Origin of the sequence: Robbsia andropogonis (genome assembly GCF_000970345.1) — a bacterium.
GTDB lineage: Bacteria > Pseudomonadota > Gammaproteobacteria > Burkholderiales > Burkholderiaceae > Robbsia > Robbsia andropogonis.
The window spans coordinates 57,672-102,268 of sequence record NZ_LAQU01000018.1; the positions used below are offsets into that span (position 1 = coordinate 57,672).

The 44,597-nt window shown below is 57.1% G+C and carries 18 protein-coding genes and 3 pseudogenes (1 of these 21 only partly in view); 12 read left to right on the forward strand and 9 right to left on the reverse strand.

Annotated elements, in window-relative coordinates; all coding sequences use genetic code 11:
* A protein-coding gene (locus WM40_RS16660; protein WP_024901672.1) for a DUF979 domain-containing protein crosses the window boundary here: on the forward strand, positions 1-232 show its final stretch. 707 nt of this gene lie to the left of the window's left edge; the window shows 232 of its 939 coding nt (coding positions 708-939); its start codon lies beyond the left edge, outside the window; the stop codon is at positions 230-232.
* Between the two features lie 579 nt (positions 233-811).
* Positions 812-2,347 carry a sensor domain-containing diguanylate cyclase gene (locus tag WM40_RS16665; protein ID WP_046153443.1) on the forward strand — a complete coding sequence of 512 codons (1,536 nt, stop codon included), beginning with the start codon at positions 812-814 and terminating at the stop codon, positions 2,345-2,347.
* Between the two features lie 49 nt (positions 2,348-2,396).
* Here the strand turns inward: WM40_RS16665 and WM40_RS30925 are convergent, their stop codons facing one another.
* The 7 genes from WM40_RS30925 to WM40_RS32535 form a co-directional block, all read right to left on the reverse strand.
* Entirely contained in the window at positions 2,397-7,919 is a 5,523-nt protein-coding gene (locus tag WM40_RS30925; protein WP_176026039.1) for a hypothetical protein, read from the reverse strand.
* 128 nt (positions 7,920-8,047) lie between these two features.
* Positions 8,048-8,848, reverse strand: coding sequence for a S8 family serine peptidase (locus WM40_RS16680; protein ID WP_046153418.1), 801 nt, complete (start codon positions 8,846-8,848; stop codon positions 8,048-8,050).
* Between the two features lie 166 nt (positions 8,849-9,014).
* The gene (locus WM40_RS16685) at positions 9,015-10,679 is read right to left on the reverse strand and encodes a ShlB/FhaC/HecB family hemolysin secretion/activation protein (RefSeq protein ID WP_236693558.1); all 1,665 of its coding nucleotides are present in this window, start codon (positions 10,677-10,679) and stop codon (positions 9,015-9,017) included.
* Positions 10,680-10,801: 122 nt separating this feature from the next.
* Positions 10,802-16,207 (reverse strand): YDG domain-containing protein, encoded by a 5,406-nt coding sequence (locus tag WM40_RS16690; RefSeq protein ID WP_046153420.1) that lies wholly within the window; start codon positions 16,205-16,207, stop codon positions 10,802-10,804.
* Between the two features lie 154 nt (positions 16,208-16,361).
* Positions 16,362-17,336 carry a tetratricopeptide repeat protein gene (locus WM40_RS16695; protein ID WP_236693559.1) on the reverse strand — a complete coding sequence of 325 codons (975 nt, stop codon included), beginning with the start codon at positions 17,334-17,336 and terminating at the stop codon, positions 16,362-16,364.
* A 129-nt stretch (positions 17,337-17,465) separates the two neighbouring features.
* On the reverse strand, positions 17,466-18,299 hold the full coding sequence (locus WM40_RS16700) for a phage tail protein (protein WP_096349190.1): 834 nt from the start codon (positions 18,297-18,299) through the stop codon (positions 17,466-17,468).
* Between the two features lie 1,239 nt (positions 18,300-19,538).
* Positions 19,539-19,934, reverse strand: a complete 396-nt coding sequence (locus WM40_RS32535) for a GFA family protein (protein ID WP_046153421.1) — start codon at positions 19,932-19,934, stop codon at positions 19,539-19,541.
* 781 nt (positions 19,935-20,715) lie between these two features.
* On the opposite strand from WM40_RS32535, the gene WM40_RS16715 reads away from it, so the two are divergent.
* Positions 20,716-22,026, forward strand: a complete 1,311-nt coding sequence (locus WM40_RS16715) for an MFS transporter (protein ID WP_046153446.1) — start codon at positions 20,716-20,718, stop codon at positions 22,024-22,026.
* A 76-nt stretch (positions 22,027-22,102) separates the two neighbouring features.
* The gene (locus WM40_RS16720; protein WP_046153423.1) at positions 22,103-22,753 is read left to right on the forward strand and encodes a cysteine hydrolase family protein; all 651 of its coding nucleotides are present in this window, start codon (positions 22,103-22,105) and stop codon (positions 22,751-22,753) included.
* A gap of 114 nt (positions 22,754-22,867) precedes the next feature.
* Here WM40_RS16720 and WM40_RS16725 read toward each other — a convergent pair whose 3' ends face one another.
* Positions 22,868-23,905, reverse strand: coding sequence for an ABC transporter substrate-binding protein (locus tag WM40_RS16725; RefSeq protein WP_046153447.1), 1,038 nt, complete (start codon positions 23,903-23,905; stop codon positions 22,868-22,870).
* 174 nt (positions 23,906-24,079) lie between these two features.
* On the opposite strand from WM40_RS16725, the gene WM40_RS16730 reads away from it, so the two are divergent.
* The 8 genes and pseudogenes from WM40_RS16730 to WM40_RS28015 all read left to right on the forward strand — a co-directional run bounded on the left by WM40_RS16730 (position 24,080) and on the right by WM40_RS28015 (position 44,247).
* On the forward strand, positions 24,080-24,745 hold the full coding sequence (locus tag WM40_RS16730; protein ID WP_046153424.1) for a response regulator transcription factor: 666 nt from the start codon (positions 24,080-24,082) through the stop codon (positions 24,743-24,745).
* Positions 24,732-26,153: a sensor histidine kinase N-terminal domain-containing protein gene (locus tag WM40_RS16735; RefSeq protein ID WP_046153425.1), complete on the forward strand. Its 1,422-nt coding sequence runs from the start codon at positions 24,732-24,734 to the stop codon at positions 26,151-26,153. Before WM40_RS16730 ends, WM40_RS16735 begins: the two co-directional genes overlap by 14 nt.
* A gap of 165 nt (positions 26,154-26,318) precedes the next feature.
* A pseudogene (locus WM40_RS16740) lies at positions 26,319-26,683 on the forward strand (Tn3 family transposase); the annotation flags it as partial.
* Positions 26,684-27,105: 422 nt separating this feature from the next.
* Positions 27,106-29,057, forward strand: a pseudogene (locus WM40_RS16745) (two-partner secretion domain-containing protein).
* Between the two features lie 26 nt (positions 29,058-29,083).
* Positions 29,084-30,849, forward strand: a pseudogene (locus WM40_RS16750) (ShlB/FhaC/HecB family hemolysin secretion/activation protein).
* A 55-nt stretch (positions 30,850-30,904) separates the two neighbouring features.
* A complete protein-coding gene (locus WM40_RS16755; protein WP_046153427.1) occupies positions 30,905-31,783 on the forward strand; it encodes a peptidylprolyl isomerase in 879 nt (292 codons plus the stop codon).
* Positions 31,784-31,808: 25 nt separating this feature from the next.
* The gene (locus WM40_RS16760; RefSeq protein ID WP_052738370.1) at positions 31,809-43,469 is read left to right on the forward strand and encodes a two-partner secretion domain-containing protein; all 11,661 of its coding nucleotides are present in this window, start codon (positions 31,809-31,811) and stop codon (positions 43,467-43,469) included.
* Positions 43,470-43,494: 25 nt separating this feature from the next.
* Positions 43,495-44,247, forward strand: coding sequence for a hypothetical protein (locus tag WM40_RS28015; protein WP_052738371.1), 753 nt, complete (start codon positions 43,495-43,497; stop codon positions 44,245-44,247).
* Positions 44,248-44,311: 64 nt separating this feature from the next.
* On the opposite strand, the gene WM40_RS16770 is transcribed toward WM40_RS28015, so the two are convergent.
* Positions 44,312-44,548: a transposase gene (locus WM40_RS16770; protein ID WP_082102870.1), complete on the reverse strand. Its 237-nt coding sequence runs from the start codon at positions 44,546-44,548 to the stop codon at positions 44,312-44,314.
* Positions 44,549-44,597: the final 49 nt, after the last annotated feature.

Consider the following 44,597-nt stretch of genomic DNA (forward strand, 5'->3'; position numbering starts at 1 on the left):
CGTGCCGATCCTGGTCGGGGTATTCCATGGTAATCCAGCCCCGATGGTGGCAATCGGCATGATGTCCGGCTACTGTGGCACGCTGCTGACGCCGATGGCCGCGAACTACAATATCGTGCCTGCGGCATTGCTCGAATTGCCGGACAAGTACGGTGTGATTCGTGCGCAGGCGGCAACAGCGTTTCCGTTACTTATCGTCAATATTGTTTTGTTGAACATTCTTATGTTTTGATCCGAGAGCACCTTGGCTGGGGCTTATGGGTGCCAGAGATCGATCGACTGCCCGGTTGCGATTCCGTCGCCTCCGGGCAGTTTGCATTCATACGAGAGTGGTTACCGTACGCCATGGTTATGGATCGATAATCCCGGGATTTCCATAGGGCAATAAATCGAATCGCGGTCGATTATTGCAATAAAGAATACATTGCAGAATTGAATTTAAAAAATTTAATTATTGAATTTCCATTTAGATTATTTGAAACATGTTGAATTAATTCATGTGCTAAATTTCGGTGCGGAATACGGTTCCGAATGAGGTTGCCAGCAATACACGATGCCCGGTTCGACCGCGTGTTTTCCATTCCGGCGCCTGTTATTCCTGGCTTCGGCGCATGGCTCGGGCCCGCCTGATGCGTTGTGCGGTTCACACACGTTGCCGCGTTTCAATCCCTTCGATGTTCACGGTGACTTGACGAGTCAGGCCTTCCTCCGTGTAATGAATGTAAGCATCTATTCGCGTCACCTGGCGCCTGTTTTCGTTCCCGTGTCGGGCAAGTTTTGTCTTAAATATGTATTTGGAGTCGGGCCCGTCATGACCCACCGTTCCGCGCCAGTGATCATTCGGGCCATTTTGTTGATTTCGCTGTCATGTGTGGCACTCGTTGGCTTTGATTCGTGGAGGAGTTTTAGCGAACGGACGGAGCAGTTGCGCGAGATGGACGACGCCACCCGTAATCTGGCACGCGCGATGGAAGCACATGCTCAGAACGCCGTGGATGGGGCCGATGTCGTGCTGGTTGGTTTGGTCGAGCGTATTGAGCAGGATGGAACGGGCCCTGATGCGTTGGCGAGATTGCACAGGGTCATGACGTTGCGCAAGGCCGAATTACCTCAGCTCGATGGTCTTTTTGTCTACGATGAAAGTGGCCGGTGGTTGGCGTATTCGCAGCCACCGGCGCCAGGCCAGGAAGCGAATAACGCGGATCGTGACTATTTTCTCTATCACCGTGATCATACGGACCTTGGTGTCACGATTGGCAAGCCCGTCATCAGTCGTTCGAGCGGGCGCTGGATCATTCCGGTATCGCGGCGGTTGAGTACGCCGGATGGTCGATTTGCCGGCGTCGCACTTGCAACGCTGAGTGTCGATTACTTCGCGGAGTTTTACGAGTCATTGGAAATCCGCAATGACGGTGCGGTTGCCTTGATTTCCACCGATGGCTATCTGATGGTACGCCGACCTTATGAGGCGCGCTTCATCGGCAAGAATGTCCAGCATACCGAGCTGTATTCGCTGTATCAGAAACTCGCGCCGCAAGGTACCCGCTTCGTCTTGTCGGCGCAGGATGGTGTCGAGCGTCTGAATACATTCCGCAAGGTCGACAACTATCCGTTGTTTGTCTCGGCGGCGCTTTCGAAAGAAGAGATTCTTGCTGATTGGCGAAAGAGCACCGTGGTGCATCTGTTGTCAGACGCGCTTTTCATTGTGCTCTTGTCGACACTCGGCTGGCGGTTGATTCGAAAAATACTCGACGATGCCAAAGCAGAAGAGCGGCTTGTGCAAGCGCACGATGCCTTGGAAATCATGAATCGTCGATTGGAACGATTGGCAATGCAGGACGGCCTGACGGGTCTGGCGAACCGGCGCCAGTTCGACCTGGCGCTCGAAAGTGCTTGGGCACGAGCGTCACGTGAGGGAAGGCGGGTCGCATTGATCCTGTGTGACATCGACTACTTCAAGCAATATAACGATAGGTATGGCCACCTGGGTGGCGATGATTGCTTGCGGAAAGTGGCCGAGACGATTAAAGCGGCAAATACCCGTGGTGACGATGTGATTGCGCGGTACGGAGGCGAAGAGATTGCCATATTGGTCGCAGGTGTGGAACGTCACCAGGTAATGGCAATCGCGGAAAGGTCGCGGCAGGCGGTCGCCGATCAGGCCATGCCCCACGATGCGTCACCGTTTGACATTGTGACGATCAGCATCGGTGTGGCCATCATGTCGTTGAGCGATAAGCGCGGCGACCGACCCACACCCGCCAGTGCATTGATTTTCGCCGCTGACAAAGCGCTCTATCAGGCCAAGGCGGAAGGACGCAATACCGTACGGATGTTCGACGAATAAATGCGTCGGGTCCGATGGGTAAGCTCCGTGCAGGGGCGGATGCTTGAGCTCAAAGGAGCTGGTTGAACAGTCCAGATAGTAAGCCTGCACTGGCGGCAACGAAAGCGCCCCCGCAAAGGAAGAGCTTTGTGTTCAATTCCGGTGCCAACAGCGCAAAGCAACTCAACATCTTGGACCCCGTATTGCAGTAGAACTGCGCTATATATAAAGGATCGTAACGTTTCTTATCGTCGATCGCCATCGCGATGGTCTTGAGCAGGCATCCGACACCTGTCACGACAAGTTCGAAAAGGACGATGCCCTTGCGTAAAGCCTGAAAGAGCATGTTGCCGATTTCTCCCAGTGCGGGAGGTATGGCGATGACGTATTTCACGCCTTGGTGCAGCAGGCTCATCAACCAACCTACCCCTTCCAAGATGCCTGCCCATGCCGCCTTCGTACTGTTCACCAATGACGCCACGATATTGCCACCGGAAAAGAGGTGCGACAAGAAGCCAAGCGTCCACCCTGCCTTCTTCTTCCAGTCACTCTCCAGGGAGAGCTGCGGTGCGGGATCGGTCGCTGCAATGGCGCTGATGCTCAACAGTGTGAAGCTCAAAAATGTCGTGCCGACCGAGATGAGCATGCTGGCCATTGAGAATGTCTTGCTGGACTGCACCGCAACGGCGTCTCCTACCGGCAACTTGACCGCCGCCACCGCTTGTAGATCTTCCTTAGGGTAGGCGAGCTTGAAAGCAAGCGTTGTGAGCAAGGCAGGCGGAAGCAGTACGAAGTCGATGATCGAGAAAGACAGATCGACTTTCTCGCCAGCAATAAGTTCCCACAGTTTCTCAAGCAAAGGCGAACTGATGCGGGCGAACATGAGGGCCTTGAACGCATCTATCAACGCGGCCAACCCCTCGATCAACGTAAAAGACAAGGCTTTGCCAAATTGCAATGCACCTTCCGCAATGTTGAGTCCTACCGCCATCACCAGGCGCTTTAACGTCTCCAAGCTAATGTCGCCGATTGACGGACGGCCGTCTGGAAAGATGGTCTTGACGGCGGCGGCAATGTTGCTCGAGACGTTCGATAAAGCATTCAACCCGTCGTGGAAGGAACGAAGCAAGGTGCCGCCCACGTCACCTGTCTCGTCCATATCGATACGAATCAGTCCATTCGCCAGATTGTTGAACTGCTCCATGATCCATGATCCAGGCCCGCTGTTGACCGTGCCGTCTTTATTGTCACTGCCGCCCTTGCAAGCATCCTCTATCGCTGTATCCGCCACGGGTGGATTTGACTGCGGGAATCCATAATTCCGATTTGTTTCCTGTACCTTTGCAATTGCGCTGTCGAACAGACTGGCAACGATTGGTTTCAGTTTTAGTACATTGGTTTTCAGATAGGCCAGTTGATCTTCGGCATGGCGTTTCATGCTGTCCCGCACGGCGACGATGTCATCCCAACTGAATAGGAACTTCAAGAAATTCCATACATCTTCGGCGGCGGTCTTGATCGTGCTCCATAACCATTTGAAAAACGAGCCGATCTCCTCGAGTGTGCTCAGGATGAAACGGCCAACCTTGCCCGCGATCTCGCAGACGAATTCGACGACGTCGGCTACCTTGCGTATGACGAAGCGGACCGCTTGTCCGGCAGCGCTCGCGATCGACTCCCAGACGTCCGATAAGGACCATTCACGGTCCAGTAACGCGATCTCGCCGGACGACATGTGTGCCGCCGCGCCAAGTATCGCGGCATCTTGATGGTCCATCGCTTGGAGATCACCGTTACCGTCAGAGGCCAGTCCCCAACTGTAATCATCAGGGAGCGTATCCGCCAGGACCGCCGAGGAAGCATAGCTGTTCACCGGCACGCACCAGACACCGTTGCTACCCCCCGGCTTGCTGCGCACAAGGGTCGCTGCCTGTTTCAGTGATTTCACCAGTGCGTCCAAGGTACCGGACTTCCCAGTTGCGCGCGTCGCTTCATCAAGAAGCGGCTGACCGTCGGCCCGCTTCGCGTTCCGGAGTTCATCGGCCGTGAGGGTATCGAATCGTTGATAGAGACGCGCCGCTGGATTGATGTCGATCGCTTCGGACCAGTTGTCGACCTTGAGCCGATAGGTTGCCGGACTAAACGATAGTGCACGATTGCTGATCGTGATCTTTCCGTCATACGGTATATCGATGACGGCATCGCTGCCTGGGTAGATAAAGTGACTGTGCCCATTCAGCACGACCGTCGTCGGCACCGAGGCCGCCAATTGGACGCATCCTGATGCCGGATTGCCTTTCGCATTTTCCAGGGAGACGACGGTTTGAAACGTCAGTAGCCGAGTTGCCGCACCCGCATCGGCCACGGTGATGGGTTCATCCTGCCAGATGCCCTGCGCATCGCGCACCAAGGAACTGGCATGCCCCTTGTCGTAAATGACGAGCACCGAAGCACTCAAAAAGGTATCGCCCGGCACGGCGGCGATTTCGTGTACGCCGCGGCGTAACGTAATCGGCGCGCTCCAGCGCCCTGTTTCTGGGTGGCCGGACGCCGGTGCTGGACAATTGCTCATCAACAAGCGGCCATCGTTATCGAGTGCCCATACCGTCATGGCGCCATCGACTGCTTCCGCGACTACCAGGCGTTCGATTCCGCTTGTAGCGGTTTGTGCCATCACCTCTTCATACACCGCCTCTTCCTGCCTTGCAAATTCCCCGGCGCGCAGACGCTTGACGCCTTTCCCACCGATAAAGAGGTCGGCACCGTGCTGAGGACGATCCGTTCCCGTCGCCAGCACATTCGCATCGGCCGGACTGTGCAATGTCACGAATGGCGTAGGGACGGGGATGCCTTCCTGGTCCAGTGAAGGAATCTCCCGGCTTACCACAACCCGCTCGCCGGCGTGATTTGTCCCGAGTACATGAAGGGTGGGTGCACCGTTCACCGCGCCCACTTGGAAATCCACGATGTCCGGGAAGTCGATTGGCGTACTGTAGACCATGCCGTCGGATTGAAATGATGCCGCACGGTCTTGGCGCAATACATAGGCGTTGGCGAGCACGCCGGCACTGCCCGACATCAGTGTCATCCACGTGCCGTCCGCTTCTCGAAGCACGCGCATGGCGTCGATTCGGATCGCGCCGCGCGCGCCATAATTGATCCACGGTAATGTCGACCAATCGTCTGCCGCGGTGCTCACGTCGTAAGCGATCAGTATCTGGCTGGGCCCATTGCCGGCGTCGTTGGAAGGCGACGGTGCGTCCACGGCAACGGCCAGCGTCACCTTGTCGTCTGCCGTCCAGGCCGCCGCGAACGCGCGGACCTTGCCGGTGGCGATATCGGCGAATCCCGCTGATAAATCGACTGTCTCAAAATTAGCCGGTAAATCCGACAAGCCGTTACCGACGCGGCGCACCAGTTGCAGTTTCTGCTGACTCCCGGTGGTGAGGAGCATCGGCGCGAGCGTGGAAGGACGATGATCAGGGATTGCGATGATGGTCGGTTGATAGTGGCTCGATGTATTGGCTTCCAACAAATCGGCGGCACCGAAGGTGCGGGCAGGTTCGAGGTAGTCGAGCAGTTGGCTGTCTACCGTGAAGGAAACGGGCTTTCCGTCGATGTCTTTTGTTGAAAAGCGTTTGGCGCTGTTTTCGTTAGCGGCGGAATGCCCCTTTGCGTCGGCCGAGGCGGGTGAATGATGCAACGCAGTAGCAATCGCCGAGTGGGACGCATCATAGGTGAAGGCCTCTGCTGCGCGGCGTGACGTAGCCTGCTTGGCATTGGCGCGCGGAACGGCCGACGCGGGAACGTCGTCTACGCGAAGCGACTGGCGGTAGGTCAGATCCAGATAAAGATCACCCTGAAGACCCATCCGTGGCCGACCGAAGCCGAACGCCTCGTCGCCGGGAGGAATAATGGCGAAATCTTTCAGATGCAAATCGAGCTTCTTGAAAACCTCTTCCAGCATTCGCTTGATCGCGTTGCCGATGTCCTTCGAGAAACCGGTGGCTTGCGATTGGTCCCAGGCTTCATGGTTAAAGACGCCAACCAGGAAGTTACTGCTGGACGCGCTCGATGAGAGAACGGGGTCGCCAATCGTCAGCGCGATCCTGGGCTGGATGGTGCAACCCTTCGTAACACTGGTATTGGCTTCGAATATGATCTGACCGGAAATGGGGACGCGGTTTGTCGCGGAGGCCTCGGTGGCGCCAAATAGAACACTACGTGTGCGATTCAGGTCGATCTGGTATAGACCGTCGACGCGGTAACCTTCGTGTCGCACCGGCGAAAGGGTCAGCGACAACTGCTTCTTCAGTACGAAGTCGACTTCGTTTCCATCCTCCTCGCCTTTCCATCGATATGTATTTTGAGCGTCGCGCGATCTGATGCTTATCTGATTGGTATTGGCATCGAGTGAGATGGTCTCTGTCGCTAGTAACTGATATTCGGGATAGGGGTATTCGGTCTCCGGGTGCAGAACCTTGCGGCCCAGTGCGCGCTCGGCATCCGCGTTCGCTTTCTCCATACTTTCGTGTAAGGTCGGCAATACGCGCTGGAAGATGTCGGAGACGAGTCTGGCCACCTGTCCACCGCGCAATACCATCATGCCCGCTACGCTGGCCTCTGATGCATCAACGCGCGATGGCGTGAGCCAGCTTGCCATGCCGCCGAGCGCCTTTGCCAATGGCACTCCGTCCGCTGGCATCGCCTGCCCGTCAACCACCGTACAGAGGTAGTCCAACGAAGCAGGCCCGGCGGAAGCGCCGCCTACCAAAGCGGGAGTGACTTTAAAGCGGGTATCGTTGATGACAAGACTGGGTTCGGCGCGGGGCGCCCGCGGTCGCATTGTCGTATTCAAAAGAAACCGAGGTGATTGCTCGCCGTCCGGCGTCTCGCTTTCCGCGAAGAAGTCCCGCATGAAAAGCGCGAATTGATCCTGGAGTTCTTTGCCAAGTGCGGTCAGATTATCGGGTCGTGCCAGGAACTTTTCCGCATACCCTGCATGGGATAACCGTTGCGCGCGCTCATTCGTCGTCAGCGTGGGCATCTCGAAGCCCGTTACCACATTGATGTTGCTGAGGTTGAGAAACAGACATTCGATCGTGAAAGCACCGCTACCTTGCGCGCCGCTAAGGGCGGCGACTTTCGCAGCAGTCTTGGCATCGATTTTGTACAGTGCTTCTGGCGTGACGTGGTTTTGTACCAGCGCGGCCTTCAACGTGAACGCTTGGCGTGAGAGGTCCAGACACGCAGTGCGCTTGCCGACCGCTTTTGTAACCTTGCCTTGCGCTATGTCGAATGTGACCAACACCTCGTGGGGCGATACACTTTTGGGATCGACGGCAATCGCGGGCGCGCCTAGCCGCATGTCCAGGGTGTAGCGAATATCAAGGTCAGGATCACCATCCTCGTTTTCCTTGATGAGATGTCGCGTGACATCGGCTACATCATCGGTTCGGTGATGCCATTGTTTCCATGCATTTTTCAGTTGCGCGTTGATGCTTTTGATCGTTAACGACGCGACGATATCAAAATCTTTCAGAATATTATTGGTCGTGTCTTCGACTCTTTCAAATTTCAGCGCGTCGGTCATCGTTTTCCCCGGATGTGCTTTGGTAGTGGTAAGGTCTTCTGATTTTATTTTGGTAAACTAAGAATAAAAAGAAGTTTCGCTAGAGGACGTTTTATTGGAGATGCCTCACATCGCTTTAAAACGTTTGTTCATAATGCAGGCCACGTAAGCCCGGTCAAGCTGTCTTGCAGCCGTCGCGTTTCGCCCAACAGGGTGGCGAGTAAGACGTCCGAGCGAACGGCGTCGGTCTTATCGGCGCTCGTCTGCAGGAGATAAGCAAGACGGCCGGCAACGCGCGCGGCGGCGCCGCTCGAATCCCCAGGTGGGCCCGGCAATGCAAAAAGCGTCGTGGCGCAATCCGTGCCACAAGACGCGTGCAAGCGCTGACTGAACGGGTCGAACGTCAGGCTGTTTGTTGTCTGCGCGATGGACAATGCGCCAACGCTGATGGTTTCGCGCAGAATTGCCGGCCAGGCCATGCCTTGTGGTTGTGCGCGGCGGAAACGCGGATACATGTTTCCTGCTGCCGTGACGGTCAGCACGTCTGCGTCCCGTAGCGATTGAATCGTGCGACACAGAGGCGTGTCCCGTAAGCTTGCATCGCTACGGTGATGAAATAGGTCTCCGAATGCGGCGCATACCACGACGGGTCCGAACTGATCCAGCCGTTCAAGGACCCAGGCAAAACCCGCATTGATCCTTTCCTGCGTGCCTAGCCAACCGTTATTGTCAATGATACGCACCACTGCCAGCCGTGCTTCCGGGCATTCGGTCAACACCGTTTCCGCCACGTGCGATCCGTGTGCATTGGTGCTTGACGCCCAGTCATCGGACGGGACGTCCCGTGTCAGATCGACTCCCGCGACAACGTGTCGAACCAGATCGCTGCCATGGAGCAAGCCGCTATCGAGCAAGCAAACCGTGACAGGCGTTTGTTCAAATGGCGGCATCTCGACTCAAGGCGTGGTGATACCAAGATCACGTAGGGCGATCGATATTGGCCTTGCAAAGCAGTGCCAATGCGCATCTTAACCGTGGAAATCTCAAGCTTTATGACATTTCCCAAAAACGATATCGCGAATGGTTATTAGTTGTCTCGAGCGAGTGAATCGCATCTCAAAAGGCTTTACTGACCATGAGCCAGGCCCTTACGGATGCTGGCGATGATACGAGCGTGGACGTATTGCCAACGCGCTTGGCGAGAGACAGGGTGGCGCGCCACAGTGCCGGACCCGTCCAGTTCAAACCCACGCCGGTGCCCGTGAGGGTGGCACTGTTGATGCCATTGCTCCAGGGATGACGGTTGACCTTGACAAAGGCGTTGTCGGCAAATGCCAGGACTTGCCATTGCCCTGAAATCCATCCGCCAAGGTCATGCCTTAATTCCACGGTCGCGAGATAGCCTGTGTCGCCTGAAATGGCGCCGATATCATAGGCGCGAACGGAGTAGGGACCGCCCACGGACATCTTCTCGGCCGAATCGAGATTGGTGTCGGCCCATTGCATCGCGACGTTGACATACAGCGAGTCGCGAGACGTCAGACCCTGCAGGCGCGAAAAGTTGAGATTCCATTTCGAATAGCCACCCGTGGTGCGTGCCGTGGATGCATCGGATGCGCGGGCGGCGTCGTCGTCGAAGGTGTTTCGTCCATTCGTCCACGCAATGCTCCAGGCATTGATGCCCCCCACGAATAGCGTATCTCGCGTATCGCCATTCAAGCTCAACACCCAGTTTCCAAGGTGACGATCCGTGCGCAGATCACTGACGTCGATCCGGTCGCGCAGCCGCTTTTCGTCAAATTCCAACTGGGCATAGATGTTCGCTTCCCGGCTTCGCAGCAACGGTTGCTTGGCCCACAGGCTCGCGACCATCGCCGTGCCATGTGCATCGAGCGCCTTGGCGTTATCGCCGAGCTTGTAGCGCAGATAGGAATAGCTGCCGCCGAAGCGTGTTCCAAGACCATTGAGTAGCGTATCGTAGGCGAGGCGGCCGTAGTTCATCTCACTGCCCGTCGTGACGACGTTTGCGCTGAGAATGTCACCATGATGCAGTGGATTGACGATATTGACGTTCCCCGACAAACGCGCCCGACCTACATAACGGTTGCCGTAGTTATCGAGCGACACGTTCGCGAAAGTCATGGGCGTGGTCGTGGTGTCGACGTCGAGATCCGCGCTTCCAACCGCGCTTCCTGGCTTGAGCAGTGCGTGGACGCCTACCCCCGGAATATCGGATAGCAAGAGAAGCGTGCGATTCATCGGCGCATCCGCTATCGGGTCGCCCGAATGCAATCGTGAGAGCGTGGCATTGATGAGGCGACTGTTGACCTTGCTGCTGTTCTGCAGGTGAATCTCTCCGTAGCGCGCTTCGAGCACCTGGATGTGCACCACGCCATCCGTTATCGACTGCGGGGGAATGATCGCGCGCGCGAGAGCATAGCCGCGCTGCTGATAGAAAGCGGTGATTCGTCCCGCGACTGCGTCTAACTGCGGTAACGTCAGACTTTGCCCTTCCTGGTCGGCCACAATGGCGTGGAGGGTGTCGGTCGAAAATGCGGTGTTGCCCGTAATACGGATCAGCTTGACGGCAATGGGTTGCGAGGCAGGCGGATTGGCGGTGCTGTTCGGTTCTACTTGCAACGTGGGTCGATTCGCCGCGGGGGCGGGTGGAACCTGGGGTTGCAGCTGTTGAAGAAACGCCCCGGAATCGGGCGCGGCGACGGGACCGGGCAGGGTATCCGCACGCGTATCGAACGAAGCAAGTGCGAGTGCCGCAATCACGGCCTTTCGCATGGAAAAGAAAACGGGTCATCAAGTGCATGTGCTGGCGTGCGGTTAGCTGCATGCGCACCCGCGAGCGGGCGCGCGCTATCGTGTTGAACGGCTAAATGTATATCGATGCATTATTCCGTAGCGCTGGAGACCAGCGCGGGCAAGCGCATGCCACCATTTTGAATTTGCAAGGTGGGCGCCGGCGAACCGAAGCTGCCGCTCGTATTGATGAAGCGCGATGCCGTGTTCTCGCGCGATGACGTATTTGCGCCGCCATTCGATGCGCCCGCTTCATCCGTGCCGCCTTGCGCTGAACCATTCGTTTGCTGCACGACGATCGTCGAAGACAGGGTAAGCGATTGCGGTTGCGTTGCCGCCTGCGGTGGTTGCATCGCCGATTGCACCTGTGTGACCGCTGTCTGCGCCTGCTGGACTTGAGGGGACGTTGCGGAAGCGGTGGCGGCGGGTGCCGGTGTTGCGACTGGCAGTGGCGAGATGTTCGCAAACGTCGTGGTCTCGCCAGTCAGCAGATAATTACGAGCATCGTCGCCTGCGATCGTATTGACCAGATTGACGGTCTTGCCATTTCCGACATTGGCATCGAGGAAGCTGCCTGCCGAATTGAGAGTCACGTTATCCGAGCCGATCAGTCCAGCCAAGGTCGCACCCGATGTATTGGTCGTTGCCGCGCTCGATCCATCGTAGACCTTGTTGTTGGCTGTGATGCCGCTGACCGTCAGGGTTGCGGGTGTGATGCTTGCGACGAGACTGGCGGGGGTCACGAGTTGGTAGTTCGCCGCGTCGGCGCCGCTCAGCGTGTATCCCGAGACGCTAACCGCTTTATTCACGGCGACATTCTTGTCCGCAAAGGCACCGGCGCCGGTGCCGTTCAAGGAAACGACATCGCTGCCGATGGCGCTGATAGAGGCGATCCCGGTCAGCGTTGCCGTGGTCGTGCCGTCATACGTCTTGCTGGACGCGGACAGGCCTGAGATGGACAAGTCGGCTTTGTTGATCGAGGCTGTCACGTTGCTCGGTACGACCAGGGTGTAGTTGCCTGCATCCACGCCGCTCAACGTGTAGCCGCTGATGGTCACTTGCTTGTTCGTCCCTGCGTTCTTGTCGGCAAACACACCTGTGCCGGTGCCAGACAGAGAAACGGTATCGCCTTGTAGCGCGCTTACCGTCGCCGCGCCCGTCAACGTGGCCGCCGTCGTGCCATCGTAGGTCTTAGTCGCGGCCGATATCCCGGAAATACTCAGGTCGGCTTTCGAGATCGACGCGGTGACGTTGGTCGGTTCGACCAGATTGTAATTGCCCGCATCGGTGCCGCTTAGCGTATAGCCGCTCAGGGTGATGGACTTGCTTGTGCCGACGTTTTTGTCGGCGAACGTACCCACACCGGTGCCGCCTACGCCCACGGTGTCACCTTGCAAGGCGGTGACTGATGCCGTGCCCGTCAAGGTCGCGGATGTCGTGCCGTCATACGTTTTGTTAGACGCAGAGACGCCGCCCAGCGTCAGGTCGGCCTTGGCGATCGACGCGGTGACATTGGTGGGTTCGACAAGGGTGTAGTTATTCGCATCGGTGCCACTCAGCGTGTAGCCGCTTACCGTGACGGACTTGCTGGTGCCCGCGTTCTTGTCGACGAACGTGCCGATCCCGGTGCCGGCTAGCGAGACGGTGTCACCTTGCAAGGCCGTAACCGCCGCCGTGCCGTTTAGCGTGGCGGACGTCGTCCCGTCGTAGGTCTTGTTGGATGCGGATATGCCGCTCAGGGTCAGATCCGCCTTGTTGATCGTGGCGGTCAGCGAAGTGGGTTGCACCACGTCGTAATTGTTTGCGTCCTGACCGCTGAGGGAATAGCCCGTCACCGTGACGTTCTTGTTTGTCCCCGCGTCTTTAGTGGCGAATGTCCCCGTGCCAGTACCGGTAACGGATACTTGATCCGCCCCTATCGCGGCGACGGTCGCCGTGCCGGTCAAGCTGGCACTCGTGCCGCCGTCATAGGTCTTGTCGGATGCCGTTACGCCCGTGATATACAGCGCCGCCTTGGTCACCTGCGCGGTGAGATTGCCGGGCACGATGAGGTTGTAATTGCCTGCATCCGCGCCGGTGAGCGTGTAGCCGTTCACCGTTACCGTCTTATTGACCCCAACATCCTTTGTCGCGAACGTACCGATGCCCGTGCCGGTCACGGACACGACGTCGGCGCCGATCGCGCTTACCGCCGCCGATCCTGTCAACGTCGCTGTCGTGGTCCCGTCGTACGTCTTGTCCGATGCCGAGATGCCCGACAAGGCCAGATTCGCCTTATTGATCGTGGCAGTCAGACCCGTCGGTGAGACGAGGTTGTAATTGCCGGCATCGGTGCCGCTCAAGCTGTAGCCGCTCACTGTCACGGCGTTCGTTCCCGCATTCTTGCTTGCGAAGGTGCCGGTACCGGTGCCGGAGACCGTCACGACATCGCTTCCAAGCGCCGAGACCGCAGCGGTCCCGGCCAGCGTCGCGCCGGTCGTGCCGTCATACGTTTTGTTTTGCGCGCTGACGCCAGAAACGGTCAGGTCTGCCTTACTGATCGAGGCCGTGACATTGCTCGGCATCACCAGGGTGTAATTACCGGCGTCGGTGCCGGATGCGGTGTAGCCAGACACCGTCACGCTCTTGTTGGTGCCAACGTTCTTGTCCGCGAAGGTGCCGCTACCGGCTCCGGCAAGCGTAAGGCTGTCGCCCGCCACGAGACCGGACAGCGTGACGCCGCTTGAGTTCAAGACAGCGTTTGCGGTGGCGTCGTACACCTTGTTGGCAGCGGTAATGCCGGTCACCGTCAGCGTTTTAGGCGTTACCGAGATCGCGCTATTCGTCGTGGACAGGGCGGTGTAGTTGCTGCTCAACGCGCCGCTGCTGCCCGTGCCCAACGAGAGTCCGGTGAGGGTGGCCAGGGTACCGTTCGACTGGACGTTCTTGCTCGCGAGATTTGAAGCATCGCCACTACCGGTTATCGTAAATGTCTCGCCGTTGACGCCCTGCGCGGTCAGCACGCTGCCGCTGACCGATGTCGTACCGTCATACGTTTTTGTTCCACTGACGGTCAGCGTGGCCTTTTCGATTGTGGCCGAGAGTGACGTCGTGCTACTCAGCGTGTAGTTGCTTGCGGCGGTTCCCTGCAGAGAGTAGCCACCTACCGTCACCGTTTGCAGGCCGGCATTGGCGCTCGAGAAACTGCCGCTGGCCGTTCCGGACAACGTGACGTTATCACTGCCCACGATGCCACCGCTTGCGATACCGGCGGTCCCGCTCAAGGTTGCGGTGGTCGTTCCATCGTAGGTTTTATTGTTCGCGGTCAGGCCAGAGATGGACAGAGCTTTCGGTGTTATCGTGCCGGTCTGGCTCGTCAGCCCATTCAGATAGTAGCTGTAGCCATTGACGGTGATGGTTGTGTCGTTGTTGCTGAACGTGACATTGCTCAGTGTGACGGCTTTCCCCGTGCCGGCGCTGGCGCTGGAAAAAGTGCCGGTCGCGCTGTCCTTATTGACTTGTACACCGCTGGGCAACGTTGACGGGGCGGAGACGGATACCGTCGCGCTCGTCGTGCCGTCATAGGTCTTGGACGCGACCGTTGCGCCGACGTTCACGCTCATATAGCCCGTGACATATGGCGAAAGATCGACACTGTTGGGGCTGAACAAGTAGGGCGTGAAGTCGATCGCCGTGTAGTTCGCGGAGGTATAGTAAATCTTGACCGCGCCCGAGACCGGCGTATTATCCAAGCCGATCCCATTGGCGTTGACCTGGTCGAAAATGATCGTTCCAGTGCCGGTTGCAGCGTTGTCCGCTTGCAAGACGAGTTTGCCTTGGGCGTTGCTGCTGATATCGATAAAGCCCGCTTGACCGGTCGCGTTGTCCGACTTGAAATGGATATTGCGATAAGCGCTTAGCGTTAACGTGGTATTTCCGGTGTTCCAGTTGACGTACTGCCCGTTGCTGTCGGTCTGCGTGCCAATGGCATCCAGCAGGATGATATCGCCATTGCTGCCACTACCGGAACCGCAGGTCGCGTTTGTGCAGCTCACGGATGACTGGGTGGTTTTGATCGTGACGCTGCTGGTATTGAGCGCGTTGGTGAGCGCAACCGAATCCACGTCAATCGACGGTGCCCCTGCCTGGGTGCTCCAGAAGCTTATATTGCCGATCGTGATGTCAGCCGGGTCCAGTAGCCAATCGCCGGTGTTGCCGTGCGCCGCCGAAGTGTTCACCGCCGCGGCAGTGCCGACATGCAGCGTCTCGCCCGATGTTTCCACTTGGCCGCCGTCGCCGGCGTTCGCGCCACCGCGCGCGCTGATACTACCGTTGAACGTCGTGGTCTTATCCGACCATACCGCCACGTTACCGCCATTGCCCGTTGTCAGGGCATCGGCGTTGATCGTCGCGCCGGCGTCCACGTTCGTCGTGGTGGCATTGTGCTCGGTACCGGTGCCATGAAAATTGCCTCCCACAAGTGCCGTGCCGCCGCCCGCGTCACCCGAGACGTCGATGCTGCTGGTGCCTGTCGCGTTGACCGTATTGCCTAGAACGTCGACGGTGCCACCGGTTTCGCCACTGTTCTTGCCGGATGCATCAAGCGTCCCACTGTTGGTGCTGGTCCCGGCACCCCCGGCGTCGAGCACGATCGTGCCGTTGACGTTCTGGACGCTTCTGGCCTGGATGATGCCCGTATTGTTGACCACGCTCGCGAGCACGGCGTCTTTCGCCCCGGCGGACAACCAGACCGCACCGCCATCGGCTTGGATCAATCCGCCGTTTTCAGCGAGGCTATCGAGCGTGCTTTGGTTGACCTGCACACCGACCATGCTGTTTCCGGCGAACGACAACGTTACGTCATTACCTGCAGTCAGGCCGACGGCACCGCTGGGTGCAACGATATTGCCCTGGTTGCTGACCGTCTTGCCGATGAAGGCGACAAAGCCTCCGTTGGCAGTCGTGATGCTGCCCTGATTGATGATGCTACCGGTGCCCGTGCCGGTGAAATTACGTGCTGCCCCGCTTAAGCCCGTATCGCTGGTATCGAGTGTCGAGGCGACCAGGCCGCCGACGTTGATCTGTGCACCCGCACCGAACACGATGCCATTGGGATTGATCAGGTAGATCTGGCCATTGGCGTTCAGATGGCCGAGGAATTGCGTCGGATTCGTATCCGCGATGCGGTTGACCGCGATCGCGCTCGCCGAAGGTTGCACAAAATTGACCGTCTCCTGACTCGTTGTATTGAACGTCTGCCAATTGACGGAGAGATTCGCGCTGGACTGGTTTACCGTGGTGGTGGTGCCCGACTGGCTGATGCTTCCGCTACCGGCAGTGATTGCGCCCCCTGTGGGTGCGCCCAGCGCTGTGTGCGCGACAGCGAGCAACGTGGCCCCGAGCAGTTTGGGGCTGGCAGTCTTGCCACGCCCCCGCGCTCTTTCTGACACGGCGATCCAGGTTTGATGAACCTGACTCCACACCAGGCGGTAAATGTGGTTCACGGAAGCGTGGCGCATGATGACAAAAGGTTTCGTGAAGAGAGCTAAAAGCGATATGGTCGCGGTACACGGCGCTTCACGCGCACGTTACTGACGCCCGTTTTCGAGAATGAGGGGTGAGCCGTGCCACGCACGCTCGCAGGTTGTCGTCGCTTGCGTGCGCATGGCAATCCTATTGATGGGATGGTGATTCACCATGCTGCGCCAGATAAGCCTTGACCCGACGATCGAGATCGGGGCGCCACTGTGCGGGCATGACGGATAGCGTCAACTGCTCGATACGGTCCATCGTCGCGCGCTCTTCCGGATTGTGGTTCGTCGCTTGCGCCGCGCTATTCCACATATAAATCTTTGCAAGGACATCCGGTGGCAAGGCACCTGTCTTGGGGTCGACCGCACTGTTGGCATAGAGCACGGCAACGGGCAAATAGGCCGGGGCATAGCCCTCCGAAGCGGCTATTTCAAGCCAACCAAGTGCTTGCGGCAAATTGACATCGCCGCCGTCCCCCTGACTTAACATCACGCCGAGCCGGTACTGTGCTTCCACGTCATGCCGCTCCGCTGCCTGTCCGTACCAATAGCGTGCGGCCGACAGGTTCTGCGGTACGGACTTGCCCTCCCGATAGGCATCGGCAACGCGCCGCATGGCGGGCGTCGATCCCAATTGCGCGGCTCGGGCACATAAGGCCAACCCCTGCTGCGCGTCTTTTGGGACGATGTCCCCCGACAAATAAAGTTCGCCGGCGTCACACAAAGCGTAGAACACGCCGGCATCAGCGGCCTTCATGTACCACTGAACGGCGGCGTTGCCGTCGACGGGACGATCAATGCCTTGTGCATAGCAATCACCGAGAAACTGTTCCGCCGCCGGCACTTTGTTGTGAGCAGCTTGTTCGAACCAGTTGCAGGCTTTTACAGGATCCGCGGGGCGCCCCCAGCCATTGCGTTCTATCAAACCCAGATCGAATTGCGCCAGGCCGTTATGCGATGCAAGGTGGGCGTACTCCTTATAGGCGACATCGTATTGTTTTGCCGCCAAGGCTTTGTCGCCCCGCGCAAGCGTCGCGTCGGATGACCCCGATACGGCGTATGCCCCGATCGAGAATAGAAGGGCAGTCAGGCCTGCCAGCATGGCGACGAAGCGCAAGATGGTTTTACTCGGTGCTAAAGGTCAATAGACAATTGGATATCGTCCCGACACTGTGCGCCGCTTCCGGTCAGGCACTAGGCGGAAGCGGCGACGTGCATCAATAAGTGACGGTATCCGGATGCCGCATTAGTCATCCCTTGATGGATAAAGACCGTTGGTGGCGATGTAGTAAGAGAGCACGAGGTAGGGCGGCATGGTCGGCACGGCTTGACCGCCGCCTACCACATTGCTCACACCTGATACCGTTGCTGTCCCGCTGATGGTCGTGGTTGCGGTTGCGCTCATTGTCACCGGCGCCGTGGTACCGTTTGCCACGCTCACGGCCAGATCTCCTCCGATCGCACCGGCAGCAAGCTTGGCGTCGGGTGTTCCTGTTGAATAGGGTGCCGTCAAAGCGGTACTGACTTTCCCGAGATAACTACCCGACGGTGAAATCACGCCGGCTCCCGTACTCACCACATTCATGACCAATGCGTTGGCTTTCCCGGTGCTTTTGACATTAGACAGGTCTACCGTCCCGGTCAATCCGCTCAGCTTCGTTTCTGCTGTCAGATTGTTGACAGGGATGGGCGCGCTAAAGGAGAAAAAATGGGCGGGAAGTTGTGCCGTCGTCAATGTGACGCTGGCCTGGCCCCCCGTTTTACCAGCGGAGTAGGTTGTTGTGCCATCAGCACCGACGATGACACGCCCGCGCAGATCCGGCAGATTGAAACTCGTCGAATTTCCACCGTACGTAATGCCGATCAATGCATACAGCGCCGCATTCTGGTTGATTAAGAGCTGTTGACCAGCGGCAAGCGTATAAGTGCGGTTAAACGATCCGAAGCTCACCGGCGTGGCCATAATGCAAATGCTTCCCAAAACCGGTGTGTCCGAACAGGCGAAGCTGTTTGTACTCCACGCGCCGGCGGCCGCGGCAATGGTCAGTGCCACTGCGTGTTTTTTACTCAAAATCTTCATAGTCGTGTATCCCGCCTCTTCTCTTCTGCCAACGTGATCAAAGAATGGTGCTTAAACAAGTGGAGCGGCGGAAACGCGTAAATCATATTCATACGCATGTGCACCTTCGCGCCATCCCGTCGCTCATCAAGTCAATAAAGACTGCAATCAACTACTGTTAATAAATGTCTGGAAATAAAGGAAAAATACGATCGATCACTTCGATGAATATTTTTGCCTAGCGCATTCACGTGATTATCCCGAAGTCGTTTTATAGAAAACGCCATACACACTTCTACAGAAAAGCATTTGATTAAATCAAACGATCGTTTGATTTCTATTCTTGAGTGATTTTTACTTATCCTCCGTGTCACTGGATACCTATAAATGCTATTGCTCATGTAGAGATGGGAAGCCTGATCCATGTCATTTGAGGCATTGTGTATCCGGTGGATCGGACAATAGGGATGAACTAAAAATGCGGGAAGGCCAAATTAAAACGGTCGTTTCAATTACGGTTTCCAAACACATAAATAATCTGACAATACAATTTGAAATTTTTTGAAATCTAACAGAAGGCTCTAACAAACGCGAGAAAAAATATCCACGCTCATAGCGCCTTTGTGTCGTCCTTACTACGGTCAGAATTTTTTTATTTGCTAGTAAAAAGTATTTTGCTTAGGCAGTAGTCGGATTGCTAGTCAGTCTTTCAAAGCCTGATAGTCGTTCATGCCTCTTTGGGACGCATTCTGTTTTTACGTACCGCGACGTCCGCCGCTTTTTCGCTGTACTGTTTCCCGCAGTGGCATCGCGGCGTTTGCTCGACATCCAATGTTTTGAAAAGGTTTTAAAATTATTATGTTATTCTAAATATTATTATGCTATTTATCGTTTTCGTTATTTGGTTTAACGCCTTACTGATCGCATTCATGCACCATGGAGAGAACGCGCAAGTACGTTCCCTGGTCCGACCTTGCTTCTGTTTGACCTGAGGTTTGTTCTTTGCGGTGTTCCAGTAATCGAGGAGGCAGTAACGACGCTAGGCATGGTATTGGCGCGAGCCGGCACCGCTTTATTAGGCGGTGCCGCGGTGGGGGGACTGCTAGCCTGTCGGTCGATACAGCCATCTGTATCGACCGCCGACGTATTGACGCGGCCCATGCACGTCTCCTTAAGCGTGCTTGTACTGATGCTTCTTCGTTTAGCGGGTGGTTTGCGTAACGTCTGGACGCCTCCGGCTAGACGCACGACACCGTGGCCTTATTCAGGAAAGCGTTCAAAACCCGGGAGCGCAGCTACGGAGGCCACCCAATCAACACGTTCCGCCATCTGCACCTGTATCTTTGGGCTTATTGCTTGAGGCTCATCGAGCGCCATAATCCTCACCTGCATCATGCCCCTCTGCGTAAGCAGCGCATTCGTGAAAAACAATCCGGTGCCGCAGGATCCACAGAAATGTCGCCGCCCGTCCGCTGAAGAATGGTAGATCTTTGGTTCACCGCTAATAGATACAGCGTCCTCAGGCACCATCGCCCACGCAAGCATGGGAGCGCCAGAGTGTCTGCTGCAATCACCGCAGTAGCAAACGGCAGCCGCAAAAGCCCGATCTGGCATGTGGAATCGAATCGAACCACAGTGGCAACGTCCTTGAAGCATGATTCTTCGTCTCCCTTGAGTCTTACGACATGATCTAACGTCGGGCGCGAGCACAAAACTTCACTGTGCAAACGAATTGATCTTACTCCAGTTTGAAACAGTGTCGGTTCTCCGCTTACTCAAGCTTTAAGCAGAAGGAGGGCGACTAAAATTGGGTATGGGTTTATACGGCAATGAAATGGCCCAGAGTTGTGAGTTGGCACGGATTCCTGAAAGACGCGTGACATGAACAAGACCAACACTTTTTCTCCCGAGAGGCACGGGGTAGGGCTTGACGCGATGACCTACTGACTGCAGAGATTGGCGGCGCAATCCCATCCATCATCGTGTATCACCCTGCCCGTTGGCCTGATCATACGAGTACACAGCTGCAGCAAAGCACCCTATTGAGGGTTTTCCATAGGATCCACTGTCAGCATTTTCTCAGATTCACGCGATAACCTGTACGCAGCATAAAGCAAGGGACAGCGTTATTGTCGCGAGCGACGGTATCTTCATGAAACATTCACGGTGCCAGAGGGCATGCTTGTTTTCTCCCATCGGTCTGCGCCACTGTCCCAGAAACGTGGTTTCTAGCGGCTTGCGTTGTGCACACTCGGTGGTGTACGCCGATATCCCGTCTATGGCGGGGAAAAATCGCTGCACGCCGCGCACGTGAAATACGATCTTTTTTTGCCCATTTTGCATTGATTCATTCTTTTCACCTGTCCGAATTCGAGGTGTCCCTCGGGTTGGGCAATTGCCTTATTGATACATGACGGAAAAAACGGAGAAGAAGTGCATGAGCGTTGACATATCGTCTGGTCCGCAGGCTGGGGAAGAGCAAGTGATGTCGAAGATCGCGCGCCGTCTGATGCCGATCCTCGTCGTGATGTTCCTGATCTCCTTCATCGACCGGCAGAATGTAGGCTTTGCAAAGCTGCAAATGTTGCACAGCCTTGGTATGACCGAAGCCGCATTCGGACTGGCTTCGTCTCTGTTTTTTATCGGATATTTATTGTTCGAGGTACCCAGTACGCTCGCACTGCATCGCTTCGGCGCACGTGTGTGGCTCTCCCGGATCATGTTCACCTGGGGCATTATCACAGTCGCAATGGGCTTTGTTACCTCGATGCCTTTATTTTGCGGTCTGCGCTTTGCGCTTGGCGTCGCGGAGGCGGGTTTCTATCCGGGTGTTATCTTTTACCTGACACTCTGGTTTCCACAAAGCTACCGTGCGCGGGTTCTTGGCATCTTCACACTTGGCAGCGCACTGGCGAACATGATGGGTTCGCTCGTGGGCGGCTTGCTTTTGAGCTTGAGTGGGCTTGGAGGGCTTGCCGGCTGGCAGTGGGTATTCATTGCCACCGGGTTGCCGGCAGTGCTGGTCGGTATCTTGGTATTTCGGATATTGCCGGCCTCATACCGCGAGGCAAGGTTTCTCAATGAGCGCGAGAGAAGTATCGTTGCCACAGCACTTGAACGTGAAGCGCCCACGGGTGCAGACCACATGCATCCGTGGAAAGCGTTGCTGGACCCGCGCGTGTTGCTATTTGCGGGCACTTATATGCTGATGTCGACATCGCTCTATGGCGTCACGTACTGGTTGCCGACGCTTGTAAAGTCATTCGGTGTGTCCAGCACCATGAATGGCCTGTTGAACATGATTCCTTGGGCGATCGCGGTGTTGTTGTTACTTTATTTACCGAAACGACTTCGCGACGGAAAATCGATCTTGCTGACGATCGCGATCGTTGCCGGATTGGGCTCACTCGGTTTCCTCTTTAGTCTACTTCTTCCCACTATTCCGATGCAGTTCATTGCATTGGCCTTAGGGGGCGCTTGCATCCCATTGATCTATCCGTGTTTCTGGTCGATGCCACCGCGTTATTTCACCGGTGCGCGTGCGGCGGCGAGTGTCGCGGCGATCAATTCGATCGGGAATCTTGGTGGTTTCTTTAGCCAGAACTTGATGCCTCTCGCCGGCAGGCTTACCGGAACCACGTTTGGGCCGATGATCGTCCCGATTTCTTGTCTCGCCGTGCTTTGTATCGGAGCGCTTTTTGCATGGAAGCGTTCGGGCTCGAAAGAAATTGTAACGGCGAACGGCTGAGCACTTTCACAAGACACGTTCCTTCTGGGTTACATCCAATGAAAGGAGAAATAGGGTGCGGCGTCTGAGCGTTTTAATGCCGGTGATTTTGGTGGCCGCGATGCTCACGACCGCCATCCCATCTCGTGCTGATACGATCATTGATGATTGGGAGAGCGTGAAGGCACCGCCAGCGCCCACGCTTATGCCCGTAATGCTCGACCCTAAAACGACTGCGCTCGTGTTGATCGACATCGTCAAGCAAACATGCAATGAGGAAAAGCGCCCTCGGTGCGTTGCGGCTGTACCAAAGATTCACAAGCTGTTGTCGGAAGCACGCGCAGCGAGCGTGTACGTTGTCTACACGCTATTTCCAAGCCCATCACCCGCGACGTTTCCCAATCCCGAGATCAGTGACTATGTACCGGCGCTTGCGCCAGCGGGAAATGAGCCTGTCGTGACCGCCTTTGTCGATAAATTCACGCTCGGCGGGAAGAGTACGGGTCTACAAGCCATGCTAAAGGATAAGGGTATCAAAAACCTTATTGTCGTCGGCGTCGCGTCGCATAATGGTGTCTTATTTACGTCGGTGGCTGCTGCTCTCAGAGGCTTTCACGTTGTCGTTCACGTGGATGGCATGGCTGGAAACAATGCTTATGAGGACCAGGCCACTGATTACATTCTGACAAGTTCGATTGTTTTCAAGGTGACCCTCACGCGTATTGACTTGATCACGTTCTCTCATTGAGATGAAGGTAACAGCGCAGCAATGAAGGTCGTTCGGGAAGTGGTGCGGCAGCCGATATCGATGTCTTTCGATTTTCTTGAGTATTGACTTCCTTACGTAGAGCGGTATGAGAATCTACGTAGCCTTCAATGGAAAGAAATCGTTAAGGATAGGCGTGAACATTTCGTTCCACGTTCGCGGCTTAGCCTTGATCGTTCCGACCATATATAGAAAATCAACGTATTCCATCAATTGGGAGGGATGGACGGAAAAACGTGTCTCTGGCGCAGAAAGAATCTGCATTACGTCCTTGTGCGAAACATTGAGTCCCGATGCTTCGACGTAGATAGACGCTGCCAAGGTCTGATCTCTTGCGATCAGGTCATTTGCCTCGCTCAGTGCTCCGAGGAACACTCGCACGAGCATTGGTTCGACATCCACAAGTCGTTTAGGCGCGTACACCACGTCGAGCGTGAGCGGGCCAAGAATATCGGTCGAGTCAACAACGCGATGGATCCCTGGTTGCTGCGATTCAATGGTCGAAAATGGCGGCGATGCGAAATGTGCTGTGATGCCCTTTTCGTGCCGTATCAGCGCGTCCAATGCCTGCGGATGGGAGAGGCTAACGGTAATCGAATCAAGCTGAGCAAAGTTGTGCCGCCCGAGCAGCTTGCTTGCCATCATTTGTAGCACGACTGCTGCCAGCGAGGTGCGGATGCCGGGCACCGCGATGCGGTCGGACGAGGTGAAGTCGCCGAGAGAAACGATACGAGGTTGGTTCACGTTAAGTGACAGAGTCGTCGATGAAAGGCCACTGACACCAATCACCTCCACGTTCGGGATGCCGCGTGCTCTAGCCCACAATTCGATGAAACCCGGAGCCCCTACAGCAGCGAAATCGAGTGTTCCAGCCATCATCGCATCGTCAACGGAATTGCCCCCGTCAAGTAGTATCCAATTAACGCTTACGCCACGCAGGCCCGCGAGCGCGGCATGGCGTTCGAACAGCCGTTGCTTTTCCATGACAAGAAGCGGCAGATACAGTAGCCCATACCCCTTTGAAATGCGCACCACTCTCGTACTTGCAATCGCCAAGCCTGACGCAATCGCCGCCCCCATTCCTCCCACGAGCAGCGCGCGGCGCTTGCGTGACAGCGCCGAAGGATCATGCATGCCGTTGTCATCCTGCGGCACCTTGCTTTGTCGTACCTTTTTGATATTCATGTGGTCGTCGTGTACTCAATTGCATAGTTCACAAGGTTACCGAACTACTCTGATAAAATGTTCAGGGCGGTTGTCCAGGAAAACCCGTGAAGGATACATGAACGCAATATCAGGAGCGCCATCATGCGTATTCTGGTGGTAGAGGACGATGTGCACATTGGCGCCGCAATCCGCAGTCGCCTGACGAAGCTAGGCCACGCAGTGGATCTTGAAGCGGATGGTGCGATTGCAAATAGCCTGCTTCATGTCGAGCATTTCGATCTGCTTGTTCTTGATGTGATGTTGCCTTCGATGAGCGGCTTTTCGATCCTACGCAATCTACGCATGGCAGGCTCCTCGATCCCAGTTCTGCTGGTGACGGCACGCTCCGCGATTGATGACCGCGTGAGTGGTTTGGGTCTTGGCGCAGATGACTATCTCGTCAAGCCTTTTGATTACCGTGAACTCGAAGCACGGGTGCAGGCCTTGCTGCGCCGCAATAGTGGTCAGGCAAGCGATTTCGTCCGACTCGGTGGATTAGCGATTGATCGTAGTAGCCGGCTTGCGGAGCTTGATGGGAAACCCCTTGTGCTCTCGCGTCGTGAGTTCGCGTTATTGGAAATCTTGGCTACGCGCTCACAACGCGTTTTTTCGAAGGAAGAATTACTGAGCCAGTTGTTTAGTTTTGGCAACGAGCCGAGTGCAAACGCGGTTGAGCAGTACGTGACGCGCTTGCGGAAGAAGCTTATTGGTAGTTCCGTGGAGATTCGCACGGCGCGAGGTATGGGTTATAAAATTGCCGCGCTTTGACTGGTTCCGCAAGACCTTGCTTGGTCGTACGCTGCTCTTCATTGCGCTGGTTGTCGCCTCGGGTGCCGCTGCGCTTGCCGTAATCGCGCGCTACTACGCCGGTGTGGCTGCCGAGCGGGCCTACGATCAGTTGCTCGCGGGTGCTGTCATTCAGGTGGCCGAGAATCTCTATGTGCAAGGCGGTGTCCTCGCGCTCAGTCCTCCAGTAGCGGCATTGTCATCACTCTCCCGCTACGACCTTGTTTACTACAAGGTAATCGATTCGCGCGGCGTCGTTGTTGCAGGCTACAGCGATCTCCCTGCTCCAGTGAATAGTGCCGCCGCGCGACAGGGACCAGCGTTCGCGAACGGTGTGTACCAGCACCAGCGCGTTCGCACCGTCAGCATCGGGCGTTATATGCCCGAACAACACACGCCTGGTTGGGCCTTTGTGACAGTGGCACAGACAACGCACGCGCGACAGCAATTAACCAACGACATGAGCCTCAAGGTGTGGACGCTTATCCTCATCATGGGTGTGCTCGCAATTGGCGCCAGCGGTCTCGCTGTTCGGCGAGGCTTAGTGCCGCTGGCACGCATTGAAACGATCATCGCGGCGCGAGATCCTGCCGATCTGCAGCCTGTGCAGCATGATACGCCCACCGAAATCAATGCGATCATCGGTGCGATCAATGGTCTGATAGGCCGGCTAGCGGATAGGATGACTGCCATGCAGCGTTTTATCGCCGACGCTGCTCATCAGATGCGAACGCCGCTCGCACGACTCGACGCGCAGATCGAGTTGCTCAGTGACGAAACCGGTTCCGCGCAATATGCCGAGCGTCTTGACGAGCTGCGGGCGACGTGCGCGGATGTCGGCCGGCTTGCCGGTCAGTTGCTGAACCATGCGATGGTCATTCACCGCACCGAGGCTATTCCCCTACAGCCAGTGGAACTGGTGGGGCTCGTGCGGGAAGCGTTGGGACGGGCGATTCCCCTTGTGAGCGAGCACGATATCCAGGTTGGGTTCGAAAGTGATTCGCAGCAGGCATGGATAGCTGGCGACCCGATCAGCCTGCAAGAAGCGCTTTCGAATGTACTGCATAACGCGCTGCTGCATGGAGACGGAGACACGATTGACGTTAGCGTATGCACTGTGGGCGATGCCGTAACGGTCACGGTAGTTGATAGCGGCCGTGGCATTGCTCCCGAGCATTGGGCGGCGGCGCTGCGTCCATTCGAACGCTTCGATCGTGTTGACGGGTCGCGCCGTGCGGGGTCCGGCCTGGGGCTTGCGATTGTGCAAGCGGTGATGAAGGCACACCATGGTCACGTGGGTTTCGCTTTCCCAAAGCAGGGCGGATTTGCCGTAATCCTCACTTTTCTCGACACGGATCTCCACGCGCTTCGCAGAGGTCCGGCAGCGTAGGTATAGCGTCCGTGAGCGCGAAATCGATCGCGTCATGGCGGTTCGCGCCAGTTACCGTTATTGCCAGCAGGATACCGGGCGCGCATGTGACAAGATGCTGCTGAACGATTCGCCGTCCCGCATTTGGCTTGAGAAGACGACGATCGAATGCATGCTGTTCACGCTGAGTGGCTGCAGGATCCCACGCTGCGGCGTCGCCTATCGGCCGGACTCAACAAGGGCGAAGCATGCAATTTGGTGGCGCGGGCGGTGTTCTTCTACTGGCTCGGCGAGATTCGCGACCGTTCCTATGACAACCAGCGGTACCGGGCCAGCGGTCTGAATGTGGTGGTGGCTGTAATCACGCTGTGGAATACGCTTTACCTGGAGCGGGCGATCGCCGCTCCGCGACAGCACGAGGTACTCGACGACGGACTGCACCACACATGGCGCCGATCGGCTGGAATCACATCAATCTGGCTGGATACTACATCTGGCATGCCAACAAGCGGGTCGCCAAGGGACGGCTCTGGCCACGGCGGCCTGTCTAATCAGCAAACCGCGGGGCTTACCGTACGTAAAAATCCGTTTCTTGAGGGCAGCCCAAACCGCGTGTGCATGAAAAGCGTACCGAGAGCTTAAAAGGTCTCATTATCGCAACAGACGTCTGATTGATCTAATGAGATATTACAGAAAATTTCTTTCGACTTTACAATTCCGTCTAATTATTACGTCTGTGACAGGCGCGGCAAGAAAGCAAGACTGCACCGACAGACAAACTTAATCGGGGGCCTAAGGCGTCAAGCCGCAGGCATAGGCTGTGTCCAAGTACGTTATTTTACTCCCTGTTTTCAGGGGGGTATCTCTATTGCCTGTCAATCTAAAAAAAAGACATTACCTAATAAATAACGGATTTTTTCCTGCATGTGCTGCTTTTCTAATTTGCCTTTCGCTGCTGTGCGCACCATTCCGAATGGCGCTCGCAGCGGCGAGTGCGGGGGTTGTGATCGACGGCTCAACTGCGACATCGGTGAGTACAGGCAGCAGCGGTAGACAGACTGTTAGTATTGCGCCAGCAACCTACGGTATATCACGCAATAATTACACAAGCTTTAACGTCGGGGCGGCCGGCGTGGCACTTGATAACAATGGCATCAATGCACGAACTATTGTTAATCAAGTCACGAGCACTAATCCAAGCTTGATCGCGGGTGACGTCACAGTATTGGGTCCACGCGCAAATGTGGTGCTTGCGAATCCCAATGGGATAACAGTCAATGGCGGATCTTTCGTCAATACCGGGCGCGTGGCATTAACGACGGGTCAAGTCAGTTTCAATGATGTCACCGGCACCGATGGCTCCGTCATTCAGCGCAATATTGTGCTGGATACGCAAAGTGGAACGATCGTAGTCGGCCCGCTGGGCCTCGCGAGCGCGCTGATCGGCGTCGATTTAATCGCCAAGCAGATCGAAGTGAATGGGCCGCTCGTCAATACCTTTACGTCTGACACTGCCAGCGTCCGGATCATTGGCGGAACCAGCAGCGTTACGTTGGATACCAGCCTATCTCCGACGGACAACGCGAATGATTGGGTGTCATTGAGCACGACAACTTCGTCTTCCACCCGCAATGCCAGTGACGGATTCGCCATCGATATCACGGCAGCGGGCAGTCTGAGCAGTGGGCGCATCAAGTTGATCGTGACGGACAAAGGTCCTGGCGTTCGTAGTGCAGGTGCGATGAATGCAACGTACGGCGACTTTACGATCTCGTCAACGGGAGCCGTCGAGATGCTGGGCGCAACCATGACCGCGGCAGCAGGTATTGGTGTGGCAGGCGCCGACGTCGTGTTATCGAATGGCAGCCATGGCCAGACCGTGATCGCATCCAATAGCAGCGGTGTGGTCATCCAAAGTAGCGGGGATATCAACAATACGGGTGCACTGATACAGGGGAGCATCGCCAATTCATCCGATTCCAATTCGGCGGGCGCAGTCACGATGATCGCCTCCGGCAATATCGTAAATCGATCGCAACCGAATAGCACGCTTGGCATTCTCTTTGGTGTTGCTGGCGATGTCGCACTTACGGCCGGTGGCAACATTACCAATGAGAACGCGCGAATTTTGTCGAACACCGGCGTGACGCTAGCTGCCGGCGGGGACGTAGACAACACGACGGATCACAGCACCGGCATCGATAACGGGACACCAATCAATTACGCTTCGAGCGGCGGTTTTTGGTTCTTGCAGAATAAAAGAACGGCGTCGACATCGACTATGGACAGCTTGCCGACGCATCCCAGTTGGCCTATATCACTGCCGCCTCGGGCAATGTTGTCGTGAGCGCGACTAACATCAATAACAACGGGGGCTCAATCCTAGCCGATGCCGGTGGCATCTCGCTGACGGCCGCGCAGACCCTGAATACGCAAGCGGTCATGACGGGACAAGCGGCGTTCCATCAAAGTTGCTTCATTTTTTGTCATTCCAGCTCATCCAGCACCGTGCAAGCCTTTGGTGGCGTGATCGAAGCTTCGAATGATATCGCTCTCAAGGCTGGGCAGCAGATTGTAAATACCGGTGGGACGGTCTTAGCGTATGGCCGGCTGTCCCTTGATGCACCCCGCACGATTGCGCAAGCGATGACGGGCTATAGTGCCTTTAACCGTACGAATGATCTTAAGGCATGGTTCGGCAACGCGTGGTCGTCGATTTACGCGGCCGACACCGGCGGCATTTTTACAGGAGGGTCGGGTGAGGTGACGTTGACGGGCGTTGCCCAGATCGAAGGCGGCAGTTACAGCGCACCGGGCGGTGTGATAGCAGCCGGGGGCATTGACACCGTTCGTTTGCCGTATCGCCAGCCGATGACAATCGGTAATCACAACCACGTTGGTTTAGTGTCCTGGTTCGGCCTGTGAAAGATCGCGCCCGTCTTGCGTGTGCCGTGGTTGGTTTGGTGCTTCATGCGCCGGGCAGTTTCGCGCAGTCCGCACCGCCCACGGCACCGGGAAATCCAATTACCTTCACGGCACCGCGCGTTGAGCAAGATCCGGCCCAGCGACTCCTTCAAGAGCAGCGTGATCGGCAACGTCGTGAGGAATTGCAACAGCAGCCGGCGCAGATCGCCGTTCCGCAAGTAGCGATGCCGAATTTACCGGTGGATGCGGACATCGAAACCTTGCCGGATGTCGCGCCGCTGTTTCTAATCGATCGCATAGTCTTTACCGGCGATGCTGTGTTACCCGCGAAAGAACGAGATCGAATTGTTGCGCCGTTTTTACACAAGCATCTTGGCCGCCAACGGATCGACTTGCTACTGCGGCGCATCACAGAGGCTTTTATCGCCCACGGATTCATTACGACTCGGGCTTATCTCGGTTCGCAGAATCTTGCTTCGGGAACGCTGACGATCAATATCGTCGCCGGGAAATTGGCGCATTTCACGCTCAATGGGGAGCCGATCGTCGCGCATCACATGGCGTCGGCGCATTATCCGCTACCGGGTGGTGGCTTGTTTACGGATGCCGGAACGCAATGGGCTTTTGCGGCGCACGAGGGCGCGTTGCTGCGCTTACCGGATTTGGAGCAAGGCGTTGATCAAATCAATCGCCTACGACGCAACCAAGCAGAAATCCAGATCATGCCGGGACAACAGCCGGGCGATTCGATTGTCGCGATCAAGAATCATGTGGGAAGCCCGTTCTCTTTCGACCTTGGCATCGACAATTACGGCAGCGCGCAAACGGGCACGCTACGGTATCGAGCAGGGGTCGAGGCCGACAATATCATCGGCTGGCAAGAATCACTGTCGTTCAACTATGTCGGCACGCAAGACAGCAATGCCGTGGTGTTCTCGGCCGCCTTACCGTTTGGCTATCAGACGTTTAGCTATACAACGTCGCTATCCGAATATCAGCAATTGATCAGCGATGTGGCATTGCTGGAAGGACGGACCTTCAGTCAGATTCTCGGCTGGAACGACGTGTTGACACGATCACGGAGCGGGCGCATCAGCCTTGATGTGACTCTGACGAAAATGCGCACGGAGCGCAGTGTCAACGGCACTGCCTTGACACCGCAAAACCTGACGATTCTACGCGCGGGCCTAAGCGGCCTCTACCGTTTTACCGCGCGCAATGAAGGCGCTGCCGCCACCTGGGATGCTGGCGTTTCAGAGGGGGTACCTTGGTTATCCGCCACACACGATTCCGGCAATATCGACCGTGAAGAGGCACACAGTCAATTCACCAAATTCGATCTGGCCACGACGTTGCAAATCCCCATGGGTCATATCGGTAATGCGTCCTTGACCTATCGGGGACAGCTCTCCGGCCAATACAGTCCGACTGCGCTGTTTGGCAACGCGCAGATCTTTCTTGGTGGTATGCAGTCGGTCCGTGGTTTTACCGAGGGCGGCATCAGCGGCGACTCGGGCGTGTTGATGCGCAACGAAACTGCATGGCAAAACGTACCGGAGTTCCATGGTGCAACGTTTCAACCCTATCTGTTCTTGGATGCAGGAAAAGCGCATCTGATCGCGCAAAGTGGTTGGCCCACGCTGATGGGGCGGGGATGGGCGTGCGTGCGCAGTGGCGCTTTCATTCGCAGACCATTACGAGCGAAGTTTTGGTAGGTCAGGCGCTTTTGCAGCCGGCCGCATTAGGTAAAAAAGCCAGCGTTCTGCTGGCTACTCTCAATTGGTCGGACTGACACCGACGCATGACGGAATCATCATGAATTTTTTTCCTTAAGGTATAGAACGACGGTGCTTGGCGTCGCCACGATCCTGACGACGCTCACGTTTGCCACGGGTTCGGCGTCGGCAGCGCGCGCATCGAAAAACGATAACAACGCCGACCGTGTGTCCTCCAGTGGCGTGCTTCCGCCAGGCACGGTGGCGCGCGTCAACGATGTGTCGATCACAAACGCCGATGTCGATCAAACCTTGGCGGCGCTACACGAAACGGATACGCCTGCTGCGCGCGCGCAAGTCAAAAACCAATTGATCGCGAGAGAACTTTTCCGACAAGCGGCGAAACGCGCGCATTATGACACGCACGCAGATGTGGTGGCGGCGGCGGAAGAAGCGCGGGAGCAAGCGCAAACGAATGCCATGATCGGCAGCTATCTTCGTGACGAGGTGAAGCTACAGCCCATCACCGACGCGGCGCTCCAAGCCCAATACGATGCAATCGTCTCGCGCCTCGGCACAGATGAATGGAAACCACGCGCGATCGTGCTCAAGGACGCCGATACCGCGAAGTTGGTGCTCGCGCAGTTAAAACAGGGTGGTGACTTCGCGAAACTCGCCGTGCAGTACAGCCAAGGGGCCGACGCGGCGCGAGGCGGCGAGCTGAACTGGGTCTCGTTCAAAACCCCGATTCAGCCAGGGCAGACGTTGAACTGGCCGACTCCCCTTGCGGAAGCGTTGGTGAAGTTACCGCAAGGTGCAGTGAGCAACACGCCGATCCAAGTAGGAGACGCCTATTGGATTTTGCGAGTCGATCAAAAGCGCCCAACCAAGATTCCGACCTTTGCGGAGACGGCGGCGCCGTTACGTGCCCAATTGACGCGCGCAGAAATTGAAAAGGCAACGTCCAAGATCGTGGTCGATCTGATGAAGCACGCACAGATTCAACAATAAAAATACTTTTCGGCTCGGACCCTCAATGATGCGGCAGCTCACGACACAGATCGACGGCAATGACGATATCGGCGACGCCGATTACGTCGATCCGCAGCCGGCAGATTATGACGCCTCGCGCGCACCGAGCGGGTGGCAGCGCGTATTTGCCGCTGTGCTGTGTGTGACGCTGTTTTTCTCGCCGCTGTCGATTACCTATCGGCAAAGCGAGAGCGCCGCAGGGATCTTGGCCGCCGGCAGCACGCGTCGCAGCGTTGCGGACTGGGAAGCATTTTTGGTGCGGGTGTCACTGCCGGTGTTATTGCCCGCAGGCTTTTTGCTTCGCGATCTCGATATCAAACTGGGGCTGCACGGTGCCGATGCGGCGACCATCACAGATCCAAGCGCGCCGGTTGCGTTTCAACCCCAGATAACACAAAGCACCGGCGCAAACGGAGGCGTTCCGGTCGTTAATATCACCGCACCGAACGCCGCCGGCATCTCCTTGAATCAATACCAACGCTTCGACATCGATGCTGCCGGCTTAATTCTGAATAACAGCCTTAGATCAGGCACCTCATTGACCGGCGGCGATGTCGCTGCAAATCCCAACTTGGCCGGTCGCGCTGCGAGCGTGATCATCAACCAGGTGACATCGAACGGTGCCGGCTATGCGGGCGTGCTCGCAGGGCCACTCGAGGTATTTGGGGCGCCTGCGACAGTCATCATTGCCAATCCGAACGGAATTAGCACGAGAGGCGTTGCTTTTACGAATACGATAGGAGTGACGCTCGCCACGGGCGTACCGCAGTTCGTCAGCGATTTGAACGGAACACGCAGCGATTTTGCGAACGCGACACAGGTCGGCTATAGCATCAGTGGCGGGCATATCCAGATCGAGGGGAACACTGGGACAAATGGTCCTGGTGCGGGGATTGATGGCACTGTCGGTACGATCGACCTGATCGGCGAGACGATAGGCGTCAATGCACCGCTCTACGCCGGTAATCGGATCGACGCGATTGCCGGCCGGCAGTTTGTCATGCCCGCGTCGACGGCAAGAGCGGCATCCGGCTATGCGGTATCAGCGAACGGCAGCGACAACAGCGCAAGCGCGACGAACGCCGCAATCGACGCTGCGAACGCGGTGTCGGCGAACGGTGCCGTGCACGGCTTGTCGATCGATGCGACGGCGTTTGGGGCAATGACGGCCGGCGCGATTCAGGTGATCAGTACGGCTGCCGGCATGGGCGTGCGCACGGACGCCAAGCTGGCTGCGAATACAAGCGATCTCGTGCTGTCGGCCAATGGTGATCTGACGGTTGCGGGAACGGCTGCGCAACAGCAGGCCAGCTTGTCGTCGAGCGGCGATGTCGTGATGAGCGCTAGCCATGTCGGCGTCGCAGGCTATGCAATCGCCGCAAGCGCTAGCGTCGCGTCAACCGGCACCTTGCAATCAGGCGGCGCTTTGACAGTATCGGCCGGCAGTGATATCACGCTGGCCAGTACGCAGACAAATGGCGATGCCACGCTGACGAGCGGTCGAAACATCAGCCTTGGTGACGCACAGATCGGCGGCGCCTTGCAGGCGACTGCACAGCAAAAATTAACGCTAGATGGCACCGTGCAGTCTGGAGGCAATACAAGCTTGGCCGCTACGCAAGACGCACTTGCATTGAACGGCACGGTAAGCAGTGGTGGCGATCTGGCGTTGCTGTCGGGTGGAAATACCACCATTGCTGGTAAAACGACTGCGCAGGCGGCGGTTAGTACGCACAGTGGGGCCGACTTAACCGTTAGTGGCTCCCTGACAAGCGGCACGACTTTGGATGCGCACGCGATTGGTGCGATTGCGATTCCGGGTTCGCTTCTTGTTGGCACTAATGCCACGTTGAACGCCGGGGACGCGGTCACCGTGGCAGGCATGATGATCGCTCAGCAAGATGGCGCAATCACCGCCGGCAGTGGCCTTGCTGTGACCGGGTCGATTGCCTTCGGGCAGAACGGCAGCCTGCATGCCGTCGGCGATATCGTCCTGCCCGGCACCGTGTTGGCGAATGCGCTTCAGGTTGACGCGGGCGGTGCCGCGCAGTTCGGCACGTTGCAAGTGGGCGGTGCATTCGGCGCGATCGCAGAAGGGCAGAACGGCCTCGGAGACATCACATTTGCGGGTAATGCGGCGGTTGTTGGCAGCAGTGACGTCAGCGCGGCGCATGACGTTGTGGTTTCCGGGACGCTCGCGGGTGGCGATCGGACGTCGATGGTTGCGCAACAGGATCTGACGATTGCTAGCGACGCCACGGTTCAGTCGGTTGGTGCGCTGACGCTTACTGCCAAGAACGGCGACGTCCAATCCACAGGAAACGTTAATAGCGCAGCAGGGCTGAACGTTACTGCCGGGCACGCGATCGGTGTTACTGGCACGACCAGCGCGGTTGGTGACGTAGACCTGGAAGCAGGGACGGACCTCAACATCGGTGGGACGCTTGCGGGGCAGGGTAAAGCGACGCTGCATGCCGGACAAGACTTGGTCGCGGCAGGTAGTACGGGTTTTGCCGGCGATGCGACCGTTAGCGCCGGACGAGATATTAGCGTCACCGGATCATTGCAAGCCGATGCAATGCACTTGCATGCGGGGCGGTCCGTGACATTACAAAATGTCCATGCGAATGCAGGGCTCGATGCGACGGCTGACGACGGGGGCGTACAGGTCAACGGCAATGTGCTGTCGGCAGCGGCCAGCACGCTGCACGCGAGTGGCGATGTGAATGTCGCGGCAAGCGGCGCGGTGCAAGCAGCCGGTGCCTTGACGATAACGGGCGGCGGCAATACCACGATCGCGGGAAATGCATCGTCGAACGGCGATATGACGTTGACGAACGCTGCGGGAGGCATTGTCAACGTCGGCACGATCGCGGCGGGTGGCAATTTGGCGATAAGCGCAGCACAGTCCATCGATCTCGGCACGCAAAGTACGTCGGCTCTTGGCGATCTCGCGGTCATGGCGGGTCAGGACCTTGTATTCGACGGCACGATTGTCGTTCAAGGCAAGGGTACCTTGCAGGCTGGAACGGCAGGCAATGGCGGCGCGATCAGCGGCGCCGGGAACATGGCCGTAGGTGGGGATGCAATATTGCTTGCGACCCTCGCGATCACCTCCACCGGTTCGATCCGCGGTGGTACCGTCACAGTGACGTCTGGCGGCGCGACGAGCTTGCAAGACGTGCAGTCGGGATCCGCAATGACGCTGCAAAGTGGCGATGCGTTGACCCTAAACGGAAAGTTGAGCACCGGTGACGCTCTCAGCGCGACTGCCGATGGCAATCTTCTCGTCAATGGCGCGATACAGGCGGGCAGCGACGCGGCGTTGGCTTCGCAACATGGCGACGTTTCCATCGCTGCTGGCGGAACACTCGCCGGCAGCGGCCAGGTCGCATTGAATGCCGCTCAAGACATCCACGTCGATGGATCGCTGACAAGTGCCGGTAACGCCTCGCTGCAAGCCACGCGCGACGTTAGCGCCACTGGTTCTGTCCAAGGACAAGGCAGCGGTAACGTGACGGCAGGCCGTGACTTGACCGGGAGCGGGACGCTGTCTTTCACGCAAGCAGCGACGCTGCGCGCCGAAGGCGACATAAACCAAGGTGGTCTGGTACAGGGGCAAAGCGTCGACCTCAGCGCAGCCGGCACTGTTAGCGTCAACAATGTCGAAGCAGCGACGACGTTGGCCCTGCGTGCTGGCGACACGACCAACGGCATCGGCGCGCTGAATGTTGCCGGTACCGCAGTAGCCGGTGGCGCGGCCACCGCCAGCGCATCGCAAGACATAAACGTGAGCGGCAAAATTGCCAGCGGTACCACGCTGGCGATGCGTGCCGTACGCGATATCACCATTCCCGGCGCCTTGGAGTCGGTCGGCGGCATGACGGTCACGTCACAGGCGGGTAGTTTGCTCGCAACCGGCGGCATCAACAGCGGCGCATCGCTTTTCGTCACCACGGGCTTGGATCTGACAACCGGCGTGAGCACCACGGCACTCGGCCAAACCACGTTACAAGCCGGACGGGATCTCGGTTTGAATGGCGTCGTGGTCGGCCAGACTGCCGGTACGCTGCAAGCCGGACGCGACATTAGCGGTGCTGGGACACAATCGTTTGACGGCGACGTCACACTTAGCGCTCAACGCGATGTCTCGCTCTCCGGATCGATTCAGGCAAACAGCGTTCAAGCGACGGCTGCGGGAAATGCCGCGTTGCATGATGTCACCTCTGCAACGAGTTTGACCGTGGCTGCACAGGGCAGCACGGACGGTGCAGGAGGGAGTGCAGGGTCTGCGATTTCAGCAGGTGCAACGATCGGCACACTGTCCGGAGACGTCGACATCACAGGTACGGCGAAAGCCGCGACCGGCGTGGCCATCACTGCGGCGCGAGATGCAACGGTAGGGGGCGCCTTAAGCAGCGGCACGAGCTTGGGTATCGACGCCACGCGCACGATCAACGTAAACGGTCGCCTCCAATCGACAAGCGCGATGCAGTTGACCGCCCGCACGGGAGACGTCGTCACATCGGGTGCCGCAACCGTTAGCACAAACGACGCGTTGTTGGTAAATGCCGGCAACGACGCGACGCTTGCCGGTCAGATCAATGCGACGCAGCAAGTCGATGTAGAAGCCGGGCGTGACATCACTGTTGGTTCGGTAGGGACCGGAGCAGCGACCCCGTCGGGCACTCAGTTAGCGGGTCAAGCTACCGGAACGTTGAACGCCGGTCGCGACATCAAGGGCGATGCTGCAGTAGCGTTCGCGCAGGCGGCAACGGTGGCGGCAGGACGCGATGTGGCTTTGACCGGAAAACTCCAAGGCGCATCGGCCACGGTCACAGCAGTAGGGAATGCGGCGGTCGGCGCGGTAGATGCGACCGTGGGAAATGCGTCGTTGCAGGCGCAGGGGGGTGCGCTGTCCGCAAGCGGTAACATTAGTGCGCTGGAGGCCGTTTCCCTTAACGCCGCCAATGATATGCGTATCGCGGGGACGATCAACAGCGGTACGACAACGACGATCGATGCTGGCGGTCGGGCTCAGCTAGCCGATATCAGCGCAACCGGTGATTTACGGGCACAGGCGCACGGTGGTTCTCTCACGGCTGGCGCAATAACAAGCAATGGTGGGGTGACGCTGATCTCGCAAGGCGATATGGCCTTGTCCTCGGCACAAAGCACCGCGGCGTTGTCCTTGCAGGCCCTCGGCGCAACCGCGCAAGGGAGTGCCGGAGACTTGTCCGTCACCGGCGTACTGTCGTCGGCCACGTCGATTTCGGCAAGCGCAGCCGAAGACTTAGCCGTCGGCGGCAATATCGGCAGTGGCGGCGCTGCGGATTTTTCCGGCGCACGTGATGTGACGCTAAGCGGATCGACCCTTGGCATGGGCGCCGGGACCATTACGGCCGGCCGGAATGTGCAAGCGGGGAGTATCGCCTTTGGTGAGAGTACGACCGTGACCAGTGGTGGCAACGCTGTGCTCGGGGCTATTCAGGGCGCGGGCGATGTGTCGCTGACTGCCGCAGGCAACCTCAGTAGCGGCGCGATCATTGCCGTAGGTGCGTTGTCTGCCGTCGCCGGACAAAACCGCGTGGGGGCAACAAATAGCGAGACGGTCCCCGGCAGCCTGAGCGTCAACGGCACGATCCAAGCCGGCTCGACGGTCGCTCTCAATGCGGCAGGAAGCGTGACCGTCGCCGGCGTTACGTCGGCAGTCGGCGACGTAACGGCCAACGCGACACAAGGCAGTGCATCGCTAGCCGGTGTGTCTACAAACGGTAATGTAACCGTTACGGCGGGTAGTGCGGTCGTGCTCAGCGGGACGAGTACCGCGGTCGGTAATGTGGCCTTGAGCGGCAGTGACGTCACCTTGACCGGTAGCATCGGTACGTCGAAAGCGTTAAACGTTACCGCGCAAAATTCCCTGGATGCCAGCGGCGCATCGTTGTTGTCCACCGGTAGTACGACACTCAAGGGCGGCGACGTCAAAATCAGCACCGCTCTCGTGGGTGCCGACCTCAATGCGCAAGCCAGCCGTAGCATGTCCTTGACCGGCGGCAATATCGACGTCGTCGGCGTGACGAACCTGTCGGCGGGGACCACATTGTCGAACGTAGGCGCGGTGTTGAGCGGTGGCGCGATGACGATTACCGCATCGACTATCACAAACGCGCTAGGGGCTTCGTTGGCTTCTACCGATGCGTTGCGCTTGACCGCGGGGAGCCTCAGTAACGCCGGCTTGATCAATGGCTTGACGACGACGCTTACCGCGACGGGGGCTTTGACCAACGCTGGCTCGCTGCTTGGTGTCAACGGCTTGACGATCAACGCCGGCACGTTGAACAACAATAACGGGGTGATTTTCTCGGGTGATACCAGTGCCACTTCGGCTAGCACGGTAACTGCTGATTTGTCGATCAATCTGACTGGTGCGAACACGACGTATAGCAATACGAGCGGCCAGATTCTGGCACAACGCAATCTGAGTTTGGCCGCGAATAACAGTACGGTGGATACATCGCTTGGTAGTTTGCAAGCCGGCGGCGCGTTGGCAATCACGGCAAACACGATCAGCAATAGCGGCACGTGGAACTACGCTGCGCAGAGTGTAACGTTGACCGGTTTGAGTGGCATTGTTAATACCGGCACGATTTCCGGCACCGCACCGTTGACGTTGAACACCGGCGGCACGTTCGTGAACGCCGGGCAACTGAGTGGGCAGGTCGTCACGCTGAATGGCGCTTTGTACAACACGGGCGTGCTGCACACGAGCAGTTTGTTCACATTGAATGGCAGCGGTACGAATCGCGGAACGGTCGAGTCCGTGGGTGACTTCGTCGTGACCGGAAGCAACTACGACAATCAGTATGGCACCACGCAGGCCAGCGGCAATGCCATCTTTGCATTGAGCGGCACACTGTCGAATACGGCTGGCGCCATCTACGCCGGTAACAACGTCACCATTACCGCGAACGCCGTCGTCAACGACCAGGCGGGTCCAACCGGCGCGACGACAACGTCTACCGCTGCGGTCGTCAGTCCGAGCGTGTTGTGGGCTGGCAGCATTGGGTCGATCAATGTGCCGTCTGAATGGGAAGCCCAGAGTCAAGAGAGCGATACCAATTGGGGAACATACCGTTGGTCCGCGTCGTCGACGGTCGGTGATTTGTTGTCGATGACGGGCACGACGTCACAAATCCAGTCTGACCATTTTAGTTGTCACATAAGTTGCGGATTGTCTGGCTCAGGGCCGATTCTGGCGAGCGGCGTGCTGTACTTTACGCAGCAAACCGTGACCACAGGCACGGACGATAACGGCTATGGCATCCAAGGCACCTACTGGTATATCTCCGGCAGTGCTGCTGGCGCAGGTGCGGCCATTGCCTTACCCACCGTGTATCAAACGACAACCACGCAGCAACTCGGTGCGGCAGGGGTTATTTCCGCAGGCGGCGCGCTGTCGATCACAGCGAATAGCTTGTCGAATCGCGGCGGCCAGATTTCGGCCCAAGGCAATGTGTTATTAAACGTGCAGTCGTTAAGCAACGGCTCGATTGCCCCATCGCTGACGGCCACCACCTACACGTGGATCAATCAGAGTGATTATTCTGCGTTCCTGAACCAACTCGCGTCAATTGGCACGATTGCCGTGCGCAATGGCAGCGGAAGCTACAGCGGCCCCTACGACTGCTACTTTAACTGCAGTGGCCAACCTGATAGTTATGCCCCCGCGACGTTCTCGATTAATACCGGTGCTGCCGCGCCGACCGGCACTGGCACCACGACCTGGACAACGCCAACGGGCATGATCGCCGCCGGCAATAACATGACGGTGTCCGGTGGCAATTTAACTAATGCCGGTCTGCTTTATGCCGGTAATGACGTCTCGGTCACGGCACAAAGTTTGACGAACCAAGGTGGTACGCAACAGAACCAAGCTGCGCAGACGGGCTGTGCCTCGGGTGTGCCGAATGAAGGATGTGGCACAGCGGGCGCTGCGAAGGGCAGTGGCCCCACCACGGCGTCGTTCAACTACTCACAAAATGCAACGATCTATGCCGGTCATGATTTGGTCATCGCAGCAGGCCAGATAAACAATACGTTTGGCAGTTTGCTTGCCGGGCATGATCTGGTTGTCGGTGGCGTCGGGACCACGGCGACTTCAAGCACGGCTGCGAAGAGCTTGAACAACACGTCGGGTAATATCGTCGCGGGCAACGATATTACCTTGAACTTGTCCGGTGCCATTACGAACACGCTTCCGCCGCCAGTCCAAATCAGCGTCAATTATGGTTCGACCGAAGCCTACGCCGGTTGTATGACGGCAGGCGGATACAAGGACGGATATTGTTCGGCGTATGTCGATCAGCAATCTGGAAGTTCATCGGTGATCAGCGCCGGGAACAACTTGCAGATCACCGCTGGCAGCCTGACCAACGTGGGGAGTTTGATTTCGGCGGGAACCAGCGCGACGATTAATGTTTCCGGCCCGGTTGTCAACGAAGCGCAAACGTTGAATGCGTATTGGCATTCGCATTGGATTCAGTCGACAGGCTTGTTCAGTAGCGATAAGTCGCATGATACGTGGGCATGTGGATCGGTGGCCGAATGCACGGCACTGTACGGGGATGCTTATACAAAGACCGGTGGTTCGATCGATCCCCCGCAGCCAGTGGGCAGTATTGCAGCCACGATTCAGGCGCCAAACCTGACGATCAATGCCGGCGGCACGATTCAGAACGTCGGCAATGTCTTGGGTACGTCAATCTCCCTGACCGGTCAAAGCTTGATCAACGGCATCACGACGGCAAACACTTACACGCCACGAGTGAATAGTGCATCGCAGGTGATCTCGCTTAACCCGACCACTTTGCCAAGTTTGAATCTGTCGATTCCGCGTTCTGGTGCTTATACGTCAGTTGCGGTGGCAGGTACAGCATCCTACGTCGACTCGGCGATTGGCACGAGCAACGGCTTTACCCCACAAGATCTAATCAACAATTTACCGAACACGTTGCAGCCTAGCACGACCCTGTTTTATTACAACCCGCAGGAAGAAGACCTGCTCTTACAGCAAGTCGCCCTGCAGCAGACCGGCAAAGCGAGCTTTATCGATGGGCTGAGCTATGACAGCAAAAACAACCTGTCGGTCACCGAGCAGGAAAAAGGCATCCTATATCAAAACGCGTTGACCTACGCGGAGAATAATAATCTTAAGCTGGGTGACGCGTTGAGTCAGACGCAGATAGCGGCACTTGATAAACCGATGTTGTGGTACGTCGAGCAGACGGTGCCGGACCCGTCGTGTACGGCGACGGGTACCAGTGCGTGTCCAACGATTACCGCGTTGATGCCACAGATATACCTGCCACAAGATACGAACGCCTTGCAGGCCGGCGGCACGATTTCGGGTACGGATGTCACGCTTGCGTTCAATAAAAGCGGTGGGTCGGTATTGAACACCGGCACGATCGCGGCGGCCAACACGTTGACGATCGATACTGGCACGTTGACGAACCGGGCAAACCAGGTCGATATCGGAAACGAGTGGTCGAGCGTCAAGGGAGGCTACGTCGACACCACGGGTACGGTGGTGCAGCCGGGCGGCTATATGAGCGCGGCGAACTATGCGTTGAATGTAGGCCAGCTCACGCAGATCGGCGGTTCCTTGAATCTGTTGAACGCGGACGGTAGCGTGAATGCCGCGGGAACCGCCGCGCTGGTTACCCAGTTGCAGCAACAGCTAGGCAGTAATTTCTCGCAAGAGACAGTGGCGGACGCATTGCACACGCAGTTCGTCAAGGAGGGGGGGACGCCTGGCTGGCTGAGCGTTGTGGCGATCGCCGCGGCAATCGCGGTTTCGGTGGTTACGTATGGTGCGGCCTCAGGAGCCGTCGGCGCGGCGGCTGGGGCGACGGCGGGTTCGGGAACTGCGTTTGCCGCAGCCTCGGCAGCTACTGCAGCGACCACTGTCTCTGCCGGATTAGGCAATATCGTTTTATCAGCGGCCCTTGCAGGGATTGCGAGCAGCGCAACAAGCCAATTGATCATGACGGGGTCGATTGACGGGGGCAAACTCGGCGAAGCAGCGCTCGTTAGCGGCATCACGGCTGGTTTGCTCAACGGCATTACCTATAGCGGTACGGATGGCCTTGGATTTACGACAAACGGAATGGCTGTCGGCGGTAGCACAGGCGGTGCACAGACGCTGGCTAGCCTGGGCGGCATTCAGAGTGTCGCGGGCAGCCTCGTTCCCCAAGCGACGACGTCTACCGCCAGTACATTGCCGAGCGCTCTAGTAGCGGCCGCCGCTGGAGCAACGATTTCTGCGGGTGTCCAAACTGCAATCGAAGGTGGCAGTTTTCTTGACTCGCTCAAAGGCGCAGTGATTCAGGATGGCGCTGCGATCGCAGCAGATGACATTGGTACCCTATTCAACGGGTCCGGCTATCTTTTAAGCACAAGCAGTCCGCTGTACGTTGCTGCGCACGCAGCACTAGGGTGTGTGACGGGAGCCGCTAGCGGCACCGGTTGTGCAAGCAGTGCAATTGGTGGTGCGGTTTCCGCTGGACTAAACCCAATCATCGACGGCAACGGAACGACTCCGGCAGTTCTAGAAACAGCGATCACAACGTTGGCCGGAGGTTTGGTTGCGGGAGCCTTGGGGCAGAACGGAACGGCTGCGGCAACGGCCGCAGAGAATGAGACGCTTAATAATTGGCTGAATCACGTAACGATCTTTCCGGGGCAGCAGTCGCAGTCGCAGAAGCTGGATGCTGCGCAGGCAGGATGCGATAGTAACAGCGCAGGTACGTGCGGGACGACAGCCACGTTGATGCAGACGTCCGAAACGAATGACAAGGCTCTGGCCGCCGCTTGTCAGTCTCCGGCCTCGTTTGCATGTGCCTACCAGAAGACCTTAGCCTATATGGCGGGCAACACCGTTTCTACAGTCAACGGTGTGACCGTTGCCGCAGCAGCGTCGCCACCTACGTACACCGCACCCAGCCAGGCAGCGGCTATGCTTGACAATGCGCTGTCGGGTCCGCTGCCGGGGATACTGGCAGGGATGACGTATGGACTCGGCGGGTCGACTGAGACTGCATACTACTTGTCCACTCTGGGCATCGCCGCCGGTGGCGTTACAGCAGGTTTGGCGGGAATCGGTGGAACCAAGACAGTTGCTGTAATCTCTGAAGCCACAAACAGTTCGACTGCGGCCAGCACCCTTGCAGCGAACAATGCAGCAGGTAAGCTTGCGGAGAGCCTGGTGCAGGCAGGCCTTACAAGCCAAGATGGCATTGCGGTGACTAGTCAAGTCAGCTTAACGAGTGGGTCTACCCGTGCGGTGGCCGACTTGGGCGTCACAGGCTTGCCCAATGCAACGGTTCAGGTGCCGTCTGGATTTGTGGCGGAAGATATCAATGGAAATCTGCTCTTAAATTCGAACGGCAACCCGATAACATCGTTCAGTCTAAACTCTCAAGGTCAAGCTATCGTAGAAATCAAGACTGGCGGAGCTTCGTTGACTTCGAATCAGTCAACCGTGTATCCGGCTGTGCAGGCTGGAACAGCAACGCCCGTGGGAGGCAAAGCGACAAGCACGTTTGGTGCACCGCTTCCCAGCACACTTTCGCCTACACCGGTCATAGTTCTGCGAAAACAATGAGTTAAATATCTAGACAAACACCGATATGAGCACTTTTAAATCCAATATTTATGAAATATGTAGCGAGGTAGCCGGAGAATTTCCGGGGTGGAAATTTGTATCTGGTCGATTCAAGAACGGGGCGTTAAGACACTCAGAACTGGTCATAGATCCTGGTTTATTTTTCGAGCGTGGCTTCACAAGTTTGCAGCCCTCCATTTGCATACGAAACAAGCGTTGTGAGGCCTTGTATTCAAAAATTCTCGAAATAAAGAAGACCCAGGTGATACCTGTGTCTCTTGTCAATTTTCAGGTCGTCGCTGATTCTCTAAAGTACATGCCTGAGGCAATGAGAGTTAGGTGCTTGATTTGCGAAGATAAGATTTCTTACTTGGTGGCGATTAAAGAATCGACGGATGCCAGCGAAGAAATGAAGATGAATTTGCAGAATGCAGCGGTTAGCGTTGGAGATGCCCGTCCAGTTCTTTTAGACATGATGAAAGATGGCATTTCATTTATCGAGAATCACTACGATTTAAGCAGTGAAGAGAATCTCCTACGTGGGTTGCCAGCGAAGTACCTGACACGGAACAAGATTCCATACGATGAGATGGAAAAGCAAAAGGGGGTGATTCTCTGCGTCGTTCGCGTTCTCCTCGGTGATTTCGACTTCGTTGAGCGCTATGCGAACGTTGACTTTAAGACGATTTTCCCCAAGCGTACGGACGAGCTCGACAGGATTGTCGCGGCGTTGCCGGAGTTGAAGAAACGTTACGCCGAAGCCGGTTCGGTCATCTAGTGTTCCGGGTTTTGTCGCGTTGATGATTGGAAGGCGAATTTTTCCAGGGACAGCGCTCCGTCCCTCAAACCTCTGCTTCCAGTTCCGAGACACCCGGCTTGGCGCGACTCGTCGGCGCCGGCGTCTTGGTGACCGACGCAGTCCCTTCACGCCGCTGCTTGCGGGCCCAGTTGCCGATCGTCGCCACTGGCACTCCGAGACGGCGTGCCACCTCATTGTGCCCGACAGAATTTGCCAGCTTTGCCGCTTCCACTCGGAATTCCTCCATGCAGCGACGATTCGGTACGTTCTTTTTGCCCATCTCGACCTCCGTTCAACAGATTATTTAACATGTCTGCTGTACGTCGTTT

Excerpts from the sequence above, each read along its gene's own strand:
- WM40_RS16665 (WP_046153443.1), top strand. The coding sequence starts at position 812 with ATGACCCACCGTTCCGCGCCAGTGATCATTCGGGCCATTTTGTTGATT.
- WM40_RS30925 (WP_176026039.1), bottom strand. The coding sequence starts at position 7,919 with ATGACCGACGCGCTGAAATTTGAAAGAGTCGAAGACACGACCAATAAT.
- WM40_RS16680 (WP_046153418.1), bottom strand. The coding sequence starts at position 8,848 with ATGCCGCCATTTGAACAAACGCCTGTCACGGTTTGCTTGCTCGATAGC.
- WM40_RS16690 (WP_046153420.1), bottom strand. The coding sequence starts at position 16,207 with ATGCGCCACGCTTCCGTGAACCACATTTACCGCCTGGTGTGGAGTCAG.
- WM40_RS16700 (WP_096349190.1), bottom strand. The coding sequence starts at position 18,299 with ATGAAGATTTTGAGTAAAAAACACGCAGTGGCACTGACCATTGCCGCG.
- WM40_RS32535 (WP_046153421.1), bottom strand. The coding sequence starts at position 19,934 with ATGCTTCAAGGACGTTGCCACTGTGGTTCGATTCGATTCCACATGCCA.
- WM40_RS16715 (WP_046153446.1), top strand. The coding sequence starts at position 20,716 with ATGAGCGTTGACATATCGTCTGGTCCGCAGGCTGGGGAAGAGCAAGTG.
- WM40_RS16720 (WP_046153423.1), top strand. The coding sequence starts at position 22,103 with ATGCCGGTGATTTTGGTGGCCGCGATGCTCACGACCGCCATCCCATCT.
- WM40_RS16725 (WP_046153447.1), bottom strand. The coding sequence starts at position 23,905 with ATGCATGATCCTTCGGCGCTGTCACGCAAGCGCCGCGCGCTGCTCGTG.
- WM40_RS16730 (WP_046153424.1), top strand. The coding sequence starts at position 24,080 with ATGCGTATTCTGGTGGTAGAGGACGATGTGCACATTGGCGCCGCAATC.
- WM40_RS16760 (WP_052738370.1), top strand. The coding sequence starts at position 31,809 with ATGATGCGGCAGCTCACGACACAGATCGACGGCAATGACGATATCGGC.
- WM40_RS28015 (WP_052738371.1), top strand. The coding sequence starts at position 43,495 with ATGAGCACTTTTAAATCCAATATTTATGAAATATGTAGCGAGGTAGCC.
- WM40_RS16770 (WP_082102870.1), bottom strand. The coding sequence starts at position 44,548 with ATGGGCAAAAAGAACGTACCGAATCGTCGCTGCATGGAGGAATTCCGA.